Origin of the sequence: Kineococcus deserti, from assembly GCF_050871945.1 — a bacterium.
GTDB lineage: Bacteria > Actinomycetota > Actinomycetes > Actinomycetales > Kineococcaceae > Kineococcus.
Genome location: NZ_JBJLSI010000006.1, coordinates 114043 through 170417 on the forward strand (window position 1 = coordinate 114043; position 56375 = coordinate 170417).

52 protein-coding genes and 1 pseudogene (2 of these 53 only partly in view) are annotated in these 56375 nt (G+C 73.6%); 16 read left to right on the plus strand and 37 right to left on the minus strand.

All coding sequences use genetic code 11. From position 1 onward, the window contains the following. The 3 genes from ACRYR2_RS07040 to dut all read right to left on the minus strand — a co-directional run. A protein-coding gene (locus tag ACRYR2_RS07040) for an OB-fold nucleic acid binding domain-containing protein (RefSeq protein WP_432562128.1) crosses the window boundary here: on the minus strand, positions 1 to 311 show its 5' portion. Its footprint begins 91 nt before the window's first position; only the first 311 of its 402 coding nucleotides appear in the window; its start codon is at positions 309 to 311; its stop codon lies beyond the left edge, outside the window. A gap of 99 nt (positions 312 to 410) precedes the next feature. Further along, positions 411 to 1301: a DUF3710 domain-containing protein gene (locus ACRYR2_RS07045; RefSeq protein WP_432562129.1), complete on the minus strand. Its 891-nt coding sequence runs from the start codon at positions 1299 to 1301 to the stop codon at positions 411 to 413. After that, a complete protein-coding gene (gene dut / locus ACRYR2_RS07050; protein WP_432562130.1) occupies positions 1298 to 1825 on the minus strand; it encodes a dUTP diphosphatase in 528 nt (175 codons plus the stop codon). Before dut ends, ACRYR2_RS07045 begins: the two co-directional genes overlap by 4 nt. Before the next feature lie 45 nt (positions 1826 to 1870). On the opposite strand from dut, the gene ACRYR2_RS07055 reads away from it, so the two are divergent. Continuing rightward, positions 1871 to 2356: a DUF3093 domain-containing protein gene (locus tag ACRYR2_RS07055; RefSeq protein ID WP_432562131.1), complete on the plus strand. Its 486-nt coding sequence runs from the start codon at positions 1871 to 1873 to the stop codon at positions 2354 to 2356. Here ACRYR2_RS07055 and ACRYR2_RS07060 read toward each other — a convergent pair. Then, positions 2331 to 2630 (minus strand): DUF4193 domain-containing protein, encoded by a 300-nt coding sequence (locus ACRYR2_RS07060; RefSeq protein WP_432562132.1) that lies wholly within the window; start codon positions 2628 to 2630, stop codon positions 2331 to 2333. The two genes, ACRYR2_RS07055 and ACRYR2_RS07060, sit on opposite strands and share 26 nt — an antisense overlap. A gap of 398 nt (positions 2631 to 3028) precedes the next feature. Here ACRYR2_RS07060 and ACRYR2_RS07065 point away from each other — a divergent pair, with 398 nt between their 5' ends. Further along, positions 3029 to 3307 (plus strand): hypothetical protein, encoded by a 279-nt coding sequence (locus ACRYR2_RS07065; RefSeq protein ID WP_432562133.1) that lies wholly within the window; start codon positions 3029 to 3031, stop codon positions 3305 to 3307. 75 nt (positions 3308 to 3382) lie between these two features. Here ACRYR2_RS07065 and ACRYR2_RS07070 read toward each other — a convergent pair whose 3' ends face one another. Next, positions 3383 to 4198 (minus strand): inositol monophosphatase family protein, encoded by an 816-nt coding sequence (locus ACRYR2_RS07070; RefSeq protein ID WP_432562134.1) that lies wholly within the window; start codon positions 4196 to 4198, stop codon positions 3383 to 3385. A gap of 3 nt (positions 4199 to 4201) precedes the next feature. Then, complete coding sequence (locus ACRYR2_RS07075; RefSeq protein ID WP_432562135.1) at positions 4202 to 5326, minus strand: ferrochelatase; 1125 nt, start codon at positions 5324 to 5326, stop codon at positions 4202 to 4204. Positions 5327 to 5446: 120 nt separating this feature from the next. Here ACRYR2_RS07075 and sepH point away from each other — a divergent pair, with 120 nt between their 5' ends. Next, positions 5447 to 6682: a septation protein SepH gene (gene sepH, locus ACRYR2_RS07080; protein WP_432562136.1), complete on the plus strand. Its 1236-nt coding sequence runs from the start codon at positions 5447 to 5449 to the stop codon at positions 6680 to 6682. 86 nt (positions 6683 to 6768) lie between these two features. Continuing rightward, positions 6769 to 7905, plus strand: coding sequence for a class I SAM-dependent methyltransferase (locus tag ACRYR2_RS07085; RefSeq protein WP_432562137.1), 1137 nt, complete (start codon positions 6769 to 6771; stop codon positions 7903 to 7905). Positions 7906 to 7920: 15 nt separating this feature from the next. On the opposite strand, the gene ACRYR2_RS07090 is transcribed toward ACRYR2_RS07085, so the two are convergent. The 5 genes from ACRYR2_RS07090 to ACRYR2_RS07110 form a co-directional block, all read right to left on the minus strand. Next, the gene (locus tag ACRYR2_RS07090; RefSeq protein WP_432562138.1) at positions 7921 to 9102 is read right to left on the minus strand and encodes a hypothetical protein; all 1182 of its coding nucleotides are present in this window, start codon (positions 9100 to 9102) and stop codon (positions 7921 to 7923) included. A gap of 357 nt (positions 9103 to 9459) precedes the next feature. Then, positions 9460 to 10560 carry an NAD(P)/FAD-dependent oxidoreductase gene (locus ACRYR2_RS07095; RefSeq protein WP_432562139.1) on the minus strand — a complete coding sequence of 367 codons (1101 nt, stop codon included), beginning with the start codon at positions 10558 to 10560 and terminating at the stop codon, positions 9460 to 9462. A 38-nt stretch (positions 10561 to 10598) separates the two neighbouring features. Beyond that, positions 10599 to 11756 (minus strand): alkaline phosphatase family protein, encoded by a 1158-nt coding sequence (locus ACRYR2_RS07100; RefSeq protein ID WP_432562140.1) that lies wholly within the window; start codon positions 11754 to 11756, stop codon positions 10599 to 10601. A 7-nt stretch (positions 11757 to 11763) separates the two neighbouring features. Further along, positions 11764 to 12360, minus strand: coding sequence for a DUF5998 family protein (locus ACRYR2_RS07105; protein ID WP_432562141.1), 597 nt, complete (start codon positions 12358 to 12360; stop codon positions 11764 to 11766). A 33-nt stretch (positions 12361 to 12393) separates the two neighbouring features. Next, complete coding sequence (locus tag ACRYR2_RS07110; RefSeq protein ID WP_432562142.1) at positions 12394 to 15072, minus strand: bifunctional acetate--CoA ligase family protein/GNAT family N-acetyltransferase; 2679 nt, start codon at positions 15070 to 15072, stop codon at positions 12394 to 12396. Positions 15073 to 15098: 26 nt separating this feature from the next. Here ACRYR2_RS07110 and ACRYR2_RS07115 point away from each other — a divergent pair, with 26 nt between their 5' ends. Next, positions 15099 to 15710, plus strand: coding sequence for a nitroreductase family protein (locus ACRYR2_RS07115; RefSeq protein ID WP_432562143.1), 612 nt, complete (start codon positions 15099 to 15101; stop codon positions 15708 to 15710). A gap of 38 nt (positions 15711 to 15748) precedes the next feature. Further along, positions 15749 to 18232, plus strand: a complete 2484-nt coding sequence (locus tag ACRYR2_RS07120; protein ID WP_432562144.1) for a DNA gyrase/topoisomerase IV subunit A — start codon at positions 15749 to 15751, stop codon at positions 18230 to 18232. A 1483-nt stretch (positions 18233 to 19715) separates the two neighbouring features. Here the strand turns inward: ACRYR2_RS07120 and ACRYR2_RS07125 are convergent. Further along, positions 19716 to 20645: pseudogene (locus tag ACRYR2_RS07125) on the minus strand (RNA polymerase sigma factor); the annotation flags it as partial. A gap of 659 nt (positions 20646 to 21304) precedes the next feature. On the opposite strand from ACRYR2_RS07125, the gene ACRYR2_RS07130 reads away from it, so the two are divergent. Next, on the plus strand, positions 21305 to 22648 hold the full coding sequence (locus tag ACRYR2_RS07130; RefSeq protein ID WP_432562145.1) for a M20 family metallopeptidase: 1344 nt from the start codon (positions 21305 to 21307) through the stop codon (positions 22646 to 22648). Then, a complete protein-coding gene (locus tag ACRYR2_RS07135) occupies positions 22645 to 24207 on the plus strand; it encodes an AbgT family transporter (protein WP_432562146.1) in 1563 nt (520 codons plus the stop codon). The genes ACRYR2_RS07130 and ACRYR2_RS07135 overlap by 4 nt, the downstream gene beginning before the upstream one ends. 9 nt (positions 24208 to 24216) lie before the next feature. On the opposite strand, the gene ACRYR2_RS07140 is transcribed toward ACRYR2_RS07135, so the two are convergent. Further along, positions 24217 to 25164, minus strand: a complete 948-nt coding sequence (locus ACRYR2_RS07140) for a C-terminal binding protein (RefSeq protein ID WP_432562147.1) — start codon at positions 25162 to 25164, stop codon at positions 24217 to 24219. 25 nt (positions 25165 to 25189) lie between these two features. Beyond that, the gene (locus tag ACRYR2_RS07145; RefSeq protein WP_432562148.1) at positions 25190 to 26500 is read right to left on the minus strand and encodes an ATP-binding protein; all 1311 of its coding nucleotides are present in this window, start codon (positions 26498 to 26500) and stop codon (positions 25190 to 25192) included. Between the two features lie 90 nt (positions 26501 to 26590). On the opposite strand from ACRYR2_RS07145, the gene ACRYR2_RS07150 reads away from it, so the two are divergent. Further along, positions 26591 to 27553 (plus strand): ABC transporter substrate-binding protein, encoded by a 963-nt coding sequence (locus tag ACRYR2_RS07150; protein ID WP_432562149.1) that lies wholly within the window; start codon positions 26591 to 26593, stop codon positions 27551 to 27553. Here ACRYR2_RS07150 and ACRYR2_RS07155 read toward each other — a convergent pair. The 7 genes from ACRYR2_RS07155 to ACRYR2_RS07185 all read right to left on the minus strand — a co-directional run bounded on the left by ACRYR2_RS07155 (position 27538) and on the right by ACRYR2_RS07185 (position 34803). Continuing rightward, positions 27538 to 29085, minus strand: a complete 1548-nt coding sequence (locus ACRYR2_RS07155; protein ID WP_432562150.1) for a carboxylesterase/lipase family protein — start codon at positions 29083 to 29085, stop codon at positions 27538 to 27540. The two genes, ACRYR2_RS07150 and ACRYR2_RS07155, sit on opposite strands and share 16 nt — an antisense overlap. An 82-nt stretch (positions 29086 to 29167) precedes the next feature. Beyond that, positions 29168 to 30853, minus strand: a complete 1686-nt coding sequence (gene ptsP / locus ACRYR2_RS07160) for a phosphoenolpyruvate--protein phosphotransferase (protein WP_432562151.1) — start codon at positions 30851 to 30853, stop codon at positions 29168 to 29170. After that, the gene (locus ACRYR2_RS07165; protein WP_432562152.1) at positions 30846 to 31118 is read right to left on the minus strand and encodes an HPr family phosphocarrier protein; all 273 of its coding nucleotides are present in this window, start codon (positions 31116 to 31118) and stop codon (positions 30846 to 30848) included. Before ACRYR2_RS07165 ends, ptsP begins: the two co-directional genes overlap by 8 nt. Before the next feature lie 13 nt (positions 31119 to 31131). Then, a complete protein-coding gene (locus ACRYR2_RS07170) occupies positions 31132 to 32634 on the minus strand; it encodes a PTS fructose transporter subunit IIC (protein ID WP_432562153.1) in 1503 nt (500 codons plus the stop codon). Continuing rightward, entirely contained in the window at positions 32631 to 33089 is a 459-nt protein-coding gene (locus tag ACRYR2_RS07175; protein WP_432562154.1) for a PTS sugar transporter subunit IIA, read from the minus strand. The genes ACRYR2_RS07170 and ACRYR2_RS07175 overlap by 4 nt, the downstream gene beginning before the upstream one ends. After that, entirely contained in the window at positions 33086 to 34045 is a 960-nt protein-coding gene (locus tag ACRYR2_RS07180) for a 1-phosphofructokinase family hexose kinase (protein WP_432562155.1), read from the minus strand. The genes ACRYR2_RS07175 and ACRYR2_RS07180 overlap by 4 nt, the downstream gene beginning before the upstream one ends. Then, positions 34042 to 34803, minus strand: a complete 762-nt coding sequence (locus ACRYR2_RS07185) for a DeoR/GlpR family DNA-binding transcription regulator (protein WP_432562156.1) — start codon at positions 34801 to 34803, stop codon at positions 34042 to 34044. The genes ACRYR2_RS07180 and ACRYR2_RS07185 overlap by 4 nt, the downstream gene beginning before the upstream one ends. Before the next feature lie 347 nt (positions 34804 to 35150). On the opposite strand from ACRYR2_RS07185, the gene ACRYR2_RS07190 reads away from it, so the two are divergent. After that, on the plus strand, positions 35151 to 37568 hold the full coding sequence (locus ACRYR2_RS07190; RefSeq protein WP_432562205.1) for a phosphoketolase family protein: 2418 nt from the start codon (positions 35151 to 35153) through the stop codon (positions 37566 to 37568). A 26-nt stretch (positions 37569 to 37594) separates the two neighbouring features. Here the strand turns inward: ACRYR2_RS07190 and ACRYR2_RS07195 are convergent, their stop codons facing one another. Then, a complete protein-coding gene (locus tag ACRYR2_RS07195) occupies positions 37595 to 39694 on the minus strand; it encodes a DNA gyrase/topoisomerase IV subunit B (protein ID WP_432562157.1) in 2100 nt (699 codons plus the stop codon). Between the two features lie 212 nt (positions 39695 to 39906). Between ACRYR2_RS07195 and ACRYR2_RS07200 the strand changes: the two genes are divergently transcribed. Further along, positions 39907 to 40143, plus strand: a complete 237-nt coding sequence (locus ACRYR2_RS07200) for a DUF7455 domain-containing protein (protein WP_432562158.1) — start codon at positions 39907 to 39909, stop codon at positions 40141 to 40143. A gap of 36 nt (positions 40144 to 40179) precedes the next feature. Beyond that, positions 40180 to 40674 (plus strand): DUF456 domain-containing protein, encoded by a 495-nt coding sequence (locus ACRYR2_RS07205; protein WP_432562159.1) that lies wholly within the window; start codon positions 40180 to 40182, stop codon positions 40672 to 40674. On the opposite strand, the gene ACRYR2_RS07210 is transcribed toward ACRYR2_RS07205, so the two are convergent. After that, positions 40661 to 41080 (minus strand): VOC family protein, encoded by a 420-nt coding sequence (locus tag ACRYR2_RS07210; RefSeq protein ID WP_432562160.1) that lies wholly within the window; start codon positions 41078 to 41080, stop codon positions 40661 to 40663. The two genes, ACRYR2_RS07205 and ACRYR2_RS07210, sit on opposite strands and share 14 nt — an antisense overlap. A 61-nt stretch (positions 41081 to 41141) precedes the next feature. On the opposite strand from ACRYR2_RS07210, the gene ACRYR2_RS07215 reads away from it, so the two are divergent. Further along, a complete protein-coding gene (locus ACRYR2_RS07215) occupies positions 41142 to 42086 on the plus strand; it encodes a helix-turn-helix transcriptional regulator (RefSeq protein WP_432562161.1) in 945 nt (314 codons plus the stop codon). Between the two features lie 118 nt (positions 42087 to 42204). Here the strand turns inward: ACRYR2_RS07215 and ACRYR2_RS07220 are convergent, their stop codons facing one another. The 6 genes from ACRYR2_RS07220 to ACRYR2_RS07245 form a co-directional block, all read right to left on the minus strand. Then, positions 42205 to 43764: an RNA polymerase sigma factor gene (locus tag ACRYR2_RS07220; RefSeq protein ID WP_432562162.1), complete on the minus strand. Its 1560-nt coding sequence runs from the start codon at positions 43762 to 43764 to the stop codon at positions 42205 to 42207. A gap of 165 nt (positions 43765 to 43929) precedes the next feature. Then, the gene (locus ACRYR2_RS07225) at positions 43930 to 44331 is read right to left on the minus strand and encodes a universal stress protein (protein ID WP_432562163.1); all 402 of its coding nucleotides are present in this window, start codon (positions 44329 to 44331) and stop codon (positions 43930 to 43932) included. 53 nt (positions 44332 to 44384) lie between these two features. Further along, positions 44385 to 45530 (minus strand): DUF4192 family protein, encoded by a 1146-nt coding sequence (locus ACRYR2_RS07230; RefSeq protein WP_432562164.1) that lies wholly within the window; start codon positions 45528 to 45530, stop codon positions 44385 to 44387. A 63-nt stretch (positions 45531 to 45593) separates the two neighbouring features. Beyond that, positions 45594 to 45914, minus strand: a complete 321-nt coding sequence (locus ACRYR2_RS07235) for a YkvA family protein (RefSeq protein ID WP_432562165.1) — start codon at positions 45912 to 45914, stop codon at positions 45594 to 45596. Continuing rightward, a complete protein-coding gene (locus tag ACRYR2_RS07240) occupies positions 45914 to 46582 on the minus strand; it encodes an EcsC family protein (protein ID WP_432562166.1) in 669 nt (222 codons plus the stop codon). The genes ACRYR2_RS07235 and ACRYR2_RS07240 overlap by 1 nt, the downstream gene beginning before the upstream one ends. 46 nt (positions 46583 to 46628) lie before the next feature. Further along, positions 46629 to 46856 carry a hypothetical protein gene (locus ACRYR2_RS07245; protein WP_432562167.1) on the minus strand — a complete coding sequence of 76 codons (228 nt, stop codon included), beginning with the start codon at positions 46854 to 46856 and terminating at the stop codon, positions 46629 to 46631. On the opposite strand from ACRYR2_RS07245, the gene ACRYR2_RS07250 reads away from it, so the two are divergent. Both ACRYR2_RS07250 and ACRYR2_RS07255 read left to right on the plus strand, forming a co-directional pair. Further along, the gene (locus tag ACRYR2_RS07250; protein WP_432562168.1) at positions 46855 to 47790 is read left to right on the plus strand and encodes a spermidine synthase; all 936 of its coding nucleotides are present in this window, start codon (positions 46855 to 46857) and stop codon (positions 47788 to 47790) included. The genes ACRYR2_RS07245 and ACRYR2_RS07250 overlap by 2 nt on opposite strands. After that, a complete protein-coding gene (locus ACRYR2_RS07255) occupies positions 47787 to 48446 on the plus strand; it encodes a DedA family protein (RefSeq protein WP_432562169.1) in 660 nt (219 codons plus the stop codon). Before ACRYR2_RS07250 ends, ACRYR2_RS07255 begins: the two co-directional genes overlap by 4 nt. A 55-nt stretch (positions 48447 to 48501) precedes the next feature. On the opposite strand, the gene gndA is transcribed toward ACRYR2_RS07255, so the two are convergent. The 6 genes from gndA to ACRYR2_RS07285 all read right to left on the minus strand — a co-directional run bounded on the left by gndA (position 48502) and on the right by ACRYR2_RS07285 (position 54634). Further along, positions 48502 to 49980, minus strand: coding sequence for an NADP-dependent phosphogluconate dehydrogenase (gene gndA, locus ACRYR2_RS07260; protein WP_432562170.1), 1479 nt, complete (start codon positions 49978 to 49980; stop codon positions 48502 to 48504). Beyond that, on the minus strand, positions 49980 to 51329 hold the full coding sequence (locus ACRYR2_RS07265; protein ID WP_432562171.1) for an MFS transporter: 1350 nt from the start codon (positions 51327 to 51329) through the stop codon (positions 49980 to 49982). The genes gndA and ACRYR2_RS07265 overlap by 1 nt, the downstream gene beginning before the upstream one ends. Continuing rightward, on the minus strand, positions 51326 to 51976 hold the full coding sequence (locus ACRYR2_RS07270) for a GntR family transcriptional regulator (RefSeq protein WP_432562172.1): 651 nt from the start codon (positions 51974 to 51976) through the stop codon (positions 51326 to 51328). Before ACRYR2_RS07270 ends, ACRYR2_RS07265 begins: the two co-directional genes overlap by 4 nt. Positions 51977 to 52033: 57 nt before the next feature. Further along, positions 52034 to 52678, minus strand: a complete 645-nt coding sequence (locus ACRYR2_RS07275) for a UdgX family uracil-DNA binding protein (protein WP_432562173.1) — start codon at positions 52676 to 52678, stop codon at positions 52034 to 52036. 55 nt (positions 52679 to 52733) lie between these two features. After that, a complete protein-coding gene (locus ACRYR2_RS07280; RefSeq protein WP_432562174.1) occupies positions 52734 to 53816 on the minus strand; it encodes a carbohydrate kinase family protein in 1083 nt (360 codons plus the stop codon). Positions 53817 to 53881: 65 nt separating this feature from the next. Further along, positions 53882 to 54634 carry an SDR family NAD(P)-dependent oxidoreductase gene (locus ACRYR2_RS07285; RefSeq protein ID WP_432562175.1) on the minus strand — a complete coding sequence of 251 codons (753 nt, stop codon included), beginning with the start codon at positions 54632 to 54634 and terminating at the stop codon, positions 53882 to 53884. 85 nt (positions 54635 to 54719) lie between these two features. On the opposite strand from ACRYR2_RS07285, the gene ACRYR2_RS07290 reads away from it, so the two are divergent. Next, positions 54720 to 55754, plus strand: coding sequence for an aldo/keto reductase (locus ACRYR2_RS07290; protein WP_432562176.1), 1035 nt, complete (start codon positions 54720 to 54722; stop codon positions 55752 to 55754). A 5-nt stretch (positions 55755 to 55759) separates the two neighbouring features. Here ACRYR2_RS07290 and ACRYR2_RS07295 read toward each other — a convergent pair whose 3' ends face one another. Both ACRYR2_RS07295 and ACRYR2_RS07300 read right to left on the minus strand, forming a co-directional pair. After that, positions 55760 to 55966, minus strand: coding sequence for a hypothetical protein (locus ACRYR2_RS07295; RefSeq protein ID WP_432562177.1), 207 nt, complete (start codon positions 55964 to 55966; stop codon positions 55760 to 55762). Positions 55967 to 56006: 40 nt separating this feature from the next. Further along, positions 56007 to 56375: the final stretch of a YihY/virulence factor BrkB family protein gene (locus ACRYR2_RS07300; protein WP_432562178.1), read on the minus strand. The gene runs 630 nt beyond the window's last position; the window shows 369 of its 999 coding nt (coding positions 631–999); its start codon lies off the right edge, out of view; the stop codon is at positions 56007 to 56009.

The window sequence follows — 56375 nt, forward strand, 5'->3', positions numbered from 1 at the left end:
CGCCGACCCGGCTCGACACCGGCGATCTTCCGCCGGCCCAACCACACGAGCGAGACCGACCCCGACCCGTCGAACAGTTCCGCCTCGAGCGCGGGGACACCGCCGCGCGGACGCAGGGTGACCGACCGCAGCGTCCCGCAGACGCAGGCCTTGGTCCGGTTGCGGACCTGGTCGCAAGGGGTCCCGCCGTTGCGCACGGCGTCCTCCTGAGCCTCCTCGGCCGCGAGGTCGGATTCGGAGGCGGTGAACCGCGCGAGCGCGCGACGCCACAGCGGCGCGCTCAGCACTGAGGACTTCGACACGGCACCCACAGTAGGCCCCTTCGGCGGTGGATCCACACCAACACAGGACGAACGACACCCGATGCGCGCAGATTCCCGGCACCGGGGAACTCGAGGGAACCGGGGAGGTCAGCGCACCTCGGTGATCTCGGGTCCCCGCTCGAAGGGCTTGAGGTCGTCCCGGGTCCGCGGGGCGTCCTGCGCGGGGTTCGGCGCGGCCTGGCCCTGCGGCACGGCCTGGGCCTGGGCCTGGGCCTGGGCCTGGTCACCCTGACCCGGCTGCGGGGGCAGGGCCAGCGGGATCAGCTCCCGCGGCGCCATGGCCTCGGCGCCGCGGACGACCACGACGTCGCGCACGACGGACTCCAGCTCGGCCGCGGCGGCGCGGTCGTGGGCGGCGGGGCCGGAGAAGACGGCCCGCAGGAACCAGCGGGGCCCGTCGACACCGACGAAGCGGGTCGGCTGGTGCGCGGTGCGCCCGTCCTCGGTGCGCACCGGCAGCCGGCACACCAGCTCACGGCCCAGCGGGCCGTCCTGCTCCTCGGCGGTACCGCCCTGACCTGCGACGGCGGCGGCGATCTCGGTGCGGATCTCGTCCCACACGCCGGACGAGCGGGGCGCGGCGAAGGTCTGCAGCTGCACGGTGGAGCCGTTCATGCCGACCGTGACGGCGATGACCCGCTGGTTGGCCTCCTCCACCTCGAAGCGCAGCTCCATGCCCTGCCGGCCCTTCAGCCGCAGGCCACCCAGCGGCAGGCGGTCGTCGTCCTCGGGCACCTCGGAGACGTCGAAGGGGCCGCCGGCGCGGTCGAACGCCTCGAAGGCCCTCGTCGCCGGCTCGGGGGCGCCCGCCTGGGCCGCGGCGCGCGCCTCGGGGTCGTCGACGACGCCGGCGGCCGCGGTCGCCGGTTCGGCCCCCGCCTCGGCGGTGGTGACGGATTCGGTGTCGACGCTGGCGTCGGTGCTCGTGGCGTCCTGCACGGACGAGTCGGCGACCTTGCGGCGGCGGAACAGGCTCACGGTCGCTCCTGCGAGGTTTCGGGCGTGGACGGTTCGGGTGTGGACGGGGAGGAGAGCTGCACGGCGTGCAGGGCGTCGGCACCACCGGTGGAGCCGTGGCCCCCGGCGCCGCGGACGGAGTCCGGGAGCTGCTGCACGGGGACGAAGGCGACGCGCTCGACGCGCTGGACGACCAGCTGCGCGATCCGGTCCCCCGCGCGCAGCGCGACGGCCTCGCGCAGGTCGGTGTTGTGCAGGGTCACGCGGATCTCGCCGCGGTAGCCGGCGTCGACCGTGCCGGGGGCATTGAGCGTCGTCAGTCCGCGCTTGGCGGCCAGCCCCGAGCGGGGCACGACGAAGGCCGCGTAACCCTCCGGCAGGGCGATCGAGACCCCGGTGGGCACGTTGACCCGCTCCCCCGGCCCCACCACGACGTCGACGCGGGTGGTCAGGTCCGCCCCGGCGTCACCGGGGTGGGCGTAGGTGGGCAGGGCCTCGGGTACCGAGAGCACCGTCTCCACCTCGAGGGGAAGCTGGTCCGTCACGGGGCTCGACCCTACCCCCGGGGGCGTTCGTGCGACCCTGAGCGGGTGCAGAGCGTGACGCAGGACCGCAGGAGCGGAGAGGTGTGGGACGGTCGCGAACGGTGGTGGCCGGCGGTCACCACGTGGCTGTCGTGGCTGCCGGCGGTCTTCGGCGGACTGTTCGTCGCCCTGCCGATCTGGGGGTGGAACGGCGCCCTCGTCGGTGCGCTGGTCGGCGCCCTGCTGGCCGTGGCCGTCCTGCTCAGCCTGGCCTGGACCACCGAGCTGACCGACACGGAGTTCCGCGTCGGCCGGGCCCGGCTGCCGCTGGACGTGGTGTCCGGGGTCGACGTCATCGCCAAGGGCGAGCGGCGGAACGCTCTGGGGCCCGGGCTCGACGCCCGGGCCCACCTGGCGGTCCGCTCGTGGATCGGCACCGCGGTGCGCATCCACCTGGACGACCCGGCCGATCCCACGCCCTACTGGGTGGTCTCCACCCGCCGCCCGCAGCGGCTGGCCGCCGAGATCAGGCGGCGCAGTCGTTGCAGATGATGCGCCCGTCGGGCGCGTTGAACAGCTGGCTGCGGTGCACCACCAGGAAGCAGCTGGTGCACGTGAACTCGTCCTGCTGGCGCGGGAGCACCCGCACCGACAGCTCCTCGTTGGACAGGTCGGCGCCGGGCAGCTCGAAGCCCTCAGCCGCCTCCGTCTCGTCCTCGTCGACCGCGCCCGAGCTCTTGTCCGTGCGACGGGCCTTGAGCTCCTCGATGGAGTCCTCGTTCAGCTCGTCGTCGTTCTTGCGCGGTGCGTCGTAGTCGGTCGCCATGACCCTGCCTCACACTCCATGCCATCTCGTGGTGCACTCACCGGTCGTCTCCGGTGCGGCGAGCTCAACACCGCCGGTGCTCGTTCCATGCCCGATCCCCGCCCGCACGGTGCGCGAGCGAGCACGCATCATGGCCTACGCGGCGGGCGAGTTCGAACCGGGGCGGGTCGCGTGCCGCGTCACCCACGGGGAGGCACTCCAGACCCAGAAGTCACATCACTGCTCACGCAACGCATTTGGTGATCCACAAGGGACACCCCAGGACTTGGACCTGGCGAACGGACGACGTACTGTGCTCGCGTCCCCGCCGATCCGGCCGCTCGTCCCACGCGCCCAGCGTCGGCCCGAGCGCGTGGCCGTGTGAAGGCCCCCGACACCGCTTGGGAGGTGCCGTGCCCGTGCAGGAACCCAGCACGTCCGTCGAAACGACGTCCCCCACGTTCGTGGCAGAACTGTCCGACCGCGTCCAGCGGACCCGCGCCACGATCGACTCCGCCGCCGCCGCAGGCGACGACGACCTCGCCCAGGCCCTGCTGGACGACCTCGAGGCCCTCGTGGACCTCGCCGCCGCGCACGACGTGGCGATGCCCGACACGGTCGCCTACCTGGCCGACCACCAGCCCGGACGGGTGATCGACCTCACGGTCGCCCAGCCGGCCGCCTGCGGCGCGCTCTGAGACCCGCAGCTCGTCACGACAGGAGGGCCTGACCCCACCCGGGGGTCAGGCCCTCCTGCTCGTCCGGCCCCAAGCTCAGCGCAGCGCCTCCAGCAGGACCGGGTGCAGCCCCCGGCCGGCGGCGAGGAGCCCGTGGTCGCCGGCCGGGCCGCCCGCGAAGTCGGTCACGACGGCGCCCGCCTCGGAGGCCACCAGCCACCCGGCGGCGAAGTCCCAGGGGTTCAGGCCACGTTCGTAGTAGGCGTCCACGCGACCGGCCGCGACTGAGCACAGGTCCAGCGACGCCGTCCCGATCCGGCGCAGGTCGCGCACCCGGGGCAGCAGCCGCGCCACGACGGCGGCCTGCTCGGCCCGCCGCCGGGCGTCGTAGCCGAAACCGGTCGCCACCAGCGCCTGCCCCAGCTCCGGGCCGGAGGGGACGCTGAGCGCGCGGGTGCCGCGGGCGTCGGTCAGCCACGCCCCGCACCCGCGGGCGGCCGACCAGGTCTCCCCGCCCGAGGGGTCCACGACGGCCCCCGCCAGCACCGTCCAGGTCGAGGGGTGCGGCGCGCCGTCCGAGCGCACCACGGCGACGCTGACGGCGTACGAGCGCAACCCGTAGAGGTAGTTCACGGTGCCGTCGATGGGGTCCACGACCCACGTCAGCCCGCTGGACCCCGGCTCGTGCCCCTCCTCCTCCCCCAGCAGGCCGTCGGCCGGACGGGCCGCCCGCAACCGCTCCCGGAGCAACTGCTCGGAGGCGGTGTCCATCGCCGTCACGACGTCGGTCGGGCTCGACTTCGTCGCGGCCACCTCGACGCGGTCGGGGCGGCCGCGGGAGACGAGGTCACCGGCAGCGGTGGCCACCTCGACGGCCAGCAGCCGCAACTGCTCCGGGGTGGGCTCGCCCACCGCTCAGGCCCCGGCCGGGTAGCGGTAGTCCTCGCCCGTGGCGGCAGGCAGGTCGGCGCGCAGGTTGCGGCAGCAATTCACCGGGCACACCGTGTGCGAGGCCCCCAGGGCGCCCGTGGCCGGGCGCGCCGGCGATCCCCCGCGCGCCTCCTCCACGCGCTCCTGGACCAGGTCCACCAGACCGGCCACGAAGCTGGCGTGCGCCCCCACGGTCGCGGCCCGGGCGAACGGCAGCCCGATCTCCCCGGCCGTCTCGGCGGCCTCGGTGTCGAGGTCGAACTTGACCTCCATGTGGTCGCTGACGAAGCCGATCGGGGCGACGACGACGGCCGGGACACCGCTCGCGTGCAGCTCCCGCAGGTGGTCGTTGACGTCGGGCTCCAGCCACGGCTGGGTCGGCGGCCCGCTGCGGGAGCAGTACACGAGGTCCCAGGCCAGCTCCCGGCCCACACCCTCGCCGGCGCGGCGGGCGACCTCGGTGGCCACGTCGAGGTGCTGGCGGACGTAGGCGCCACCCCCGGCGGCGGGGTCGCCGGAGACGTCGTCCATGGCCGTGGGGATGCTGTGGGTCACGAAGACCACCCGGGCGCCGTCGCGGGTCTGCTCGGGCAGCTCGGCCAGGGCGTCGACCACGGCCCGGGCGTTGACCTCGGTGAACGCCGGGTGGTTGAAGTAGTGCCGGATCTTGTCGACCTCCAGGGAGCGACCCTCCTCGGCCAGGGCCTGCAACGTCCGGCCGAGGTCCTCGCGGTACTGCCGGCAGCTGGAGTAGGACGAGTAGGCGCTGGTGAAGATCGTCAGCACCCTGCGGGCACCGGCCTCGTGGGCCTCGCGCAGGACGTCGGTCACGTAGGGCTCCCAGTTGCGGTTGCCCCACAGCAGGGGCAGGTCGGCCAGCCCCCGGGAGTCCAGCTCGGTGCGCAGCTGGGCCAGCAACTCCTTGTTCTGGTCGTTGATGGGGCTCTTGCCGCCGAAGTGCAGGTAGTGCTCGGCGACCGCCTCGAGCCGCTCGCGCGGGATGCCCCGGCCACGGGTCACGTTCTCCAGGAAGGGCATGACGTCGTCAGGACCTTCTGGCCCACCGAAGGACAGCAGCAGGACGGCGTCGTAGGGGCTCGCGTTCCTCACACGCACATTCTCCCCGCCCCGCGAGGGTGGACGCGCCCGGGTCCACCCGAGGCGGTGGAAGAGGTGGCAGAGTGCATCCCCGATGATGGCGGGCACCACATCCACGGGAGGACGCCCCACATGCAGGACCTGAGGCTCGTCGGGGTCCACGACGACGGAGAGCACGTCGTGCTCGTCGCCACCGACGGCAGCCGCTACCGGCTGCGGGTCGACGAGGCGCTGCGCGCTGCCGTGCGCCGCGACCGCGCCCGCCTCGGGCAGCTGCAGATCCAGATGGCGGCGCAACTGCGTCCCCGCGACATCCAGGCCCGCATCCGGGCCGGGGAGTCCGCCGAGGAGGTCGCCGAGGCCGGTGGCCTCTCGCTGGACCACGTGCGCCGCTACGAGGGCCCCGTGCTGGCCGAACGGGCCCACGTGGCCGGGCTGGCCCGCCGCACGCCGTACGGGCGCTCGGGAGCGGCCGGCAGCCTCGACGACGTCGTCGTCGCCCGGCTCACCGCCCGGGCCGTCGACCCCGAAGGCGCCCGGTGGGACGCCTGGCGCACCGAGGACGGCAGCTGGACCGTGCAGTGCGAGTTCGTCGCCGGCGGCCGCGGCCGCGTCGCCCGCTGGGACTTCGACCCCGCCGCCCGCGCGCTGAGCGCCCAGGACGACGAGGCCCGCTGGCTGTCGGAGGAGGAACCGGCCGACGCCGGGCCGCTGCCCGCGCGACGGCTGGTCTCGGTCGGCGGCGAGGTGGGCCGGCCGGCCTCCGAACGCGTCTACGACGTCGAGGCCGACGGCGGGGTGCGCACCAACCACACCGACGACCTGCTCGACGCGCTGGACTCGGCGCGCGGGATGCGGCCCGGCCAGGCCGCCGCCCCGGTCGAGTCGTCCGCGAACGCCGCACCCCGCGTCGACGCGCTGACCACCGACCCGCCGCCGGCCCACCCGGCCGCCTCGGCCCCCGGGGACCTGGAGGACCGCACGGTCCTGCCCGGGCCGGTCGAACGGAACACCGACCCCGAGGCCGGCCCCGGGGCCGGTCCCGAGACGGTCGTCGAGGGGGTCGTGGTCGAGGAACCGGTCGCCGAGGAGATCACTGGGGAACCCGAGGAACCCGCCGCCGAGGCGGTGGTCGTCGAGGAGGTGGTGCTCGAGCGCGCGGTCGTGGTGGAGACGACGACGGAGGTCGTCGTCGCGGACGTCACGGACGAACCCGGCGCGGGGGTTCCTCCCCCGGCGGAGGGAACTCCTGCGGAACAGCCGAACCCCCGGCGGCGCAACCGGTCCGCGCGGCGGAACTCGGCGTCCTCGAAACGTCCGAGCGTTCCGAGCTGGGACGACATCATGTTCGGGACCAAGAAGGACTGACCGGCCGTGGCCGCGCGGGACGGGTTCCAGGGCCCGGCACCGGGGCGGCGGTGCTCGTCCCGCGGAGGTGCGGTTAGCGTTGGGCGGTGAACTCGTCCGTGTTCGACGCCCTCCGGCGCTGGCCCGACGTCGAAGCGCCGGAACTGTTCGCGGTCGACGCGGCCGACCGGTTGCTGCTCGACGAGGCCGCGTCCGCGCTGGCCGCCCCCGGCGCCGACGTCGCGGTGATCGGCGACGACTTCGGTGCCCTCACCCTCGGCGCGGTCGTGCGTCACGACCTGCCCCGGGTGCGCGTCCACCAGGACCCCCTCTGCGGGGAACTCGCGCTGGCCGCGAACGCGGCCACCGTCGGCGTCGCCCCGGAGCGGTTCGCGTCCCACGCCGCGCCGGAGGCCGCGCTGGTGGCCGAGGCGACGGTGGTGCTCGTGAAGCTGCCCCGCAGCCTCGAGGCGCTGGACGCCACCGCGCGCCTGGTCGCGCGGTACGCCCGTCCCGACGTGCTCGTGTTCGCCGGTGGCCGGGTGAAGCACATGACGCGGGCCATGAACGACGTCCTCGGCCGCTCCTTCGAGGAGGTGCGCGCGAGCCTGGGGCGGCAGAAGGCGCGGGTGCTGACGGCATCGCGCCCGCGACAGGGGGTCGAGCCGGCCGCGGTCCGTGAGGTCCGGCAGGAGGACGTCGGTCTGCGGGTGTGCGCCGTGGGCGGGGCGTTCGCCGGTGCGAGCACCGACATCGGCACGCGTGTCCTGCTGGACCACCTCGACGCGGTGCTCGACTCGATCCCGTCGCCGGGAACCGTCGTCGACCTCGGCTGCGGCACCGGACTGCTCGCAGCGGCGGCGGCGCGCTCGGTTCCCGGGGCCCGGGTGATCGCCACCGACCAGTCGGCGGACGCCGTCGCCAGCGCCGCACTGACGGCGTCGGCCAACGGTTGCTCCGACCGCATCACGGTGACGCGCGACGACGCCGGGGCGCGCATCCCCTCCGGCAGCGTGGACCTGGTCCTGCTGAACCCCCCGTTCCACGTCGGCGGGGCGGTGCACACGGCCATCGCGTCCAAGATGTTCCGTGCGGCGAGCCGGATGCTCGCGCCCGGCGGGGCACTGGTCACGGTGTGGAACTCGCACCTGCGCTACCGCCAGGAACTCGAACGCGTCGTCGGCCCGACCCGTCAGATCGCCCGAACCCCCAAGTTCACCCTCACGGTGAGCACCCGGCGGTAGGCGGTCGCGAGGACCTCAGCAGGCCCGGGCGACCGGGACGGAGGTGCCGGTGTCGATGTAGGTGTTGCCCGACAGCTTCACACCGGCGGGCGCGATCACGGCACCGTACTTGCTGCCGTGCCCGAAGCGGTTGTTGCGGAAGACGACGCTGGCATCGACGTTGGCCGTGCAGCTGACGTTGACCGAGTACGTGCCACCGCTGAAGTAGTTGTTCTCGAACAGTGCGTTGCGCAGGCGCTGGGTGCCGGTCTCGGTGCCCAGCTGCACCGCGGCGTTGAGGAAGTCGTCGACACCCGGAGTCCGCGGGTCCAAGGTGTTGTGACGCACGATGATGCGTTCGCCACTGGTGGACTGCAGGGCGTCGGTGTGGATGCCCTCGGTGCGTACCAACCCGTGGATCCAGCTGTCGAGGATCTTCACGTCGTAGCCCAGGCGCGGGCCGTCCTGGGAGCCGCGGACCTCCACCCGGCGCAGGGTGTAGCCGCCCCACCCGATGGCGGTCTCGGTCGCGCCCGCGCCGCCGTCGATCTCGGAGTCCTCCATGACGAAGTCCTTGACGCCACTGACCGAGACGGCCACCTGTCGCCCGTCGGTGCAGGTGATGCGCGAGTTGCGCACGACGACACCTGCGGCGCGGACGGTGAGGCAGCCCATGTCCAGGCCGTCCAGGACGGTTCCGGGGGTGGTGACCTCGATGTCACCGGCGGGGGCCAGGACGGTGCCGGCGGGCACACCGGTGGTGCCGGCGTCGGGCCAGCCGGCGGGGATGCCCAGCGGTGCGGGCGGAACCAGGCGGAGCACCTTGTAGACGGTCTGGACGTGGTACTTGCCCTTGTACAGCTTGGCGACCAGGGTGATCGACCCGCTGCGGCCGGTGAGGTCGACAGTGCCGCTGGCACGGTAGGTGGACCCGCTCAGCACCACGCCGGTGAGGGTGCCCACCTGGGTGGAACCGATGGAGTAGACGCCGCGGTCGAAGGCGACCGGGGTGGCGGTCTCGATGCTGATCGATGCCGCGGGGATGCGGGCGTTGTTGACGGTGGCGCCCGCGTAGTTCATCACCGGCGCCGGGGCGGCCTGCGCAGCCGGGGCCAGGACCGCGCCGGCGCCCAGCACCGCCGCGATCGCGGCCGTCACCAGCGAGGTGCGGGCCCTACGGGTCGCGCGGGCGGAGAAGGTGTCGGTGGGGGTGCGCATCGAGGCTCCGTGGATCGAGGGGAACGAGGTGCTCCTCTTTCCATCGGGGTCGTGGCGCGCCTACTGCCTGCGCCGATCAGGTGCTGGCGAACGGGTGAGGAGTCCGGAGGGCCCGGTGCGCAGCCGGCTGCGGCGCTCCTGCCGCGCTGCCGACGGGCGATCAGCACCGGGAGGAGGCGGCCGCCGGCTGCGCCTCTCGCCGGTGCCCACGCGGTCGTCGCACCCGTCGATGCCACCACGTCGAGTGAAGTGCGGCGGTGGTCGGCGAGGTCCTCACCGGTCCGGCGTCCACGTCCCCTGGAGCCGCTGACGACGGCCTGACCCGGGAACGCCCACATCTTCGGGCGCCGGTCGCGGTCAGCAGCCGAAGCGACGCGGGGAGAACGGTGCCACCAGCGGGTGCGCCGTCCCCGTCGTGACGCCGTGGGCGATCAGTTCCCCGACGATCAGGCCGAGCGTCGCCCCGGAGTGGGTGAACACCACGTGGCACCCGCTGACGGCGCTCAGCTCGCCGAGCACGGGTTCGCCGTCGGCGGGGATCGGCTTGCGCCCGGCCCGCCACCGGGCCGCCTCCAGCGGCGTGCCGTCCAGGACGGCGCCCGCCTCGGCGAGGAGCTCGTCGACGAACTTCCCGTCCAGCGCGCAGGAACCGTCGGGGCGTTCCTCGATCTGCTCGACGTACCAGTCGTGGTCGACGGCGAAACCCCCGCCGGGCTGGGGGCGCAGCGCAGCGCGCGGGGTGTTCAGGACGGTCCGCACGGGGCTGTCCACGGGTTCGGTCTCGACCAGCGCGGACAACGGCGAGGCGTCGGGCAGGTCGACGCCGAACCCGGCCAGCACGGCCGGGGTCGACGCCCCGCAGGCGACGACGACGGCGTCGGCCCGCACGGTGGAACCGTCCCCGGCCCGCACCCCGGCGGCGCGGCCGTCCTCGACGAGCACCGCGCACTCCCCCGCGCCGGTGCGCAGCGTGCCGCCGGCGGCGGTGAACTCCCCCGCCAGGTGGGCGATGAGGTGCGGTAGCGAGACCCAGCCTTCCCCGGGGTTGTGCACGGCCGGCGCCGCAGCGCGGACTCCGGGGAAGCGGGCGGACACCTGCTCGGGATCGAGCGCCTCGGAGTCGTAGCCGATCGACGTCTCGTGCGTGTGCCGGGCGCGCGCCTCGTCGGCCCCGGTGGACCACCACAGCCCACCGTCGAAGCGCAGCCACGCCCGGGTGGGGTCCTGCGCGAACAACGTGCGGTAGCGGTCGATCCCGACGGTCCGCAGCAGGTGGTAGGCCTCGGAGCGGGCACCGGCCGAGTTCAGCCACGACAGCGACCGCCCGGACGCGCCGTCCGCCGGTTCCCCGCGCGTCAGGAGGGTGGTGACCACCCCCGCCCGCTGCAGCGCGTGTGCGGTCGAGGTGCCGAGGACGCCGCCGCCCAGGACGACGGCGGTGCGGGGAGCGGGAGTCACGACCTCGCAGCGTAGTCCTCGCCTGCGCCGGGCCGGCCTCAGCAGGGGACGCAGAACAGCGGCACGAGCCGTTCGGCGTCGCTGAGCGCGCCGTGCTGTCCCACGAGCCGCAGCTGCTCGGGTCGCATGCGCGCGGAGTTCACGACGGCGATCTGGTCGCACATGACGGCCAGGACGTCGCCGATGCGGGCCGCGACCCGGTCCTCCACCGCGCCGAACCAGCCGGCAGCGATGGCCTCCGAGCGCAGCAGGACCTCCGCCGTGCCGCCGAACCGCGCCCGCCACGCGTCGGCGACCTGCTGCGCGGCACCGGGTTCGGTGTACAGCTGGGTGGTTCGGGGTTCGCCGCCGACGTGCCTCACCCCGGCGAGGAGTTCGGGTTCGGCGGCCAGGTCGAGGCGTTGGGCGGCGTGCACGTCGATCATCCCGTGGTCGGCGGCGACGACCAGCAGGGTCCCGCGCGGCAGCCGGCGGGCCAGGCCCGCGAGCGCCTCGTCGACGCGTTCGAGTTCGGCGGTCCACTCGTCGGAGTCGACGCCGGAACCGTGGCCGGTGTGGTCGAGCTTGCCCCAGTACAGGTAGGTCAACTGCCGGGGCGCGGACCGCACCGCGCTCACGGCGGCCTCGACCCGGGCGTCGAGGCGTTCGGGGGTGCCGACGAACCGGCCTCCGCGCAGGGCGGCCTCGGTGAGCCCGGAGCCGTCGAAGTGCGGCGGGGCGACGCGCACGACGTCGACGCCGGCCGCGGCGATGCGCTGGAAGACGGTGGGGTGCGGCTGCCAGCGGCGAGGGTCGACGGCGACGTCCCACTGCAGTTCGTTGAGCAGCGTGTCGCGGTCGGGGTCGAGCACCTCGTAGCCGACCAGCCCGTGCCCGCCCGGCGGCAACCCGGTGCCCAGCAACCCCATGCTCGTGGCCGTCGTCGTGGGGAACCCCGCGGTCAGCGTCCGGTGCACCCCGTCGGACCGCCAGCGGCGCATGGTCGGGGTGTGCCCCGACCGCGCAGCCAGCACGAGCTCCCCCATCCCGTCCACGAGGACGAAGCAGACGCGTTGCGCCGCCGGCAGGACCAGGTCCGGCGAGGCGTCGGCGAACTCGGGCACGCCGAGCGCGCGCCCCACCGCGGGCAGCAGGTCGGCGAGCGTGTCGCGGCCGTAGGCGGGGGCGGGCAGCCCGGTGGGCCCTGGGTTCGGCACGAGGTGGTCAGCGCGCGGTCGCCGCGGACAGCGCCTGGGCGAAGGCGAGCGCCGCGGCGACGGCGTCGGCCCCCTCGGCGGCGCTGGCGATGCGGACGGTCAGGTCGTCGCCGGTCAGGGAGCCGGTGTAGCCGTGGTCGGCGTCGCAGTCGGGGTCGGGGCAGGAGGCCGGCTCGAGGTCGACGCGGTGCAGCGCCCCCCAGCCCAGGGTCAGGCTGACCTCGGCGGGGGTTCCGCCGGGGCGGTGGTCGGCGGGCCGGGCCACGACCTGGGAGACCACGACGGAGTGGACCCTGCTGATGGCGACCGACTCCGTCGAGCACACGGCGTACGGCTCGCTGGCGGTCTCGTCGGGGCCGTGGTCGTCGGCGTGCGCGACGACGAGCCGGGTGGGGGTGGTGGCCAGGACGGTGACGTGCCGGCGGACCTCGTTGGCGTCGAAGGTCGTCTCGGGGTGCACGAGGTGGGCCTGGACCGGTTCGCCGGCCACGGCGGTCCGCAGGCAGTCGGCGACGAGCTGGGGGTAGTACCCGGCTCGTTCCAGGTCCTTCAGCAGGGCCACCGGGAGTTCGGTGCCCGCACGGGTGTCGGTGCGCTCGCGCATCGGACCATCATCCCGCACCTCACCGTGCACCGGTCACAGCGGCAGCGTCCGCCGGTCGGGGTCGGCCCGCCCCTGGGGCGCGGCGACCCGCACGAAGGCGTCCAGGGCGATCGCGCCGCGCTCGCCGACCAGCAGGGGCGACAGGCGCAGCTCGGCGATCTCGGGCAGCGCGTCGGCCAGGACCGCGACGCGGGCGATGACGTCCTCGAGGGCGGTGACGTCGTGCCGCGGGGAGCCGCGGTGCCCGAACAGCTTGGGGGCGGCCTTGATCGAGCGGACGAGGTCGGCGACGTCGACGTCGGTCAGCGGGGGGATGCGGTAGGCGATGTCGCCCATGAGGTCGATGGGGTCGCCCTCGACCCCGAAGGACAGCACGGGCCCGAACAGCGGGTCCTCGATGCTGCGGACCAGGCAGGGGACCCCCAGGGGCGCCATCGGCTGGACGGCCAGGGTGGTGGCGTCGGCACCGAAGACCTCCCGCATCTCGGCCCAGGCCACCCGCAGAGCCGCGGGGGTCACCAGGTTCAGCCGGACGCCGCGCAGGTCCTGGCGGCCCGCGAGCTCCTCCCCCACCGTCTTGAGGGCGACGGGCCAGCCGAAGCGCTCGGCGGCCGCCACGGCCGACTCGACGTCGCTGACCTCCGCGCGCGGCAGCAGCGGGACGCCGACGGCCTCCAGCAGCGCCGCGCGCGCCTCGGGTCCCAGGAGCGCGCCGTCGGGGTGCTCGGCCAGGGTGTGGTCGACGACGGTGCGGGCCGCCAGCAGGTCGACGCCGTCGGGGGCGACGGGGTGGCCACGGTCCCTGCGCCGCCAGTCGGCGTAGCGCACGACCGCGGCCAGGGCGCGCACGGCGTCCTCGGGGGTCGGGAAGCTGGGCACCGTGGGGCAGGCGGCCGCCTCCGGGGAGCCGGCCAGGGCCGCCGAGACCGAGCGGGTGCCCAGGAAGCACGTGACGGTCGTCTTGCCGCCCTCGGCGGCGGTGCGGGCCACGGCCGTGGCCACGGCGGCGTCGACGGTGGCGGTCGGCGGGACGAAGCTGGACACGACGGCGTCGACCTGCGGGTCGGCGAAGGCGGCGCGCAGGGCGTCGGTGAACTCGGCCGCACCGGCCTCGGGGTGCACCGAGGTGGGGCCGTGCACGACCTGCAGCCCCCAGCTGACGCAGGCGTCGGCGGCCAGCGTCCCCAGGGCGTCGGAGTTGCCGACGATGGCGACGCGCGAGCCGGCCGGCAGGGGTTGCTCGGTGGCGACCTGGGCGACGTCGAAGAGCTGGTGGACGTTCTCCACGCGGATGACGCCGGCCTGGCGCAGCATGCTGTCGACGACCTCGAAGGGAACCTGCGAGCGGCGCACGGTGTGCCCGGGCGGGACACCGAAGCCGGAGGCGCCGGACTTGACCACGATCACGGGTTTGCGCCGGGCCAGTCCGCGCGCGACCCGGCTGAACTTGCGGGGGTTGCCCACGCTCTCCAGGTACAGCCCGACGGCCGAGGTGGCCTCGTCGTCGTGCCAGAACTGCATGAGGTCGTTGCCGGAGACGTCGGCGCGGTTGCCGGCCGAGACGAAGGTGGAGATCCCCAGGCCACGGCGCTGGGCGGAACTCAGGACGGTGACCGCCAGCGCCCCGGACTGGCTGAACAACCCGAGCCGTCCCGCGCGGGGCACGTCCTCGGCCAGGGAGGCGTTGAGCCGGACGGAGGGGTCGGTGTTCACGACGCCGAAGGAGTTCGGGCCGATGACGCGCATGCCGTTGGCGCGGGCGATGCGGACCAGGTCGCGCTGCAGCCGCACACCCTCCGGCCCGGTCTCGGCGAAACCGCTGGAGACCACCACGAGCCCGCGCACACCCGCTGCGGCGCAGTCGTCGACGGCGTCCAGCACCTGAGCGGGAGCGACGGCGACGACGGCCAGGTCGACCGGTTCGCCGATGTCGCGGACGGAGGACCGCAGCCTGACCCCCAGCAGTTCCTCCCCGGCGCCCACGGCGTTGACGGCGTGCACCGTGCCGGCGAAACCCCCGGCGACCAGGTCGGACAGGAGCCGGTGCCCGACGGTGCCGGGGGTGCGGCGGGCTCCCACGACGACCACGGACTGCGGGCGCAGCAGCGCGGCGACGCTGCGGGCCTCGGCGCGCTGCTCGCGGGCGCGCATGACGTCGAGCGAGCGTTCGGTGGGGTCGATGTCGAAGGACACCTCCAGCACGCCGTCGGAGTAGCCCTGGCGGACCTCGAAACCGGCCTCGCGGAAGACGCCGATCATCTTGGCGTTGGTGGGCAGGACGTCGGCGGTGAACCGGCGGATGCCGCGCTCGCGGGCCGCGGCGGCCAGGTGCTCCAGCAGCACCGACCCCAGCCCGCGGCCCTGGTGGGCGTCGGAGATGTTGAAGGCGACCTCGGCCGAGCGGGGCCGGCCCGGCCGCACGGGCGCGGCGTCGAAGCGGGCGATGCCGACGATGTCGTCGCCGACGGTGGCCACCAGCGCGACGCGGTCGACGTGGTCGACCTGGGTGAAGCGGGCCAGGTCGCGCCGGGACAGCCGCGGCATCGGGGCGAAGAACCGGAAGTAGCGGGACTGCTCGGACTGCCGGTCGTGGAAGCGGGCCACGCCCTCGGCGTCGTCGGGCCGGATGGGCCGCACGTGCGCGGTACCGCCGTCGCGCAGGGCCACGTCGGCCTCCCAGCGGGTCGGGTAACCGACGGGCGGCAGCGGCATGGTCCTGATCCTAGGACGATGTCCCCGTGGAGTTCATGGAGGTCCTGCGGGCCCGGCGCATGGTGCGCCGCTACGACGGCACGCCCGTCGCCGACGACGTGCTGACCCGGGTGCTGGCGGCGGGGCTGCGCGCCCCCAGCGCGGGCAACAGCCAGGGCCGGGACCTGCTGGTCCTGCGCTCGGCGTCCGACCGGGAGCTGTTCTGGCGCAGCACCTCCGGCCCGGGTCCGGCCGACTCCTGGCTGACCGGGATGCGCACGGCCCCGGTGGTGGTGCTGCTGCTGGCCGACCCCGGCGCCTACGCGCGCCGGTACGCCGCGCCCGACAAGCTCGGCCCAGACCGGGACGCGAGCTCGTGGGAGGTCTCCTGGCCCGACGTCGACACCGGCATGTCGGGGCTGCTGCTGCTGCTGGCCGCGGTCGAGGAGGGGCTGGGCGCGTGCCTGTTCGGCGTGCCCGGCGCCGCCCACGACGTGGTGCGCGCGGCGTTCGGCGTCCCGGCCGACCGCCGCCTGGTGGCCGCGGTGACGGTGGGGCGTCCGGCCGCCGACGAGGCCTCGCGCCCCTCGCGGGCGCACCGGCGGACCGTGGCGGACACCGTGCACGACGGCCGGTTCGGCGCGCCCTGGGGCGGCTGACACGCGATCGGGGGGCGCGAGGCGGCAGAATGCCGTCCATGCCCCCGAAGTCTCGCTCCACCTCAACGCCCGACGTCCCCGAGCGGATCGTCGACATCGACGTCGAGCAGGAGATGCAGGGCGCGTTCCTGGAGTACGCCTACTCGGTCATCTACTCCCGGGCCCTGCCCGACGCCCGGGACGGACTGAAACCGGTCCAGCGGCGGATCCTGTACATGATGCAGGACATGGGGTTGATCCCCGCCCGGGCGCACGTGAAGTCCGCCCGCGTGGTCGGGGAGGTGATGGGCAAACTCCACCCGCACGGTGACGTCGCGATCTACGACGCCCTCGTCCGGCAGGCGCAGGCGTTCACCATGCGGCTGCCGCTGATCGACGGGCACGGCAACTTCGGTTCCCTGGACGCCGGCCCGGCCGCGCAGCGGTACACCGAGGCCCGGATGGCGCCGGCGGCGCTGCTCATGACGACGGGGCTGGACGAGAACGTCGTCGACTTCGTCCCGAACTACGACGACCGGCTCAAGGAACCGGGCGTGCTGCCCGCGGCGTTCCCGAACCTGCTCGTCAACGGCGCCAGCGGCATCGCGGTGGGCATGGCCACGAACATGCCGCCGCACAACCTCGTCGAGGTGGTCAACGCCGCCAAGCACCTCATCAAGCACCCGGACGCCGACCTGCCCGCGCTCATGCGGTTCATCCCCGGCCCGGACTTCCCCACCGGCGGGCGGATCGTCGGGCTGGAGGGCATCAAGGACGCCTACGCCTCGGGCCGCGGCACGTTCCGCACCCGGGCGACGGTGCGGATCGAGAAGATCGGCCGCCGCCAGGGCATCGTCGTCACCGAACTGCCCTACGGCGTGGGCCCGGAACGCCTCGTCGAGAAGATCGCCGACAACGTCAAGAACAAGCGGCTGCAGGGCATCGCCGACGTCACCGACCTGTCCGACCGCAAGAACGGCATGCGGCTGGTCGTGGAGATCAAGAACGGTTTCGTCCCCGAGGCCGTCCTGGAGCAGCTGTACCGGTTGACGCCGATGGAGGAGACGTTCGGCATCAACAACGTCGCCCTCGTGCAGGGGCAGCCGCGCACGCTGGGCCTGAAGGAACTCCTCGAGGTGTTCATCGGCCACCGCCTGGACGTGGTGCGCCGCCGGACGCAGTTCCGCCTTGACAAGGCCCTGGACCGGTTGCACCTGGTCGACGGGTTGCTCATCGCGATCGTGGACATCGACGAGGTCATCGCGATCGTCCGGTCCTCCGACGACGCCGGCGCGGCACTGTCCCGGCTGATGGAGCGGTTCTCGTTGTCGGAGAACCAGGGCCGGTACATCCTGGACATGCAGCTGCGCCGCCTGACCCGGTTCTCCCGCATCGAGCTGGAACGCGAGCAGGCCGAGTTGCAGGCCACGATCGCCGACCTGCGCTCGATCCTGGAGGACGAGGGCAAGCTGCGGACGCTGGTCAGCGACGAACTCGGTCAGGTCGCGGCCGACCACGGGACCCCGCGCCGCACCGTGCTGCTGACCTCCTCGGGCCCGGCGACCGGCGCCGCCGCCGCGACGCAGCTGGAGATCGCCGACGACCCGTGCTGGGTCCTGCTGTCCAGCACGGGGTTGCTGGCCCGCACCAGTTCGGCCGAACCGCTGGAGACCGAGGGCCGCCGGGCCCGGCACGACCTGGTCGTGGCCGCGGCGCCGGCCACCGCGCGCGGGGACATCGGCGTCGTCACCTCCGCGGGCCGGCTGGTGAAGGTGTCGGTGCTGGAACTGCCGACCCTGCCGCCGACCGCGGGCCGGCCCAACCTGTCGGGCGGCACGAGCGTCAAGGAGTTCGTGACGTTCGGCAAGGGTGAGCGGGCGCTGACCATCGTGCCGCTGGCCGTGGCCGGGGTCGAGGACCCCGACGACCCCGGTTTCGCGATGGCCACCGCGACCGGTGTCGTCAAGCGCGTCGTGCCCGAACCGCTGGGGAACAAGCCCGAGGTCGAGGTCATCGCGCTGAAGGACGTCACGGCGCGGCAGAAGGACGAGGTCGTCGCCGCGGTCGGGTTGACCAGCGGCGAGGAGGACCTGGTGTTCATCACCTCCGACGCCCAGCTGCTGAGGTTCTCCGCCTCGCTGGTGCGGCCCCAGGGCCGCGGGGCGGCCGGGATGGCGGGCATCAAGCTGTCCGCCGGGGCGCGGGTGGTGTCGATGACGGCCGTGGCCCCCGACGCCGTCGACCCGGTCGTCGTGACCGTCGCGGGCGACTCCGCCGGCGGCGCCTCGCAGGTGGGTTCGGCCAAGGTGACCCCGCTGTCGGAGTACCCGTCCAAGGGCCGGGCCACCGGCGGGGTGCGCTGCCACCGGTTCGCCCGCGGCGAGGACACCCTGCTGCTGGCCTGGGCCGGCCCGAGCCCGGCCGAGGCGGCCACGTCCACCGGCGCCGCGGTGGCCCTGCCCGGTCCCCAGGGCCGGCGCGACGGGTCGGGCACGGCGCTGGACAAGCCCGTCGCCGCGGTCGCGGGCCCGCCGACGACCTGACGGTCGTCCGGGCGCCCGCGCGTGGTGCGCGCTCGCGTCACACCCGCCCCGGTTCCCGTCTGAACGGTCCGGTGCTGCGACGACGTCACGCACCCGCACGCCGCCGGCTCGGCGTCCGACGTCGGTACCTGGTCGGGCGGACGAGTCGAGAACAGGCGGACGACCACCGGCTCCGGGAACGGGTCGACTGCGGAGCGACCCGACCGGGCACCGGAGGGACGTGCGGACGCGGCGCGACTGCCTGGCGCCTGCGACTCGTCCGGTACCTCACCCGTCCTTCTCGGTGTCCACGGCCGTGACCCACCGGGGTACCGGCCCAGAGGCCAGTTCAGGCACTCGCAGGCGAGTTGCGACCGATTCCACGTACAGCAGCTCGCTGTGCTGACGAACGCCCGCACTGCGCACGGACGTCACCCACGACTGAGCGGTGCGGGCTCTCGCCTCCTCGACGGCCAGGGCGGCACGCTGCGCGAGGAGCTCCCCGGACCGGTGCCCACCAGTCACCCCGTCCGTCGATGCGTCGGCGGGCGGGGCAGGTTCCACAGCCTGCGCGGCGCTGCTGATGCGGACCCTCACCCCGTCGCCCACTCCCTCGACGGCGACCTCCGGTTCCCCGCTCAGCTCCAGGCCACCTCGACGCACCTGCTGGACGAGGTCGGCGCGGAGGCGAGCCCTCAACGTGCGGGGATGACGCCGCCAGTCCAGGCAGGAAGCGATGGTCACGACGACGACATGAGCACGAGAAGACACGACCACGATCCCTAGAGCGGCAGCCCGGTGACGCCCTGGGCAAGCGGAGCCACTGGCTGTACTCCAGGCCAGGTTCCGGCATGCGCGCCGGCTCCGCAAGCCGCATCGACTGCGCCCCTGGCCCACCGCTGAGCATCCGCGCACGCACGTCCACCTCGGCGGCCTCCCGGTGGGTCGCTGCGCGCCCGGCCGATCATCACGCAGGCGAGGGGAAACCGGGTGCAGCCGCGATCCGGCTCACGATCCAGGACCTCGTCGAGGGGAGCGGCGCAGATCGTCCATCCTGCTGCGTTCCTCGACCCGCCGGGATTCCTCGACGTCCCACTCGTCCGTCGTCGACTTGTCGCTGAGAGCAGTCAGGCATCCGAGGCACACCGCCTGTCCGTTCCACACCGTCACCGCCTCAACCCTCGCGTCCTCGCTCAACAGGTGTCCCGCACAGAGCAGATTCATCTCAGCGCCCCTCTCGGCGTGTGTTCTCGTCGGGTCTGCACGTGCGTGACGACCCCGCGGCGGCGACGAGCGGGGAGCAGCCCCGGAATCAGCCGGCCGGTCCTGGTCGCCGTCCAGTGCCGGCGCAGGGAACCGTCGCAGGGGCCAGCGGCCGAGCACGGTCGTGGTTCCTCCCACCTCGACACCGGTCGGTCCACAGTCCCACCGCTGAGCGGCAGCGGCGGACCGGTCCCCAGCGAGGCGATCGGCTGGGGCGACCGAACCCGACTGCAGTGATCAGTCAATCGAGGTAGTCACGCAGGATGCTCGAGCGCGAGGGATGCCGCAGCTTCGACATCGTCTTGGCCTCGATCTGGCGGATCCGTTCCCGCGTGACCCCGTACACCCTGCCGATCTCGTCCAACGTCCTGGGCCGGCCACCGATCAGACCGAAGCGCATCGAGACGACACCGGCCTCCCGCTCGGACAGCGTGTCCAGCACCGAGTGCAGCTGCTCCTGCAGCAGCGTGAAGGTGACCGCCTCCAGGGCGTCGACCGCCTGGGCGTCCTCGATGAGGTCACCGAACTCGGAGTCGCCCTCGGTGCCCAGCGGGGTGTGCAGCGAGATCGGCTCGCGGCCGTACCTGCGCACCTCCACGACCTTCTCCGGGGTCATGTCGAGCTCCTCGGCGAGCTCTTCCGCAGTGGGTTCGCGGCCCAGGTCCTGCAGCATCTGCCGCTGCACGCGGGCGAGCCTGTTGAGGATCTCCACGACGTGCACGGGGATGCGGATGGTGCGGGCCTGGTCGGCCATGGCGCGGGTGATGGCCTGCCGGATCCACCACGTCGCGTAGGTGGAGAACTTGAAACCCCTGGTGTAGTCGAACTTCTCGACCGCACGGATCAGACCGAGGTTGCCCTCCTGGATAAGGTCCAGGAACAGCATGCCGCGGCCGGTGTACCGCTTGGCCAGCGAGACGACCAGACGCAGGTTGGCCTCGACCAGGTGGCTGCCGGCCGTCCGGCCGTCCTGCCCGATCCACCACAACTCCCGTGTGAGGACCGGGTCCACCACCGAGCGCAGCTTCTCCTCGGCGTACAAGCCGGCCTCGATGCGCCGCGCGAGCTCCACCTCCGAGGCAGCGGTCAGCAACGGCACCCGGCCGATCAGCCGCAGGTAGTCCCTCACCGGATCCGCCGAGGCACCGGCCGTGGTGACCTGCACCGCCGGCTCCTCCCCCGCATCACCGCCATCGCCGACGTCGCCGCCCATCGCACGACCGCCGGTCACGCCCGGTCCCGGACGGTCGCCCTGCCAGGCACCGACGGTTCGGACCGCAGCCGGCTCCCCGAGGGGCCTGCCGGAAGTGGGTGGAGGTGACATGTGCGGCCCTTCGTGGCGGAGTTGGTACCCGACGTGCTCGAACCTCACCGCACCGCGTTCGGCGGCCACCACTCGTGCGGCACTGCTTGAACCACTGGACGTGCACCGCACCGTCCAGCACCGCCATCAGACCACACAACCGGCCAGCACCGGCACGATCGTGCTCCAGGCTCTCGACGAGCGGTGCCGACGTCGCGCACCCGGTAGGTCGCCCAGGTGCTGATCTCCGCCGTGGCACTGATGGCATCCCTCGTCGGGAGCTTCCCGTTCCCGAGGCGGATCGCCCGGCAGGACGGCTCGGCGCGGCGGACCGTCGCACGCGCGACGAGGGCGGCGCCTCGCAGCGGTTCCGTGTCCAGCAGGCCTCCTCCTGGACGGCCGCGGGCAGCGCCGGGCCCGGAGGCGTCGGCACCTGGCCCGGGACGGTGTGAACTCCGTGTTTCGGCGGGCCGCCACCCCGCGAGTCGACTGGCAGCGGCACACCGGCAGCGGTAGGCCTGAGCGGCATGGCCGATCAGTTCCCCGACGTGAGCCGCCCCACCCGCCCGGACACCACCTACCTGGAGTCCGTCCGCGCCGGCATCGACCGCGCGGCCGCCGCGGCGACGCCGCTGGCCAGCGAGCACGCCGGAGCGCCGGCGGCGTTGCTGGAGGCCACCGAGGCCGCCGTCGAAGCCGTCCGCGACGACCTGCTGGACCTGAGCCACGACCTGCACGCCCACCCCGAGGAGGCGTTCGCCGAGCACCGGTCGGTGCGGGCGGTGGCCGACCTGCTGGCGCGTCACGGCATCGAGGCGCAGGTCGGGGTCCACGGGCTCGACACGGCCTTGAAAGCGACCGTGAGCCACGGCGACGGCCCCACCGTCGCGGTCCTCGCCGAGTACGACGCCCTGCCCGGGGTCGGGCACGGTTGCGGGCACAACGTCATCTGCGCCAGCGCGGTGGGCGCCTTCCTGGGCCTGGCGCACGCCCTGCGCTCGGAGGAGGTCCACGGAACCGCCGTGCTGCTCGGCACACCGGCCGAGGAGGGTGGTGGCGGCAAGGAGACGATGGCCCGCGACGGTGCCCTGGAGGGCGTCGACGCCGTCGTGATGCTGCACCCGTTCAGCTACGACGTGGCGATCCAGCCGTTCCTGGGCCGCCGGCAGGTGCGCGCGACGTACACCGGCGTTCCCGCGCACGCCTCGGCGCAGCCGTTCATGGGCCGCAACGCCCTGGACGCCGTCGTCGCCGGCTACAACGGGATCGCGATGCTGCGCCAGCACATCACCCCCTCGGACCGGGTCCACGGCATCGTCGTCGACGGCGGGCAGCGGCCGAACGTCGTGCCCGCGACCGCGACCTCGGAGTACTACGTGCGCTCGGCCGAACCCGCGACCCTGGCCGACCTGTGCGCGCGGGTCGAGGTGGTCCTGCGGGCCGCGGCCGCCATGACCGGTACGGGCGTGTCCTTGGAGTGGGACCGGCAGCCGGCGTACCTGCCGATCCGGGCGAACGTGCAGCTGGCGGCGCGCTGGACCGCGCACCAGCGTCGCCGGGGCCGGACCGCGCTGCCGCCGGGGGTCGTCCCGGAGACCCTGTCGGGCTCGACCGACCTGGGCAACGTCAGCGTCCGGGTGCCCTCGATCCACCCGATGCTGGCGGTCTCGGACCCCGGGACCTCGTTGCACACCAGCGAGTTCGCCGCCGCAGCCGGTTCGGCCGACGGTGACCGCGGAGTTCTCGACGGGGCCGTCGGCCTGGCCCTGACGGCTCTGGACGTCCTGGCCGACCCCGACCTGCTGAAGGCGGTGCAGGCCGAGTTCGACGCCGCCGGCGGCGTCCTGGACGTGGAGGAGTTCCTGGCGTGAGCACAGCGACCTCCGCCCCCACCCGCACCGAACGGGTCCTCGGGGGAATCGAACGGGCCGGCAACAAGATCCCCGAACCCTTCCTGCTGTTCCTGCTGCTGTTCGGGATCCTCGCGGTCGCCTCCTCCGTCATGGCCTGGGCGGGCGTGACGGTGACCGTCCCGGGGTCGGAGGAGACGAACGAGATCCGCGGGTTCCTCACCGTCGAGGGCATCCGGTGGTTCACCACGACGGTGGTGGACAACTTCGTCTCCTTCCCACCGCTGGGCACCGTCGTGGTGATCCTGCTGGCCGTCGGTCTGGCCCAGAGCAGCGGGCTCATGTCGGCCCTGGTGAAGAAGGCGTTCTCCGGAGCCCCCCGCTGGCTGCTGCCCTACGCCGTCTCGTTCATCGGGATCGTCGGCAGCGTCATGGCGGACTCGGTGATGCTGGTCATCCCGCCGCTGGCCGCGATGGTGTTCAAGGCCGTCGGCCGGCACCCCGTGGCCGGGTTGCTGGGTGCCTTCGCCGCGGCCGGCGCCGGGTACTCCACCTCCGTCGTCGTCACGAGCCTGGACGCGCTGTTCGCGGGCATCACCGAGTCGGTGGCGGCCACGCTGCCCGACGCCGGAACTCCCGTCACCCCCATCTCGAACTACTTCTACAACATCGCCGCCTCCCTGCTGCTGACGGTCGTGTGCGGTCTGCTCATCACCAAGGTCCTCGAACCGATGCTGGTGCGCCGCGGTGTCCCCACCGAACAGGCCGACGACGCGCAGGGTCCGGGCGCGATCGAGGACGTCCACGACCTGAGCGTGAGCGTCGACGAGACGAGGGCCCTGGGCCGCGCGGGGATCGCCGCCCTGGTCACCGCCGTCGCCCTCGTCGTCCTCGCGGTGATGCCGGGCTCGCCGATGCGCAACGAGAACGGCGGGTACCTGCCGGAGTCGCCGCTGCTGGACTCCACGGTGTTCATGGTCGTCACGATGCTCACCGTTCCCGCCGTGGTCTACGGCCGGCTCACCGGGACGTTGCGCCGGTTCGTGCAGATCCCCGACGCCATGGCCGCGGCGGTCAGGGACATGGCCCCGTTCATCGTGCTGGCGTTCGTCCTGGGGCAGTTCATCGCGCTGTTCACCTGGACCAGGGTGGGCACGTGGATGGCGGTCGCCGGGGCCAGCGGGCTGGAGTCGCTGAACTTCACCGGCTTCGAGGCGATCGTCGGTTTCGTGCTGCTGGCCACGGTGCTGAACCTGTTCATCACCTCGGGATCGTCGATGTGGACCATCATGGCCGCGGTCTTCGTGCCGTTGTTCGCGCTGCTGGGCTACGAACCGGCGTTCGTGCAGGCCGCGTTCCGCGCCGGGGACTCGGCCACGCAGATCCTCACCCCGCTGAACCCCTACATCGTGGTCGTGCTCGGGATGCTGCGGCGCTACGAACCGCAGGCCGGGCTGGGCACGCTCATCTCCAGGTTCCTGCCGTTCACCGTCTGCTTCTGGATCGCCTGGATGGCGCTGCTGACGCTGTGGTTCGTCCTCGACCTGCCCTTGGGGCCGGGGCAGTACTCGCGGCTGTGAGACGCGCGTTCAGGCCTGCGTCAGGACCTCCAGCAGGCGTTCGGCCGCCAGGCGGCGCAACCGGTGCGCCGAACCCGGCGACAACCACGCCACGTGCGGGGTCACCACGACCCGCGGGTCGCGCAGCAGCGGGTCGTCGGGCGCCGCCGGTTCGGTCCACCAGACGTCCAGCGCGGCTCCCGCGATCGTGCCGTCGGCCAGCGCCGCCTCCAGGGCGCCGCGGTCGACGAGCCCGGCGCGGGCGGTGTTCACCAGCAGGGTGCCCGGTCGCATGCGCGCGAACGCGTCGGCGCCCACCACCCCACGGGTCTGCTCGGTCAGCGGGGCGTGCACGCTGAGGGCGTCGGCGCGGGCGAACAGGTCCGGCAGGTCGACCAGTTCGACGCCGTGCGCGGCCGCGTCCTGCGCGGCGACGAACGGGTCGGCCACCACGACGGTGCAGCCGAACGGCAGCAGCCGCCGCGCCACCTCACGGGCGATGGCGCCGAAACCGACCAGCCCCACCGTCGTCACCCGCAGTTCAGCCGGGTCCCGCAGTTCCCCGCGGGCGGGCCAGTTCCCGCCCGCCGTGGCCGCCGACCACGTCGGCACTGCCCGCAGCAGGGACAGCAGCAGGGTGACGGCGTGGTCGGCGACCTCGGCCGAGCCGTAGTCGGGAACGTTGCGCGCGACGACGCCGGCCTCCCAGGCGGCCGCCTCGTCGACGTTGTCCATGCCGACGCCGTAGCGGAAGAGCGCGCGCACCCCGAGGTCGGCGCACGTGCGCAGGACCTCCCGCGTCATGGGTGCGTACTGGACGAGCAGCCCGGCCGGCCGGTGCTCGGTGACGGCCGCGACGACGTCGGCCTCGGTGCGGCACGCGGCCTCGACGACCCGGTGACCGGCGGGCTCGAGGACACCCCGCTCGATCGTCGCGGGGCCGGAGTCGTTGTCGGTGACCAGGACGGTGGTGCTCACGGACGGACCCTACCCACCCGGTGGGTCAGAGGTAGTTCCCCGTCAGCGGCGCCGGCTGCCAGCGTCCGTCCCGCACCACCTCGAGCACCACCTCGGTGGTGAGGTGGTCGCCGTGGCCGAGGACGGTGCGGCGCACCACCTCCCGCAGGTCGGCGCCGGTGACTCCCGGCGGCAGGTGGTCGGCGACCACGGCGCAGTCGACGGCCTGCTCGCCGTAGGGCCCGAGCAGGCGGCGCAGGATCGCCTCGCACCCGGCGCGGTCCGGTGGGGCCAGGTGGACCACCGCGTCGAAGCGCGCCGACCGCGTCGCCGCGGCGTCGAGGGCGGCGGGGTCGTTGGTGCTGGCGATGGTCAGGACGTCGCGGTACTCCTCCGTGCCGTCCAGCACGGCCAGGAAGTCGGCCAGCGCCGTACCGCGGGCGCCGGCCTTGCGGTCGCCGAGGTAGAGGTCGACGTCCTCGAGGACCACGACGCTCGGCCCGAGGTCGGTGGTCTCCCGGTAGACCTGCCGCAGCACGCTGGAGGCCGCGGCCGCGTCGACGATGATGACGGTGAACTCCCCCACGAGTTCGCGCGCGACGACCCGGCTCAGCGCGCTCTTGCCCACCCCGGGCGGCCCGGCGAGCAGAACTCCCCGGTTGGTGCCCAGCCCGAGGGTGCGCAGCAGGTCCGCGCGGGTGGTCAGAGCCGCGACGTTGGCGTCGATCTCGGTCCACACGTGCCCGGGCAGCACGAGGTCGTCGCGACCGCCGGGACCGAGGGCGGTGGGTTTCAGCTTCAGCGGCAGGTGGGCGTCGGCGTGCAGCACCCGGCCCCGGTAGAAACCCTTGTCCCGGCGTGCGGTGGCGAGCAGGTCGTCGGCCAGGACCCGGGCCGCGGCGTGGTCACCGGGCCGGGACAGCACCCGCAGCGAGGCCGGTTGCGGTTCGTACTCGTGCTCGGCGAGCTGGACGACGACGTCGGCCGAGGTCGCCGTCCCGGCGGGGAAGAACGCGGCGGCCGAGGTGGGGACCGAGACGTGCTCGTCGAGCAGGTCGATGCGCTGCCAGGTCGGCGGCACGTCGTCCTCGACGGGCCCCAGGACGGCGGCGTGCTCCTGGACGAGGTCGGCCAGCGCCGCGCCGACCGAGACCGCGCGGGTGTTGGTCAGGTCGACGCGTTCGGAGACCAGCGAGGTGTGCGGGACACCCAGGTGGGTCTCGACGAAACCGTTGGCCGTGGTGGTCGACGCACTGCCACCGGAGAGGATCTCGCCGAGGAGGGCGAGGCTGCGGCGGACGTCGGCGGGTTCGGCGCTGAGCCGGCGCGACAGGGCCGGGCCGAGGTCGTCGGTCACGCGGGGAGGCTACTCCCCCAGGCACGGGGCGGCCGCGGAACCGCGACTCCTGATCGCCACCCGTCGATCAGGTGAGGCTATCCTCAGATCGTGCCTCCTCTGCCTCGTCGTTCCCTGTTCACCTTCGGGCCCGTGACCGCGCTGCTGGCCGCGGGGTGCTCCGCACCGACCGGAGCGGCCTCCCCCGCCGGTTCCCCGACCGCCGGCACCCGCACCGTCGAGAGCGTCGCGGGTCCGGTCGAGGTTCCCGCCAGCGTGAACTCGGTCGTCGCCACCGAGGGCCGCCGCGACCTCGACATCGCCCTGGCCCTCGGCCTGCCGCTGGTGGGTTTCCCGCGGGACGGCGAGACCCCCGACGCGGTGCCCCGCTTCGACGCCGAACTGCGCGCGGCGGAGGCCGCGGGCGCCGAGCAGCTGTTCCTGCGCAACGAGATCAACCTCGAGGCGATCGCGGCGGTGGACCCGGACCTGGTCCTGGGACGCGACGAGGACCTCGCCGAACTGCCCGAACTGACGCAGATCGCCGCGGTCCTGCCCCTGGGCCAGACCGGCACGAACCGCACCTGGCAGGACGACCTCGCCGTGGTCGCGCAGGCCACCGGGACACAGGCTGCGGCCGAGGAGGTCCTGACCCGCTACGCCGGCCGGCTCGAGGAGGTCCGGGCCGCGCACGCCGACGCGCTGGGCGCGCGGGTGCTGATGGCCGCGACGTCCGAGGACGGCGGGCTGAGCCTGTCCGGCAGCCGGCTGGCGGTGCGCGTCCTGTCCGACCTCGGCGCGGTGTTCTCCCCGGCCATGGCCGCCGTCGTCCCCGACGGCGAGGCCGACTACTCCCAGGAGAACGTCGCCCGCGCGACGGCCGACGCCGACCTGGTGGTCCTCGTGGCGAACGACGCCGAGGCGCGTGACCTCGTCGCCTCCCCCACCTACCGCGACGTTCCCGCCCTGGCGGCCGGCAGGTACGTCGTCGTCGACAAGTACGTCAACGAGGGCGGGCCGCTGACGGCCGTCTCGTTCCTGGACACCCTGGACGAGCTCTACGCCGCGCTCTGATCGAAGGGGCGGAACTCGACCCCGGCCCAGATCCGCTCCCGCGGGTCGGGCGTGGTCTCGAGGGAGTCCCGCGAACCCCAGACGTGCACGGGAACTCCCTCGGTGTCGATGGACGCCCAGCCGGGATCACCGTCGGCGGCGAACCCCGTCCACGCCGCGACCATGCGCCGCGACAACGCCACGGAGGCCGGAGTGGGGAACACCCCGCGCAGCCGGGTCCCCAGCCGCGGAACCCGGCGGGCCAGCGGCAGGACCGGAACGGCGTGCAGGAACGGTTCCATGGCCTGCGGGTTGCCGAAGGCGAACGGCACGTCCAGACCGTGGGTCGCGCCGAACCTCCCACCCAGGGCCGGGGAACGCCAGGTGAACCGGGCCAGGTGCGTACGGCCGCCGCGGGCGGTGTGGGCGCGGGCGAACCGGCGGGAGGGTTCGGCGAACAAGCCGTCGGAGAGCACCGCGTCCCCCACGGCACCGGGGTCGGCGGCCGGCATCAGCGTCCGGTACTCCTGCACCGCGCTCGCGGGGAGGCCGACGGCGACGGCGAACTGCGCGACCTCCTCGAAGTTCCTCGCGACGGGCGCGAACCCGCTGCGGGAGAACAAGGTCCACTCGTCGGCGACGGTCTGCACGAGCAGGTCCACCGTCGGGTCGCCCCCGGCGTGCGGGCCCTGCATGAACGGGCCCGCGACGACGTCGCCGTCGACGACGGGGTGGTACAGCAGCGGGACCGCGCCGCGGGGACCGGCGTCGGGGTCGGCGGCCAGGTCCTGGGCCACGGCGTCGGAGGCCGCCAGCAACCGGACGGGCGGCAGGCCGGCGAAACCCTCGCGGGTGGCCGGCACCCGGGCGGCGCGGGCGACCCGGGCCGCGACCCGTTCGGCCTGCGCGAGCGAGTACGTCTCCCCCGTGATGCTGGCCGCGATGGCCCGCGAGAACAGCCCACGGGCCGATGGGGCGCACAGCAGCGCCGCGACCGAGGCGGCACCGGCCGACTGCCCGGCGATCGTCACCCGCGCGGGGTCCCCGCCGAAGGCCGCGATGTTCTCCGCCACCCAGCGCAACGCCGCGATCTGGTCGAGGATCCCCCGGTTCTGCGGGGCGCCCGGGACGGCGCCGAAACCCTCGAACCCCAGGCGGTAGTTCAGGGTGACGACAGCGAAACCCCGGGCCACCCAGGCCGCCGGGTGGTACGCGGGCGCCGAGCCGGACCCCGAGACCCAGCCGCCGCCGTGGATCCACACCAGCACCGGCAGGTCCCGGGGGAGGTCGGCCGGGACGTGGACGTCGACGGTCAGGTGGTCGTCGCCGGCGTCGTGGCGCCAGCCGTAGCCGGAGCGCGGGTCCTGCGGAGCGACCGGGGAGGGTTCACGGGCCTCACGCACGCCCTGCCAGTGCGCGACGGGAGCCGGTGCGGCGAAGCGGTGGACCCCGACGGGTGCTGCGGCGTAGGGGATCCCGCGGAAGCTCACGACCCCGCGTTCGGCCGGACGGCCCCGGACACCACCCGCCGTCGTCACGACGACCCTGGGCATTCCGCTCCTCCTGCGCACGAGTTCCACGGATCCCTCGGCGAGGCCGGGGGGACGTCCCGCCGAGGGATCCTGGCGACCGACTTTACAGCGCGAGCACCTCCGGATCGGCGAGCCGCGCCGTTGCCTCGCGCGCCTCCTCCGGCGAGTCGGCCTCCAGCGCCGTCCGCGCCATCTCCTCGCAGACGGCGACAGCGGTGCGCGACAACGCGAAGCGGACCGCCGGCACGGCCGCCGGCGCCATCGACAGGCTGCGCACGCCCAGCCCCACCAGCACCAGGGCCAGCAGCGGGTCGCGGGCCGCCTCACCGCAGACACCCACCGGTACGCCCGGGTCGGTGCTGACGAGCCCGGTGGCCGCGACCAGCTGCAGCACAGCGGGTTGCCAGGAGTCGAGCAGATCGGCGAGGTCGCCCGCGAGGCGGTCGGCGGCCATCGCGTACTGGGTGAGGTCGTTGGTGCCGATGCTGACGAAGTCCAGCCCCGCGGCCACGAGCCGGCGCGAGCGCAGCGCGGCAGCCGGAACCTCGACCATCGCACCCACCGTCGTGAGCCCGGCGGCGCGGGCCTGCGCCGCGAACCCGGCGGCCTCGGCCGGGGTCGACACCATGGGAGCCATGACCCACGGCTGCCTGCCGGTCCGCTCCGCCGCCGCGGCCAGCGCCTGCAGCTGGGTCCGCAGGAGCTCGGGGTGACGGCGGGACGTCCGCAGTCCACGCACTCCCAGCGCGGGGTTCTCCTCGGCGTCCACGGCGACGAACGTCAGGGGTTTGTCGGCACCGGCGTCGAGCGTGCGGACGACGACCTTGCGGTCGCCGAACGCGGTGAGCACCCGCGCGTACGTCTCGGTCTGCTCCTGCAGCGTCGGCGCGCTCGCCCGGTCGAGGAAGAGCACCTCGGTGCGGAACAGCCCGACGCCCTCGACGTCCTGGGCCGCGGCGCGTTCGGCGTCCTCGAGGGTTCCGACGTTGGCCAGCAGCTGCACGGCCGTCCCGTCCGCGGTGCGGCCGGGGCCACCGGCCGAGGCCGCCAGGGCGGCACGGACGGAGCGGCGGGTGCGGATCTGCTCGACGAGGTCCGCCGGCGGGTCGAGGGTGACGGTTCCGGTGCGGGCGTCGACGGCGACCGTCGTCCCGGCCGGCACGTCGAGGGCGCCGGCGACGCGCACGATGCACGGGATGTCGAACTGCGCGGCGATGATCGCGGTGTGGCTGGTCGGACCTCCCAGTTCGGTGACGATGCCCGCCACGTGCGACAGGTCCAGCGCCGCGGTGTCGGCCGGGGCGAGGTCGCGGGCGACCACGACCGAAGGGCCGAGCAGTTCGGGAACCCCGGGCTCGGGACGCCCGAGGACGCGCGCGACGACCCGGTCACGCACGTCGCGCAGGTCGGTGACGCGTTCGGCCAGGTACGGGCCACTGGCCGCGAGCACCTCGCAGAACTGCTCGACGGCCTCGTCGACCGCCGTCGCGGGGCCCGCACCGGCCGCCAGGCGCCGGTCGACCTCGGCGAACAGCCCCGGGTCGGCGGCCATGAGCGCGGTGGCCTGCAGCACCTCCGCGGTCGTGCCGCCGGCGGCCTCGGCCCGCTGGCGCAACGTGGCGGCGACGGCCGCGAACGCCTCGCGGACGGCGCGGGTGGCGGCCTCGACGTCGGCCGCGGGAGGTTCGTCGGCCGGCGGCCGGGCCGCCGGGGCGAGGACCACGGCCGTGCCGGTCGCCGCTCCGGTCCCGACACCCACACCCGTCAGCAGCCCAGCGGCTTCAGGCATCGTGGTCGGTCTCCAGCACGGTGACCAGACCGTCCAGCGCGGCGTCGGCCCCCTCGCCCTCGGCCGTCAAGGTGACCCGGTCGCCCTGCTTGGCGCCCAGTCCCATCACCATGAGGATGCTGCGGGCGTCGACGGGTTCACCCTCGCCCACGGCGACGGTCACCGGCAGGCCGGTGGCCGCGGCGGCCTGGACGAACAGCGACGCCGGACGGGCGTGCAGGCCGACGCGGGAGGCGATCACGGCGGTGCGGGTGGTGGTGGACACGGTGCTTCCTCTCTCAGACCGTCGCGCTCTGGGCGGCGGGGGTGGTGGTGTCGGCGGCGTTCCCGGGGGCCTTGCGGTGCCAGCCCTTCAGGACGACGACCGCGGCGGCGGTGACGACCGACCCGATGACGATGGCCAGCAGGTACAGCAGCGGCGCACCGACGAGGCCGAGGACGACGACCCCGCCGTGCGGGGCGCGCAGGCTGTTCCCGAAGGCCATGACCAGGCCGCCGGTCACACCGGAGCCGAGCATCGCGGCCGGGATGATCCGCAGCGGGGCGGCCGCGGCGAACGGGATGGCACCCTCGGTGATGAAGAACGCGCCGAGCAGGACCGCGGCCTTGCCGTTCTGCCGTTCGGCCTCGGTGAACAGGTTCCTGCGGACGAACGTCGCCAGCGCGATGCCCAGCGGCGGGGTCATGCCGGCGGCCATGACCGCGGCCATGACCCTGAGCTCGACGGGGCTGCCCGAGGAGGTGGCGACGGTCGCCAGTCCGGTGGTGGCGAAGGTGTAGGCGACCTTGTTGACGGGGCCGCCGAGGTCGGCGGCCATCATGATGCCGAGGATCACGCCGAGCAGCACGATCCCGCTGCCGGACAGCGAGTTCAGCCCTGCGGTGAGCTGGTCCATCAACCAGGCGATGGGGCGGCCCAGGACGACCAGCATGGCGCCCGCCGTCACGAAGGTGGCGATCAGCGGGATGACGACGACGGGCATGATGCCGCGCACGGCGTTCGGCACCTTCAACCGCGCCAGGCCCAGGGCGACGAAACCCCCGAGGAAACCGGCTGCGAGCCCGCCGAGGAAACCGGCACCCACGGTGACGGCGATGGAACCACCGACGAAGCCGGGGGCGATGCCGGGTCGGTCGGCGATGCCGAAGGCGATGAACCCGGCCAGCACCGGCACCAGGAAACCGAACGCGGTGCCGCCCAGGACGAACAGCAGCCCGGCCCAGTCGTGCGCACTCAGCGGGTCGAAACCGGCGATGAGGTCGGCGGCCGTGACGGAGTTGATGTCGTACCCGCCGATGAGGAACGCCAGCGCGATCATGATGCCGCCGGCGGCGACGAACGGGATCATGTAGCTGACGCCCGTCATCAGCCACTGCCGGACGCGGGTTCCGACACCGGCTCCGGCGGTGACCTTGGTGGCCAGCGCGGGACCGGCGACGGGAGCGGGCGTCCCGCCCGGCGTTCCCTTCGGTGCGGCCTCGACCGCGGCGACGGCGGCCGCGACGACTCCCGGGGCGTCGGCGACGGCCTTCTTGACCCCCACGTCGACGAACGGGAGCCCGGCGAACCGGTCCTTGTCGCGGACCTCCAGGTCGGCGGCGAAGATGACACCGTCGGCCGCTGCGACGACGGCCGGGTCGAACGGCGCCGAACCCGCCGATCCCTGGGTCTCGACCGTGACCTCGTGCCCCATGGCCCTGCCGGCCTGTTCGAGGGCCTCGGCGGCCATGTAGGTGTGGGCGATGCCGGTGGGGCAACTGGTGATGGCGACGAACTTCATCGTCCGTAGACCTCCGTCAGGACGGTCGAGGCGACGGCGGCGGCGTCGGGGGCCTCGAGGAGGGATTCGCGGAAGGAGACGTGCACGAGCTTGCGGGCCAGCGCGGCCAGGATCTGCAGGTGGTCGGCCTCGCCCTCGGTGGGGGCGGCGATGAGGAACACCAGGTTCGCCGGGCCGTCCGGGGCGCCCCAGTCGATGCGCTCGCCGGACACGACGCGGCCGATCGCCAGGCTCGGGACGGTGACGGCGGCCGAGCGGGCGTGCGGCAGGCCGATGCCGCCGGGGATCCCGGTGGCCATCTGCTCCTCGCGGGCGGCGACGTCGGCGAGGAACTGCGGCAGGTCGGTGACCCGGCCGGCGTCGGCCAGGGTCTGCGCCAGCTGGCGGGTCGCGTCGACGCGGTCGGTCGCCACGAGGTCGACGAGGACGAGTTCCGGAGCGGTCAGGTCGGTCATCGCTGAAGGTCCTTCACGAGGGTGTCGGGGTGGGGGTTCAACAGGGTGCGGACGGCGGCGGCCGCCTGCTGCGTCTGGAGTTCGGCGGGGACGGTGCTGCCGGGCAGCAGGACCGCGGCCCTGCCCCAGGCGACGGCGGTCGCGAGGCGCTGCGCCGCGGTTCCCCTCGAGTGCAGGAAACCGGCGAGCGTGCAGTCCCCGGCGCCGACGGTGCTCAGCGGGACGAGAGGCTCCCCCCCGGCCCAGACGGCGCCGTCGGCCGTCACGAGCAGGGCGCCGGCACCGCCGAGGCTGACGAGCACCTCACCCACACCCGCGGCGCGGAGTCCGGCAGCGGCGGTGACGACGTCGCCGACGGTCAGGAGTTCCCGGCCGAGGAGTTCGGCCAGTTCCTCGTGGTTGGGCTTCAGGACGTCGGGTGCGGCCTCGACCGCCGCCGCCAGCGCGGTTCCGCTGGTGTCGACGGCGCAGCGCACACCGGCGGCTCGGGCGGCGCGGGCGAACTGCGCGTGCAGGTCGGTGGGCGCGCCGGGCGGCAGGCTGCCGCTGGTCACCAGCCAGTCCGGTGTCGCGTCGAGTTCGGTGAGCACGCTGCGGCACAGCGCCTCGACGTCCCCGGTCGTGAGTTCCGGTCCGGGTTCGTTGAGCTTGGTGGTGGTGCCGTCACGTTCGACCACGGCGGTGTTGGTGCGGATCGCCCCGGCGATCGCGACGGGGACGACGTGGACGTGCTGCGGGGCGAGCAGGGCTTCCAGGCGGGCGCCGTCGATGCCACCCGAGGGCAGGACGGCGCGGGCGTGGTGACCGTGCCGGGCCAGGACCCGGGCGACGTTGACGCCCTTGCCGCCGGCCTCGACCGAACCGGCCAGGGCCCGGTGGACCTCGCCGCGCGTCAGTGCCGCGAGTTCGACCGTGTGGTCGATGCTCGGGTTCGGGGTGACGGTCAGGAACCTCATGCCCGCAGGACCCGGGGGCCGGCGGCCTCGACGTCGGCGACGATCTCGAGGTCGGTCGCGGTGTCGGTGATCACGGTGTCGACAGCCTCCAGGTGTGCGACGTGGGCGAAGTCGTCGCGCCCGAACTTGGTGTGGTCGGCGAGGACGACGGTCCGCCGCGCGGAGGAGATGAGTGCGCGTTTGACGGCGGCCTCGGCCAGGTCGGGCGTGGTGAGCCCGTGCTCGACGGTGAGGGCGTTGGTGCCCAGGAAGCACACGTCGGCGAAGACCTCGGCCAGCGCGCGTTCGGCCCACCCGCCCACGGCTGCCAGGGTGCGGCCGCGGACGGTCCCGCCGACGAGGTGGAGGGTCAGGTTCGGACGGCTCGCGACGACCGAGGCGACCGGGAGGGCGTGGGTGACGACCACGAGTTCGCGGTCCGTCGGGAGCAGCTCGGCCAACCGGACCGTGGTCGTGCCGGCGTCGACGAGGACCGTCCCGCCGTCGGGCAGTTCGGCGAGCGCCGTCTTGGCGATGCGGTCCTTCTCGGCGGCGGCCACGTCCTGGCGTTCGGGGACGGCGAGCTCGGCGCCGAGGCGCTCGACGGGGATGGCCCCGCCGTGGACGCGGCGCAGGACGCCGCGTCGTTCCAGGACCGTGAGGTCGCGGCGGATCGTCTCGGGCGTGACGTCGAGCAGCTCGGCCAGCGCGCTGACCTCGACCCGGCCGGCGTCGCGCGCCGCGTCGAGGATCGCCTGGTGCCGCTCCGGTGCGTACATCGCGTCGACTCCGTCGTCTGGTGGTGCCTGATCCGTTCTGCTGAGCAGAGTTCTACCGCCGACCGGACACGAAGTCAACGATTCGGGCGTGATCGGACATCGAGCAGCCGCGTGTCCCGCCGGCGAACGCCCGCCGGACGCCCGGCGAACACCACGGGTACCGGGACGCGACCGCACCGACCTGTCGGATCGCCTCCTCGGCAGGGGATGGTGCGCGCCCGGGAGGTGTGGTGTGCTGCGTGCCGGAAGTCCGGAACAGGAGGGTTGCCGTGACCGACCACCTCGCCGTGAGCACCGAGCCCCGCACGCCCTGGACCCGCCGTCGCGAGCCGTCGCCACCGCCGGAGGTGCTGGCGCGCGTCGACGCGTGGTGGCGGGCGGCGAACTACCTGTCGGTCGGCCAGATCTACCTGCTGGACAACCCGTTGCTGCGTGAACCGCTGCGCCGTGAGCACGTCAAACCCCGGCTGCTGGGGCACTGGGGTACGACCCCGGGGCTGAACTTCCTCTACGCCCACCTCAACCGGGTCGTCGGCGAGCGGGGACAGCCCACCCTCTACGTCACCGGACCCGGCCACGGCGGACCCGGTCTGGTGGCCAACGCCTACCTCGACGGCACCTACTGCGAGGTGTACTCCGACATCACCCCCGACGAGGACGGGTTGCGGCGGCTGTTCCGCCAGTTCTCCTTCCCCGGCGGCATTCCCAGCCACGTCGCGCCGGAGACCCCCGGCTCGATCCACGAAGGCGGTGAACTGGGCTACGCGCTGTCGCACGCCTACGGCGCCGCCTTCGACAACCCCGACCTGCTGGTCGCCGCGGTCGTCGGCGACGGGGAGGCGGAGACCGGCCCGCTGGCCACGAGCTGGCACTCCAACAAGTTCCTCAACCCCGCCCGCGACGGCGTGGTGCTGCCGATCCTGCACCTGAACGGCTACAAGATCGCCAACCCGACGGTCCTGGCGCGCATCCCCGAGGACGAACTCCTGGCCCTCCTGCGCGGCTACGGACACCACCCGCACGTGTTCACCGGTGGTTTCGACGGCGAGGACCCGGCCGAGGTCCACGGACGCTTCGCGGCCCTCCTGGACACCGTGCTGGACGAGATCGCCGACCTCAAGGCCACCGCCGCCGCCGGTGACCTGTCCCGTCCGGCGTGGCCGATGATCGTCCTGCGCACGCCCAAGGGCTGGACGTGCCCACCGCGGATCGACGGCAGGCAGGTCGAGAACTCCTGGCGTTCCCACCAGGTCCCGCTGGCCAGCGCGCGGGACACCGACGAGCACCTGCAGGTCCTGGAGGGCTGGCTGCGGTCCTACCGTCCCGAGGAGCTGTTCGACGCGACCGGAGCGCTGGACGCCGACACCGCCCGGCTGGCGCCGGTGGGAACCCTGCGGATGAGCGACACCCCGCACGCCAACGGCGGGACGCTGCTGCGCGACCTGCGGTTGCCCGACTTCCGGGAGTTCGGCGTCGACGTCCCCGTTCCGGCGGGTTCGACGAGCGAGGCGACGCGGGTGCTGGGGCGGTGGCTGACCGAGGTGATCCGGCGCAACCCCGACAACTTCCGCCTCTTCGGCCCGGACGAGACCGCCTCGAACCGTCTGCAGGCCGTCTACGAGGCCACCGACAAGCAGTGGAACGCCGAGTTCCTCGACCCGGAGGTCGACGAGCACCTCGCGCGCGCCGGCCGGGTGGTGGAGATGCTGTCCGAGCACCAGTGCCAGGGATGGCTGGAGGGGTACCTGCTCACCGGGCGGCACGGGGTCTTCAACTGCTACGAGGCCTTCATCCACATCGTCGACTCGATGGTGAACCAGCACGCCAAGTGGCTCAAGGTGTCCCGCGAGATCCCCTGGCGCCGTCCCGTGGCCTCGCTGAACTACCTGCTGTCCAGTCACGTCTGGCGTCAGGACCACAACGGGTTCAGCCACCAGGACCCGGGCTTCATCGACCACGTCGTGAACAAGAAGGCCGAGATCGTCCGGGTCTACCTGCCGCCGGACGCGAACACGCTGCTGTCCACCTACGACCACTGCCTGCGCAGCCGGAACTACGTCAACGTCGTCGTCGCCGGCAAGCAACCCACGCCCGACCTGCTGACGATGGAGCAGGCGATCGCCCACTGCACGCGGGGGCTGGGCATCTGGGAGTGGGCGGGGCGGGAGGTGCCGGGCGAGGAACCCGACGTCGTGCTGGCCTGCGCCGGCGACGCCCCGACGCTGGAGGCCCTGGCCGCCTCGGACATCCTGCGCCGGGAACTGCCCGACCTGACGGTCCGCTTCGTCAACGTCGTCGACCTCATGCGGTTGCAGGACGAGCGTGAGCACCCGCACGGTCTGTCCGACCGCGACTTCGACACCCTGTTCACCACGACCCGGCCGATCGTGTTCGCCTACCACGGCTACCCCTGGCTCATCCACCGCCTGACCTACCGGCGGGCCGGGCACCAGAACCTGCACGTGCGCGGCTACAAGGAGGAGGGCACGACGACCACCCCGTTCGACATGGTCATGCTCAACGACCTCGACCGGTACCACCTGGTCATCGACGTCATCGACCAGGTGCCGGGCCTGCGGTCGCGGGCCGCGGGGCTGCGCCAGCGGATGCAGGACGCCCGCCTCGCGGCCCGTGAGCACACCCGCCGGCACGGCGAGGACCTGCCCGGGATCCGGGAGTGGGTCTGGCCGGCGGCCGGGGACACCCGTCCGCGCGGGGCCGTGCTCACGGCCGGCGGTGGCGACACCGGCGGGGACAACGAGTAGCGGCCGCCACCGGGCCCGGGTCCCCCTCAGGCGTCGATGCGGTCGCGGTCCAGCTTCTCGGCGCCGGCGATGATGAAGTCCTTGCGCGGGGCCACGTCGTTGCCCATGAGCAGCTCGAAGACCCGCTCGGCCACCGCGCCGTCGGCCACCGTCACCCGGCGCAGCGTGCGGTGGGCGCGTTCCATGGTCGTCTCGGCCAGCTGGTCCTCGTCCATCTCCCCCAGCCCCTTGTACCGCTGGGGTTCCTTGTAGCTGCGGCCGCGCCTGTTCAGGTCCGCGGTCACCTTGCGCAGCTCGGCGTCGGAGTAGGTGTAGATGACCTCCCGCTCGGCCTTGCCGCGGCCGCTGACCTCGACGCGGTGCAGCGGGGGGACGGCGGCGAAGACCCGGCCGGCGTCGATGAGCGGGCGCATGTACCGGAAGAACAGCGTCAGCAGCAGGGTGCGGATGTGGGCGCCGTCGACGTCGGCGTCGGTCATGAGCACGATCTTGCCGTAGCGCACCGAGTCCAGGTCGAAGCTGCGCCCCGACCCCCCGCCGACGACCTGGATGATCGAGGCGCACTCGGCGTTCTTGAGCATGTCCGTGACCGAGGCCTTCTGGACGTTGAGGATCTTGCCGCGCAGCGGCAGCAGCGCCTGGTACTCCGAGTCGCGCGCCCCCATCGCCGTCCCCAGCGCCGAGTCGCCCTCGACGAGGAACAGCTCGGTGTTGGCGACGTCGTCGGACCGGCAGTCCTTCAGCTTGGGCGGCAGCGAGGAGCTCTCCAGCGCGTTCTTGCGACGCTGGGTCTCCTTGTGCAGCCGCGCGGAGATGCGCGACTTCATCTCGGTGACGACCTTGTCCAGGACGGCCGTGGCCTGCGCCTTCTCCTCGCGCTTGCTGCTGGACAGGACCGCGCCGAGCTCGTTCTCGATGACCTTGCGGACGATGGCGCGCACGGCCGCCGTGCCCAGGACCTCCTTGGTCTGGCCCTCGAACTGCGGTTCGGCCAGCCGGACGGTGATGACGGCCGTCATCCCGGCCAGGATGTCGTCCTTCTCCAGCTTCTCGTCCTTGCCGACCTTGAGCCGACGGGCCTGGGCGTCCACCTGCTTCTTCACCGCGGCGAACAGGCCCTGCTCGAAGCCGGACAGGTGCGAGCCGCCCTTGGGGGTGGCGATGATGTTCACGAACGAGCGGATCGTGGGTTCGTACCCGGTGCCCCAGCGCAGCGCGACGTCCACGGCGCAGCGCCGCTCGACGGCCTGCATGCTCATGTGCCCGGAGTCGTCCAGGACGGGGACGGTCTCGGTGAACACGTCCTCGCCCTGCAGACGCCACACGTCCGTGACCGGCGCGTCGGGGGTCAGGAAGTCGGCGTACTCGCTGATGCCCCCGTCGTGCTGGAAGACCTCCTCGACCGTCTCCCCCGAGCGTTCGTCGCGGATGACGATGCGCAGGCCCGGGACGAGGAAGGAGGTCTGGCGGGCCCGGGCGGTCAGGTCCTCGTAAGAGAACTTGGCCTCCTTGAGGAAGACCTGGGTGTCGGCCCAGTAGCGCACCCGCGTCCCGGTGACGCCGCGCTTGGCCCGCCCGACGACCTCCAGACCCGTCGCGGGGGTGAAGGGGGCGTCGGGGCCGTCACCGGCGTACCGACCGGGTGCGCCGCGCCGGAAGCTCGTGGCGTACGTCTTGCCCCCGCGGTCGACCTCGACGTCGAGGCGGGAGGACAGGGCGTTGACGACGCTGGCGCCGACGCCGTGCAGGCCGCCGGAGGCCGAGTACGACCCGCCGCCGAACTTGCCGCCCGCGTGCAGGTGGGTGAAGACGACCTCCACCCCGGACAGGCCCGTCCGCTTCTCCGCGTCGACGGGGATGCCGCGGCCGTCGTCGTGGACCTCCACCGAGCCGTCGGCGTGCAGGACCACGGTGATGTTGGCGCAGTGACCACCCAGCGCCTCGTCGACGGAGTTGTCGATGATCTCCCACAGGCAGTGCATGAGGCCGCGGGAGTCGGTGGAGCCGATGTACATGCCCGGACGCTTGCGGACCGCCTCGAGGCCTTCGAGGACGAGGAGGTTGGCGGCGGTGTACTTGTCGTTCGCGTCGTTCTTGGCGCCCGGGGCCGAGCTGGGTGGAGTCACCCAGGCAGCCTACGTGCAACCTTGTCAACCCCCCGGCATCCCCCGCCAGGCGGCCGTTCCCGGGTCCGGTGTGACCAAACGCACCTCCGCTAGGAGCGAACGCACTGGGCCGTCGGCGTGGGAACGCGCGCACGGTGCCGAAGGTTGGGGAAGAGTGTCCGGTGGGAGCAGCAGCTGCCCGCCAGCGTGCACGACCCGGAAGGAGTCGCGGAGTGACCACCGCCATGACCACCCTCAGCAACAACCCCATGACTGCCTCGGACCGGTGCGACCGGTGCGGTGCGCAGGCCTACGTGCGGGTCGCCCTGGCCGCCGGTGGTGAGCTCCTCTTCTGCGCTCACCACGGCCGCGAGCACCGCGACGCCCTGCGGGCCGCGGGCGCCGACATCCACGACGAGTCGCAGAAGCTGGTGGCGACGCCGGCGACGGCGGCTCCCGACGAGCGCTGATCCTCCGCATGACCGGCCGACGAGCCCGGGGTCACCATGGGTGACGCCGGGCTCGTCGCCGTTGCGCTCGCGATCGCCGTCGGGCTGGTCGGGATCGTCGTCCCCGTCCTGCCCGGCACCGTCCTCATCGCCGCCGCGACGCTGGTCTGGGCCCTGTTCGAGGGGGGCCAGGCCTGGCTCTGGTTCTCCGCGGCGGTCGTGCTGATGGCCGCCGGCCAGGTCGCGATGTACCTGCTGCCCGGGCGCCGCATGACGCGGGCCGGGATCCGCAGGACCACCCTGCTGCTCGGCGCCCTCCTCGGGGTCGTCGGGTTCTTCGTCATCCCGGTCGTGGGTCTGCCGATCGGGTTCGTGCTCGGCGTCTTCCTCGGCGAGCTGCTCGGGGTCTCGAAGGTGGGCAACCGGGCGTCCGCTGCGTGGCGCTCCACCGTGGTGGCCCTGAAGAACGTGGGCCTGTCGGTCGCCATCGAGGCCGGTGCCGCCCTGCTGGCCACCGTCGTGTGGGTGGCCGGGGCGCTCAGCCTGCGCTGAACGCGACCGCCTGGTCCACCACCCAGGTGACCCCGAACCGGTCGGTCAGCATCGCGTACAGCGGCGAGAAGGCCGAAGGCCCCAGCGGCGTGCGCACGTGCCGGGCCCCCGCCGACAACCCTTCGCAGGCGGCGGTGACCTCCTCGGCGCTGTCGCAGCGCAACGACACGTACACGGCGTTCGTCCCCGGGTCGAAGTCCCGTGTGGTCTGGACGTCGTAGGCCATGACGTGGAAGCCGCCCGGGGTGCGCACCTCGCCCCACAGCACGTGTTCGGACGGTCCCTGGTCGTCGTGGGCCTGGCCGTAGGTGACGATCGTCGGCTCGCCGCCGAAGACCTCGGCGTAGAACGCGAGCGCCTCCCGGGCCTGGCCGCGGAAGTTCAGGTGGGTCGTGGTGGTGGTCATGGCTCCACCGTTGCAGGGGAAGCGGTCAGGACCTGTCCTCTTGCACCGCAGACTGGAACCCGTGAGCGGGACGTCGGGGCGGTTGCTGTCGTTGCTGTCGTTGTTGCAGGCCCGCCGGGACTGGCCCGGGCGGCTGCTGGCCGAACGGCTCGAGGTGAGCGCGCGCACCGTCCGTCGCGACGTGGACCGGCTGCGTGAGCTGGGCTACCCGATCCAGGCGACCAGAGGTCCCGACGGCGGGTACCGGCTCGAGGCCGGGGCGGACCTGCCGCCGCTGCTGTTCGACGACGACCAGGCCGTCGCGTTGACCGTCGCCCTGCGCAGCGCGGCGGCCGCCGGCGGCGGGGTCGGCGAGGGCGCGGCCCGGGCGCTGGCGACCGTGCGCCAGGTGCTGCCGGGGCGCTTGCGGCACCGGGTCGAGGCGTTGTCCCGGGCCGACTTCGTCGCGCGGAGCGGATCCGACGTGGACACCGGGGTCCTCCTGGCCGTCGGCGACGCCGTCCGTGCCCGCGAGGTGCTGCGCGTGGACCACCGCGGCGAACCCCGCCGGGTCGAACCGCACCACCTGCTGCACCGCGACGGCCGCTGGTACCTGCTCGCCTTCGACCTCGACCGCGACGACTGGCGCACCTTCCGGCTGGACCGGATGCGGCCCAAGGTGCCGACCGGTCCCCGGTTCACGCCCCGTGCGGTGCCCGGCGGGGATCCCGCCGCGTTCGCCGAGGCGCGGTTCAAGGGCTCTGCCGTGCAGAACGCGTGGCCGTGCACGGGCCGTGTCGTGCTGCGCCGGCCGGCCGCCGAGGTCGCCGGGTTCGCCGGAGACGGCACCGTCGAGCCGCTGGACGCCGGGCGGTGCCGCGTCCAGCTGGGCTCGTGGTCGTGGATCGCGCTCGCCGCCGCGATCGGCCGTTTCGACGCCGAGGTCGAAGACGTCTCCCCCGCCCCGTTGCGGGCCGCCTTCGCCACCCTGGCCGAGCGCTACGCCGCCGTGACCGCGGCCAGGTAGCGCCGCACGGCGTCCCGGCCGTGCGGATCCCCGTCGGCCTGTCGCGCAGGAGCCGGGGCTGCGGACGCACGACGGCCCGGTCGGAGGGATCCGACCGGGCCGTGGTGGAGGTGTCTGCTCAGTCCAGGTAGTCGCGCAGGACCTGCGAGCGCGAGGGGTGGCGCAGCTTCGACATCGTCTTGGACTCGATCTGGCGGATCCGTTCGCGGGTCACGCCGTAGACCTTGCCGATCTCGTCCAGCGTCTTGGGCTGACCGTCGGTCAGACCGAAACGCATCGAGACGACACCGGCCTCGCGCTCGGACAGCGTGTCCAGGACGGAGTGCAGCTGCTCCTGCAGGAGCGTGAAGCTCACGGCATCGGCCGGGACGACCGCTTCGGAGTCCTCGATGAGGTCACCGAACTCGGAGTCGCCGTCCTCGCCCAGCGGGGTGTGCAGCGAGATCGGCTCGCGGCCGTACTTCTGGACCTCGACGACCTTCTCCGGGGTCATGTCGAGCTCCTTGGCGAGCTCTTCCGGAGTGGGTTCGCGGCCCAGGTCCTGCAGCATCTGCCGCTGCACGCGGGCGAGCTTGTTGATGACCTCGACCATGTGCACCGGGATGCGGATGGTGCGGGCCTGGTCGGCCATGGCGCGGGTGATGGCCTGCCGGATCCACCACGTCGCGTAGGTCGAGAACTTGTAGCCCTTGGTGTAGTCGAACTTCTCGACCGCACGGATCAGACCGAGGTTGCCCTCCTGGATCAGGTCCAGGAACAGCATGCCGCGGCCGGTGTACCGCTTGGCCAGCGAGACGACCAGACGCAGGTTGGCCTCGAGCAGGTGGTTCTTGGCGCGGCGGCCGTCCTCGCTGATCCACCACAGCTCACGCTTGAAGATGTGGTCGATGTCCTCACCGGAGTGCAGCTTCTCCTCGGCGAACAGGCCGGCCTCGATGCGCTTGGCGAGCTCGACCTCCTGCTCGGCGTTGAGGAGGGCGACCTTGCCGATCTGCTTGAGGTAGTCCTTGACCGGGTCGGCCGTCGCACCGGCCGTGGAGACCTGCTGGGCCGGGGCGTCGTCCTCGTCGTCGTCGCGCAGGACGAACCCGCCGGCGGCCTTCTTGGCGGCCGGCCCCTCCTCGGAGGACTCGGCCGCGGTATCGGTCGAGGTCTCCTCGTCGACCACGACCTCGTCGTCCTTGAGGTCCTCGGTGAGGTCCTCGATCGGCTCGTCGACCTCCTCGCCCGTGGGCTCGGCGTCGGTCTTGGCCTTGGCGGCGGTCTTCTTGGCGGTGGCCGTCTTGGCGGCCGACTTCGTCGCCGTCTTGGCAGCGGCCTTGACGGGCTTGGCGGGCTTGGCGGCGGCACCGTCCTCACCGTCGACCGGGGCGGCCGCGCGCTTGGCGGCGGGGCGCGCGGTCTTGGTCGCGGTGGCGGTGGACGTCGTCCGGCGCGAGGACGCGGCCGCGACGGCGCGCTTGGGGGCGGCCTCGGGCACCTTCACGGTGATCCCGTTGTCGTCGAGGGCGCGCAGGACCGCCTTCATGCGCTGCACGGGCAGCTGGGCGTCCTCGCACGCAACCCGGACGGCCTGCGCATCGACGTAGCCGTGGGTGGTTCCGTGCTGCAGGAGCTCCTGGAACGGAGCGGAAGCGAACTCTGGCGGGAGCGGCCGGGAGGTCGGTACCGACGACACGGACTGCCTTTCGTCGTGGGCGGAACGAGGCTGCGCGGGCAGCAGCCGACAACGTCAACACCGGCGGGCGGGGTGCTTATGCCCACGTGGGAGACAAACCACGATTGTGGCACGGATGGGGCCCTGATCGCGCACGACACCACCCGTGCGACCCCCGCGGACTCCTCAGTCCTCGGGTTTGACGGCCAGCACGGGGCACGGCGCGTCGAGCAGGATGCGTTGGGCGCTGGCGCCGAGGATGAGCTTGCCGACGGGTGTGCGCCGCCGGAGACCGATGACGATCAGGGTGGCGCCGGTCTCCTCCGCTGCGGTGATGAGGTCGTCGGCCGGGTCCTCGGAGTCGGGGACGTCGCGCACCTCGACGCTCAGCCCGGCGGCGGCCGCCTGCTCACGCACCGTGTCGAGCAGCTCGGCGAGCTGCTTGGCCTCATCGGCGTCGACCTCGCGTCCCGGACGCTGGCTGTGGACCACCACCAGCGTCGTCGACAGCCGCACGGCGGCCTGCCCCGCCTGGGCCAGCGCGGCCCGCCCCTCGGGATTGGCCACGTACCCGACGACGATCCCCATGCCGCATCCTCCTACGCCGTTGACGGACGAGGCGTGACCGTACTACGGCGCGCTCAGCGCCGAGCTGGCAGGGCACGGACCAGGGCGGCGGCGACCAGGCGGGCGAGCCGGTGGTCGGGGTCGTGGACCAGCGCCTCCTGCGCGCAGGCCAGCGCCGGGACGGACCGCCCCGCGTGCCAGTCCAGCCAGGCCGCCACGGCCCACGCCTGGGCTGCGGCCGGCCCCGCGGCGTGCCGGGCGACGTCGACCGCGAGCGCGGCGGCGACTGCGCCGCGCCGGTCGTCGAACTCCTCGTCCAGGGCGGCCGACAGCAACGCGGCGGTGCCCTCACCGGCCAGCAGGGCCTCGCGGGAACGGTCGGTCCGCGGCCCGGCGCAGCCGCTGAGCAGCACCGCGTCCCGCAGGGCGACGTCGTCCAGGACGGCCAGCACCCGTCCGCACCAGGCCGCGGGCGGCAGGCTGCGCGTCGCACCGGCCAGCCGCCCGGTCAGCTCGTCCTCCCAGGCGTCGACCACCTCCCGGCGGACCTCGGCCACGGGCCGGTCGGCGTGCCGGCGGCGGACGCGGGCGGTCGCTGCGGCCGCGGTGCGCCGGCGTTCGGCGTCGACGGGGACGGTCAGGGGCAGGACGGCCTCGCGGTCCGGGGCCGCGCTCCAGCCGGCACCCACGGCCTCGGCGACGATCCGGTCGGCGGCGGCGTCCTCGCGCGGCACCCCGGCCGCCGGGCAGCAGGTGCGGTCGCAGGACAGCGAGCGCCACCGGTCGGCCGTGACGAGGAGGACCTCGGGAACGTCGACGCCGCTCGCGGACAGCCGGGCGCGGACGTGGTCGACCGTGGCCGAAGCCCGCGCGCCCGGTGCGAGGACTCCGGCGACGGTGGTGGCGTCGGGGTCGTACACGAGCACGTGGACCCGGGAACCGGGCTGGAGCTGCCGGAGCAGCTCGTCCAGCGCGGGGGCGGTCACCGCGGCGACCGTCGGCGCGTCGGGACCGCCGGGCAGGTCGGCGCGGCCGGCGAACCCCAGCCGCCGGCGACCCGAGGGGCCCTGCCGCCGCAGTTCGAGCAGCACGAGGCTGTCCGCCGGGTGGAAGCCGAAGGCGTAGGGCACCACCGCGACGAGGTCGCCGGGGCTCTTGGCGACGACGGTGGGCCGGGAGTCCGTCCCGCGGGTGGTGCCGGTGGACGTCGGGGAGGTCATGCCGGTCAGCGTGCGTCAGCACACCGACCCGCCTCCTGCGTCGTCCACAGGATCCGGGCTCGGTCAGCCGTGCCGGTGCCTGTGCACGCGCAGACGACCTGGGCGGCCCGTGTGCCGGGCGTAGTCCTCGGTGGCTGCGCGCACCGAGGCGGCCACGAACGCCGCCACGAGCCCGTCGTCGAGCAGGCCGACCACGGGGGTCCACAGCTCGGGCACCGCGTCGACGGGTGAGAGGAGGTAGGCCGCGCCCAGGACGGCACCGGCCAGCTTGCGCCGCCCGGGCCCGGTCCAGCGCCCCGCGAGGGCGTCGCGGCCCATGGTGGGCAGCAGCCGCAGCCGCACCGCCGTCCGGACGTCGACGGCAGGGACCGCCCGGGCGCGCATCAGGACTCCACCGCACGTGGCGGCAGCGCGTGCTCCGCGCTCTTGGCGATGCGGCGGAACAGCATCGCGTCCACCCCGGCGCCGACGACCCCGCCGACGAGGGGCAGCGCACGGGTGGGCACGCGCAGCAGCCCGGTCGTGCCGAAGCGCGCGATGAGCCGGAACCCGACGCCCTTGTTGAGCAGCATGAGGACCGGCTCGGGCGCGCGGGAGGTCAGCAGCCCGGTGAGGCGGCCGGTGACGAAACCGCCCGCGGGAAGCCCGGCGCTCTTGAGGACCTCGGTGGCGTCCGAACCGACGAGGGTCAGCAGGACGGCCGAGCGCACCTCGGGGGTGCGGGTGTCGTACCCGCGCAGCTCGGCGATGGCGCCGACGGCGCGCACGGTCAGCACGTAGAAGCCGAAGACGTTGGCGGGCAGGGCGACCGCCAGGGTCGCCAGTCCCCCGACGCCGGTGAGGAACCCGTTGCCGGCGATCAGCCGGCTGTGCTTGCGCACCACCGCGTGCACGGCCGACTCGGTGGTCGGGTGGTCCTTGCGGGCGGCGCGGGCCACTTCGGCGGCCCCGTCGAAGGGGCCCTTGCCGTCGATGCCGACGGACAGCAGCCGCTGGACGAGGTCGGAGGCGCGCTGGTCGAGGGCCGAAGGTTCGGTCGCATTCCGCTTCACGGCACGACGCTAACCGCAGACCGGCGCCGGGGCAGTTCGGCGCAGGTCAGCGGGCGGGGTCCTGGGCGCGCAGGTAGGCGGCGACCTCGGCGACGCCGGCGTCGACGTACCGGCGGCGGGCCCACGGACGCGGCAGGCGCTGGGCGGCCGCGACCGGCGGACGGTCCGGCTGGGGCAGCAGGGTCGGGTTCCCGGCCTTGCGCAGCGCGCGGCGGGTGCGCAGGAACGGCACCACGAACAGTGCGAGCAGGCAGATCTCGAGGAAGGTCGACATGTCCAGTACCTCGGCAGGAAGGGCGCACGACTTCAGCTGGTTCGATGGGGACGTGCCCGCCCGCCCCGCCCGCCCCGCCGCCCGGGGGTCCCGCGCCCCGCAGCCGGAGGAGGGCGAGGCCCTCATCAGCACCGGCACCGCCCGTTTCGAGCGCGACCGCGACGACCCCGACGGCTGGACCGTGTACGTCAACGGGGTGCCGAGCTCCTACGTCGACCTGGCCGACCCGACCCGGCTGGTCTTCGAGTACCACCAGTGGACCGCCGCGGTCCTCGACGCCGTCCACGACCCGGGGCCGCTGCGGGTGGTCCACCTCGGTGGGGCCGGCTGCGCGTTCCCCCGCTACCTGGCCGCGACGCGGCCGTCCTCGCGCCAGCTGGTCCTGGAGGTCGACGCCGGGCTGGTCGACCTGGTCCGGCGGACCTTCGGGGCCAGCGGCGCCGCGGGGTTCAAGCTCAAGGTCGCCGACGCCCGGGCCGGGCTGGCCGCCCTCCCGGACGGGACGCAGGACGTCCTGGTGCGCGACGCCTTCGCCGGTGACCAGGTCCCCGCGCACCTGCTGACCCGCGAGTTCCTCGCCGAGGTGGACCGGGTCCTGGCCCCGGACGGGTTGTGGATCGCCAACCTCGCCGACCGGCCGCCGATGCCCGCCTCGAAGGCGGAGGCCGCCACGGCGCGGGACGTGTTCGCCCACGTCGGCCTGCTGGCCGAGCCGGGCATGTTCCGGGGCCGTCGGTACGGCAACGCGCTGCTGATCGCCTCGCAGGCCCCGCTGCCCGAGCAGGCGCTGGTCCGGGCCCTGTCCGGCGGGGTGGCGCCGGCGCGGCTGGTGACGGGCGCCGACCTCCGAAACTTCTGCGCCGGGGTGGGCGTTGTGACCGACGCACGACTGCCCGTGCCCACCCCGATGGTCCAGGAGGACACCGACGCATGAGCACCACGGCCGAGACCGCCACCCAGACGGGCGGCCTGACCGGGTTCGTCCTGGACACCGTCGACGCGCTCGGCGCCCCGGGCGTGGGGCTGCTGAGCTTCCTGGAGGTGGTCTTCCCGCCGATCCCCAGCGAGATCGTGCTGCCGCTGGCGGGGTACCTGGTGCAGACCGGCAACATCAACCTCGCGGCCGTCGCCGTCCTGTCGACGGCGGGATCACTGCTCGGCTCCCTCGCCCTGTACTGGGTCGGCAAGGTCATCGGGCTGCAGCGCGCCGCCCGGATCGCCGACCGGGTTCCGCTCATGGACGCCTCCGACGTCACCAAGGCCGCGGACTGGTTCCACCGGCACGAGGGCGCCGCGGTGTTCACCGGCCGGTTCATCCCCGGGGTGCGCTCGCTCATCTCGCTGCCGGCCGGCGCCGCGCGCATGAACCTGCTGAAGTTCACGCTGCTGACGCTGCTGGGCAGCGGGCTGTGGAACGGGCTGCTGCTGGGGCTGGGCATGGCGCTGGGCACGCAGTACGAGCTCGTCGAGCAGTACGGCCACTACGTCGACTACGTCTTCTACGCCGCCATCGCCGCGGTGCTGCTGTGGGCGGTGGCGCGTCGCGTGCGCACCCGGCGCGCCGAGCGTTCGTCGTCGAACGCCGGCTGACTCCCCCGCGGTGATCTCGCAGGTGTTCCCTGCAAGATCACCGCGCAGGTGGTGGTCAGCTCTGCGTCTGCGACCCGTCGCCGGACCACTCGACGTGGAAGTTGCCGTCGCGGTCGACGCGCTTGTAGGTGTGCGCACCGAACAGGTCGCGCAGCCCCTGGACCAGCGCGGCCGAGGACCGCTCGCGGCGCAGGCCGTCGTAGTAGGCCAGCGCCGAGGCGAAGCCGGGGGCGGGGATGCCCGCGGTCACCGAGTGCACCACGACCCGGCGCCAGGCCTCCTGGCCCTTGGCCACGGCGTCGGCGAAGTACGGGTCGAGCAGCAGCGAGGGCAGGTCGGGCTGCTTGGCGTAGGCGTCCTTGATCCGGTCCAGGAACTTGGCGCGGATGATGCAGCCGCCACGCCAGATCGTGGCCATCGCCCCGGGGTCGATGCCCCAGCCGTACTCGACCGAACCGGCGCGGATCATGTCGAAGCCCTGGGCGTAGGCGACGACCTTGGAGGCGTACAGCGCCGCGCGGACGTCGTCGACGAAGGCCTCGGCGTCGGCCGGGGCCACGAACCCGCCCGAGCCCTCGGCGCCGGCGGCCGGGCCGGGCAGGACACCCTGGGCGGCCTTGCGCTGTTCGGCGTGCCCGGACAGGGCGCGGGCGAAGACGGCCTCGGCGATGCCGGAGACCGGGGTCCCCAGGTCCAGGGCGGTCTGCACCGTCCAGCGGCCGGTGCCCTTCTGCTCGGCCTCGTCCAGGATGACGTCGACCAGCGGGGTGCCGGCGTTCGTCGGGTCGTCCTTGTCCAGCACCCGCGCGGTGATCTCGATGAGGAAGGACTCCAGGTCGCCGGAGTTCCACGAGGTGAACACCTCGGCGAGCTGCTTGGGCGTGCGGCCCAGGCCGTGGCGCAGCAGGTCGTAGGCCTCGGCGATGAGCTGCATGTCGGCGTACTCGATGCCGTTGTGCACCATCTTGACGAAGTGCCCGGCGCCGTCGGGGCCGACGTGGGTCGAGCACGGGGTGCCGTCGACGGAGACGGCGATGTCGGCGAGGATCGGACCGAGCTTGGCGTAGGCGTGCTCCGAACCGCCCGGCATGATCGAGGGGCCCAGCAGCGCACCCTCCTCACCACCGGAGACGCCGACACCGGCGAAGTGGATCCCCTTCTCGCGCAGCGCGGCCTCGCGGCGGCGGGTGTCGGCGAAGTGGGCGTTGCCGCCGTCGACGAGGATGTCGCCCTCGGACAGCAGCGGGGCCAGTTCGTCGATGACGGCGTCGGTCGGGCCACCGGCCTTGACCATGATGATGATCGTCCGCGGGGATTCGAGGGAGTCCACGAACTCCTGCGCGGTGTAGCCCGGGACGAAGGTCCCCTCGTCGCCGAACTCGCTGATCAGGGCCTTGGTCTTGGCGTCGGTGCGGTTGTGCACGGCGGTGACGTACCCGTGCCGGGCGATGTTGCGGGCCAGGTTGCGGCCCATCGTCGCCAGACCGGTCACACCGATCTGTGCCTTCTGCTTCTGGTCGCTCACCCGCGGCATCATGCCGTGCCTGCCCCGGTCCGTGAACCACGCCCCCGGCCGCGTTCCCGCAGCGCGTCGCGCATGCGGGGCACGACGACACCGTTGCGGGCCATCAGCGCCCGCGTCTGCCGGCGGCTGACGAGGATCCCCACGATCCCGACCGCCCACAGCGGCAGCTGCAGGGCGAACGCCACCTTGAACGCGCCGAGGGAGTAGGTCTGCGGGGTTCCAGCGCCCTGCAGGTCGAGCGCCACGCCCACGACCAGCACGAACACGACGGTCGCGGTGAACCCCATGACGTTGGTCATGCCGGTCGCGCCGCCGAGGCGGTGCGCCGGGTTGGACGTGCGGGCGTAGTCGAAACCGATCATCGACCCGGGAACCCCGGTCGCGGCCACGACCACGACCAGCCCGAGCAGGACCAGCGGGGCCCGACCGGGCCACAGCAGCACGGCGCTCCAGGTGACGGCCTGCGCGCCGACGATGGTCAGCACCAGCCAGGACCGGCGCAGGGGGTGCCGCGCCACGAGGGCACCCAGCAGCGGACCGGTGCCGGCCGCGCTGATCGTGTACAGCGTCAGCAGTGCGCTGGCCGTGCCGGCGCTCAGTCCCTGCCCGGAGACGAGGAACGGGTAGCCCCACAGCGTCGCGAGGGCGTTGCCGGAGAACGGGGTCGCCCAGTGCGTCCACAGCCCCAGCCGGGTACCGGGGTGGCGCAGGGCGGCCCGCAGGTCGCCGCCGACCTCGCGCAGCGACTTGGTGACCCGCGGGTTCTCCCGGCCCGGGGGGACGTCGCGCAGCACGACGACGGCCAGCACGGCGGCCAGCAGGCTGAACGCGCCGATGCCGGTGTAGGCCGGGGTCCAGCCCGGGCCGTGCAGCAGCGCCACCAGCGGGACGAAGCTGAAGATCTGCCCCAGCTGGCCGAACAGACCCACCAGCTGGGTCATGACCGGCACCCGCCGCGGCGGGAACCAGTTCGTCACCACCCGCAGGACGCTGACGAACGTCGCGGCGTCGCCGGCGCCCACGAGGACCCTGGCCACCACGGCCTGCCAGGTCTGGGTGCTCAGGGCCAGGACGACCTGCCCGACGCCCATGGTCGCCGCCCCCAGGACCACCAGCCGGCGCGGACCCCAACGGTCGATGAGCACCCCGACCGGGATCTGCAGCGCGGCGTAGACGAGGAACTGCAGGACGGCGAAGCTGGAGAGCGTGCCGGCGGTGATGTCGTAGCGCTGCTGGGCCTCCAGCCCGGCGGCGGCCAGCGACGTGCGGTTCCCCACGGTGACGACGTAGGCCACCGCCCCGACGGCGAAGACCAGCCAGGCGCCCTCGACGGCCCTCTCCCCCGTCTTGCGCCTCACGAGCGCACCGCCCGCAGCCGGTCGCCGGCGGTGCGGACGTGGTGGCGCACGAGCTCGAGCCAGGCGTCCTCGTCGTCGCCCAGCAGCGCCGCCCGTTGCGCCTCGTGGTCGGCCAGCGCGGTCGCGACCCGGTCGACCGACCCGCGCAGGTTGGCCACGCCCATGCGCATCTGCCGGTCGCGCAGGGAGTCGTAGACGCCGGCGAGGACGTCGTTGCCGGCCGCGCGCACGACGGTGGCGTGGAAGGCGCGGTCGGCGGCCGTGAACGCCCAGGGGTCGTCGGCCTGCGCCGCGCGGCGCATGTCCAGCAGGTGGCTCTGCAGCCGGTGCGCCAGCTCGGCCCGCCCGGACCAGACGCGGCCGGCGGCGTGCACCTCGATGAGCTCACGGGCCTCCAGGACGTCCTCGACCTCCTGCGGGGAGACCGGGACGACGAGGGCGCCGCGCTTGGGGATGAGGTCGACCAGCCCCTCGGCCTGCAGCTTCAGCAGCCCCTCGCGCACGGGTGTGCGGGAGACGCCGACCCGGTCGGCGATCTCCCCCTCGGTGAGCAGCTGCCCACCGGACAGGGTGCGGTCCAGGATGCCCTGCTTGAGGTGGGCGTACACGCGGTCGGCGGCGGCGAGGGGTGGAGAACCGGTATCCATGATGTATCTATGCTACGGGCTTGTCAGGACAACCCTGCGGCGCCCGCGGTCACGCCCTCAGGACAGCGCGGCCGCCGCGGTCCGCAGGTCGGCCACCAGTCCGGCGTACGCGGCGTCGCGGTCGGCCTCGGGAACCCGCAGCACGGCCGAGGGGTGGATCGTGCCCATGAACGTCTTCTCACCCCGGCTGGTGCTCAGCCGCAGCAGCTGCCCGCGGTGCTTGGTGACCCGGAAGTCCTTCGGCAGCAACGCCTTGGCCGCCGTCGCGCCCAGGCACACGACGACCTCGGGGTCGACCTGGGCCAGTTCGGCGGCCAGCCACGGCCGGCAGGCGGTGACGTGCCCGACGTCCGGGGTGGCGTGGATGCGGCGGCTATCCGGCGCCTTCTGGGTGAACCGGAAGTGCTTGACCGCGTTGGTCACGTAGGTGGTCGACACGTCGATCCCCGCCTCGGCGACGGCCTTCTGCAGCAACCGGCCGGCCGGGCCGACGAAGGGGATGCCGCGCCGGTCCTCCTGGTCGCCGGGCTGCTCCCCCACCAGCGCCAGCCGGCCGTCCTCGGCGCCGGCGGAGAACACCACCTGGGTCGCCGGCTCCCACAGCTCGCACCCACGGCAGGAGGGCGCGGCCTGCCGCAACTGCGACAGGTCCGCGCCCTCCGGCACCCACTGCTGGGCACCCGGACGATCGACGGAACTCATCCGCCGATCATGCGCCCCGACGGCCCGGAGCGCCCCTCGTCGTGAGCGGGTGCACCTAGCGCGCGGGGGTTCCCCCGGTCGGCAGGTCGTTGCGGACGGCCAGGGTGGCGCTGGCCCGCCGGACGGCGGTACCGCTGGCGCTCGGGTGCTCCTTCAGGACGTCGTCCAGGAAGCCGTACTGCCGCACCAGCTGCGCCGTCGCCGAGGTCCGCGGCCCCAACCGCAGGTGCGTCCACCAGTCGGCGATGTCGCCCCACCCCGGCGCCGACAACGACCCCCCGAACTGCTGCACCGACAGCCCCGCGCACAGGTTCGCGAACGACAGCCGCTCGGTCAGCGGCCACCCGCTCAGGGTCGCGGTGAGGAAACCCGCTCCGAACACGTCCCCGGCCCCGGTGGCGTCCAGGGCGTCCAGGCGCAGTCCCGGGACCTCCGCACGCTCCCCCGCCACGCTGTCCACGGCCACCGCTCCCTCGGCCCCACGGGTCACCACGGCGACCGGAACCCGCTGCGCCAGCGCCTCGAGCGCCTCGTCCGCCGAGCCGGTCCGGGTGTAGCGCATGGCCTCGACGTGGTTGGGCAGGAACGCGTGGCAGTGCTCCAGGCCCGCCAGCAGGTCGGGGTTCCACTGCGTGGAGGAGTCCCAGCCCACGTCGGCGAACACCATCGACCCCTGCGCCTGCGCGCGCACGACCCAGGGCTGGGCGACGGCGGCCAGGTGCACCAGGCAGCTGCGGGCGGCCGGGACGTCCTCGGGCTCGGGCACCGGCGCCGGGTGCTCGTGCGTCACCATCGCCCGGTCCCCGCCGTAGGCCAGCGAGACCGTCACCGGGGAGTGCCAGCCGTCGACGCGGTAGGACGTCGAGAGGTCGACCCCTTCCTGCTCGCCGAGGGTCTGCCAGCAGAACTGCCCGTAGGCGTCGGTGCTGAACGCCGCCGACAGCGACGTGCTCAGCCCGAGCCGGGCAGCCGCGACGGCCATGTTCGCGATGCCGCCGGGGCACGAGCCCATCCCTGACGTCCACACCTCGGTGCCCAGCCGGGGCTCGGAGTCCAGGCCGGTGAGGACGATGTCCAGGAACACCGTGCCGCGGACGTGGACGTCGAAGGGAGTCGGCTGCGTCAGCACGTTCCGCATGCTGTCAGGCGGCACGCCGCAGCAGCCAGAGCGGCGCGCACTCCTGCCCCGCTCCGGATGCGGGGTCAGACGGCCAGGTACCCCCCGTCGACGGGGATCGTGTGGCCCGTCACCCAGGCCGAGTCGTCGGAGGCCAGGAACGCGACGACGTTGGCGACGTCGCGCGCCTCGGGCATCCCGGGCTTGGGGTTCATGGAGTCCATGTGCGCCTTCATCGCCACCGGGTCGGGCGCGGTCTCGATGAACTTCTCCACCAGCGGGGTCTTCACCACCGTCGGGGCGACGGCGTTGACGCGGATGCCCCGGGCGGCGTACTCGATCGCCGCGGACTTCGTCAGCGCGACGACGCCGCCCTTGGTGAACGTGTAGGGCGAGATGTTCACCTGACCGCCCAGACCGGCGGTGGAGGCGGTGTTGACGATCGCGCCGCCACCGGTCTGCAGCATCGCGGCGATGGTGTGCTTGAGCGTCCAGAACACGCCGTCGCCGTTGATGCCGGAGACGCGGTTCCAGTTCTCGTCGTCCATCTCGTGCAGCGGCTGCTGCGCCCCGGCGATCCCGGCGTTGTTGAAGACGACGTCGAGGTGGCCGTAGTGCGCGACGGCGGCCTCCACGGCGGCCTGGACCGAGTCGCTGCGGCTGGTGTCGGCGGTCACGGCGATCGCGTCGGGCAGCCGCGCCGCGGCCTCGGCGGCGGCGTCGCCGTCGATGTCGACGACGACGACCCCGGCACCCTCCTCGGCGAGCAGCTGGGCGACGGCGAATCCGAGCCCGGAGGCGCCGCCGGTGACGAAGGCGACCTTGTCGGTGAACCTCATGGTCCGTTCCTCTCCCCTGAGTGCTGTCGAACGCGGGGACTCTACTCAACGGATGTCGATCAGGAGGAGGGTGCAGTATGCGGTCATGGACTACAGAACCCTGGGAAGCAGTGGGACGTCGGTGTCGCACCTGGCCCTCGGCACCATGACCTTCGGCAGCGAGACCGATCGCGACGCCTCCTTCGAGCAGCTCGACACCTTCCTCGCCGCCGGCGGGACCCTCGTGGACACCGCCGACGTCTACAGCGGCGGCGTCAGCGAGGAGATCATCGGCGCGTGGCTGGCCGAACGGCCCGCCGACGTCACCGAACGCGTCGTGCTGGCCACCAAGGGGCGTTTCCCCACCTCCGACGAACCCAACGGCGTCGGGCTGTCCCGGCGCCACCTCACCCGGGCGCTGGACGCGTCGTTGCGCCGGCTGGGCGTCGAGGCCGTCGACCTCTACCAGGTGCACGCGTGGGACCCGTGGACACCGGTCGAGGAGACCCTGGCGACGCTGGACTCCTTCGTCCGCGCCGGCAAGGTCCACCACGTGGGCCTGTCGAACTTCACCGGCTGGCAACTGCAGAAGGCGGTCGACGTCGCCGACTCCGGTGGGTACTCCCCGCCGGTCACGCTGCAGCCGCAGTACAACCTGCTGGTGCGCGAGATCGAGTGGGAGATCGTGCCGGCCGCCGAGGAGAACGGGCTGGGTCTGCTGCCCTGGTCACCGCTCGGCGGTGGGTGGCTGTCGGGCAAGTACACCCGCGACACCACCCCCACCGGGGCCACCCGGCTCGGGGAGAACCCCGACCGCGGCGTCGAGGCCTACGCCCGGCGCAACGCCCAGGCACGCACCTGGGCCGTCGTGGACGCCGTGCAGCGCATCGCCGAGGCCCGCGGGATCCCCATGGCCCAGGTGGCCCTGGCCTGGCTGGCGGCGCAGCCGGCGGTGAGCTCAGTGATCCTGGGCGCGCGCACCACCGCGCAGCTGACCGAGAACCTCGGCGCCGCCGACGTCGAACTCGAGGCCGCTGAACTCATCGCCCTCGACGAGGCCAGCGACCCCGAACCCGCCGACTACCCCTACGGTGGCCCGGGCTCGACCCAGCGCTCCCGGAAGCTGACCGGGGGCCGGTAGCCGGATCAGTCCGCCGGGGCCTGCCGGCCCTGCGAGCCCGAGTGGTGCTCGTCGTCGGCCTCGAAGACCGCCGGGGTCTGCTGCCAGCCGCGGTGGGCCTCGGCGGACAACTTCTTCGAGTTCTTCAGGTGCTCCTGCGCGCTGTGCAGCTCCTGCGCGTGCGTCTGCTCGAAGGGAGCGTGCTCCTCGTGGCCACTGGTGTTCTCGGTCACCGTCGGTTCCTTCCTCGTGCGCTGGCGGTGGAGTGCGGGGTCACCGGTCCGCGGGCTTGCTGTCGGCCGCCGCGGCGTCGCGCTGCCCCATCGGCTCGGTCGGGCCGACCGTGGTGTCCTTGTCGGTCTGCTTCTCGGACTCGGCGTTGATCTCGGCGCCCAGCAGGATCGCGTAGCTGGTCAGCCACAGCCACATGAGCAGGATGACCACACCGGCCATCGACCCGTAGTTCTTGGCGTAGGACGACCCGCCGGCGACGGTGACGTAGACCGAGAACCCGGCCGAGACCACCAGCCACAGGACCGTCGCGACCGTGGCGCCGACCGAGACCCACTTGGCGCGCGGGGCGTCGCGGTCGGGCGCCAACCGGTAGATCACGGCGAGCGCGACCACGACGAGCCCGAGCAG

Excerpts from the sequence above, each read along its gene's own strand:
- ACRYR2_RS07250 (WP_432562168.1), top strand. The coding sequence starts at position 46,855 with ATGTCCAGTACCTCGGCAGGAAGGGCGCACGACTTCAGCTGGTTCGAT.
- ACRYR2_RS07105 (WP_432562141.1), bottom strand. The coding sequence starts at position 12,360 with ATGCGCGAGCGCACCGACACCCGTGCGGGCACCGAACTCCCGGTGGCC.
- ACRYR2_RS07245 (WP_432562167.1), bottom strand. The coding sequence starts at position 46,856 with ATGTCGACCTTCCTCGAGATCTGCCTGCTCGCACTGTTCGTGGTGCCG.
- ACRYR2_RS07170 (WP_432562153.1), bottom strand. The coding sequence starts at position 32,634 with ATGAAGTTCGTCGCCATCACCAGTTGCCCCACCGGCATCGCCCACACC.
- ACRYR2_RS07060 (WP_432562132.1), bottom strand. The coding sequence starts at position 2,630 with ATGGCGACCGACTACGACGCACCGCGCAAGAACGACGACGAGCTGAAC.
- ACRYR2_RS07290 (WP_432562176.1), top strand. The coding sequence starts at position 54,720 with ATGGACTACAGAACCCTGGGAAGCAGTGGGACGTCGGTGTCGCACCTG.
- ACRYR2_RS07280 (WP_432562174.1), bottom strand. The coding sequence starts at position 53,816 with ATGCGGAACGTGCTGACGCAGCCGACTCCCTTCGACGTCCACGTCCGC.
- ACRYR2_RS07090 (WP_432562138.1), bottom strand. The coding sequence starts at position 9,102 with ATGCGCACCCCCACCGACACCTTCTCCGCCCGCGCGACCCGTAGGGCC.
- ACRYR2_RS07255 (WP_432562169.1), top strand. The coding sequence starts at position 47,787 with ATGAGCACCACGGCCGAGACCGCCACCCAGACGGGCGGCCTGACCGGG.
- ACRYR2_RS07225 (WP_432562163.1), bottom strand. The coding sequence starts at position 44,331 with ATGGGGATCGTCGTCGGGTACGTGGCCAATCCCGAGGGGCGGGCCGCG.
- ACRYR2_RS07205 (WP_432562159.1), top strand. The coding sequence starts at position 40,180 with ATGGGTGACGCCGGGCTCGTCGCCGTTGCGCTCGCGATCGCCGTCGGG.
- ACRYR2_RS07180 (WP_432562155.1), bottom strand. The coding sequence starts at position 34,045 with ATGAGGTTCCTGACCGTCACCCCGAACCCGAGCATCGACCACACGGTC.
- gndA (WP_432562170.1), bottom strand. The coding sequence starts at position 49,980 with ATGCCGCGGGTGAGCGACCAGAAGCAGAAGGCACAGATCGGTGTGACC.
- ACRYR2_RS07110 (WP_432562142.1), bottom strand. The coding sequence starts at position 15,072 with ATGCCGCTGCCGCCCGTCGGTTACCCGACCCGCTGGGAGGCCGACGTG.
- ACRYR2_RS07270 (WP_432562172.1), bottom strand. The coding sequence starts at position 51,976 with ATGGATACCGGTTCTCCACCCCTCGCCGCCGCCGACCGCGTGTACGCC.
- ACRYR2_RS07210 (WP_432562160.1), bottom strand. The coding sequence starts at position 41,080 with ATGACCACCACCACGACCCACCTGAACTTCCGCGGCCAGGCCCGGGAG.
- ACRYR2_RS07185 (WP_432562156.1), bottom strand. The coding sequence starts at position 34,803 with ATGTACGCACCGGAGCGGCACCAGGCGATCCTCGACGCGGCGCGCGAC.
- ACRYR2_RS07155 (WP_432562150.1), bottom strand. The coding sequence starts at position 29,085 with ATGCCCAGGGTCGTCGTGACGACGGCGGGTGGTGTCCGGGGCCGTCCG.
- ACRYR2_RS07130 (WP_432562145.1), top strand. The coding sequence starts at position 21,305 with ATGGCCGATCAGTTCCCCGACGTGAGCCGCCCCACCCGCCCGGACACC.
- ACRYR2_RS07175 (WP_432562154.1), bottom strand. The coding sequence starts at position 33,089 with ATGACCGACCTGACCGCTCCGGAACTCGTCCTCGTCGACCTCGTGGCG.
- ACRYR2_RS07285 (WP_432562175.1), bottom strand. The coding sequence starts at position 54,634 with ATGAGGTTCACCGACAAGGTCGCCTTCGTCACCGGCGGCGCCTCCGGG.
- ACRYR2_RS07230 (WP_432562164.1), bottom strand. The coding sequence starts at position 45,530 with ATGACCTCCCCGACGTCCACCGGCACCACCCGCGGGACGGACTCCCGG.
- ACRYR2_RS07235 (WP_432562165.1), bottom strand. The coding sequence starts at position 45,914 with ATGCGCGCCCGGGCGGTCCCTGCCGTCGACGTCCGGACGGCGGTGCGG.
- ptsP (WP_432562151.1), bottom strand. The coding sequence starts at position 30,853 with ATGCCTGAAGCCGCTGGGCTGCTGACGGGTGTGGGTGTCGGGACCGGA.
- ACRYR2_RS07275 (WP_432562173.1), bottom strand. The coding sequence starts at position 52,678 with ATGAGTTCCGTCGATCGTCCGGGTGCCCAGCAGTGGGTGCCGGAGGGC.
- ACRYR2_RS07120 (WP_432562144.1), top strand. The coding sequence starts at position 15,749 with ATGCCCCCGAAGTCTCGCTCCACCTCAACGCCCGACGTCCCCGAGCGG.
- sepH (WP_432562136.1), top strand. The coding sequence starts at position 5,447 with ATGCAGGACCTGAGGCTCGTCGGGGTCCACGACGACGGAGAGCACGTC.